The sequence below is a fragment of the Vibrio mexicanus genome (assembly GCF_001012815.1).
In the GTDB taxonomy this organism is placed as follows: domain Bacteria; phylum Pseudomonadota; class Gammaproteobacteria; order Enterobacterales; family Vibrionaceae; genus Vibrio; species Vibrio mexicanus.
In genome coordinates, this window is the sequence record NZ_JYJP01000127.1 from 1 (window position 1) to 57,671 (window position 57,671).

General features: G+C 44.7%; 54 protein-coding genes and 7 pseudogenes (1 of these 61 running past the window's edge). 22 read left to right on the forward strand and 39 right to left on the reverse strand.

The window, feature by feature from the left end:
• Positions 1-826: 826 nt before the first annotated feature.
• Positions 827-1,723, reverse strand: a complete 897-nt coding sequence (locus UA76_RS19280; RefSeq protein ID WP_047049522.1) for a helix-turn-helix domain-containing protein — start codon at positions 1,721-1,723, stop codon at positions 827-829.
• 199 nt (positions 1,724-1,922) lie between these two features.
• On the opposite strand from UA76_RS19280, the gene UA76_RS19285 reads away from it, so the two are divergent.
• Together UA76_RS19285 and UA76_RS23210 are read left to right on the forward strand one after the other, a co-directional pair.
• Complete coding sequence (locus tag UA76_RS19285; RefSeq protein WP_047049523.1) at positions 1,923-3,116, forward strand: sugar efflux transporter; 1,194 nt, start codon at positions 1,923-1,925, stop codon at positions 3,114-3,116.
• A gap of 44 nt (positions 3,117-3,160) precedes the next feature.
• Positions 3,161-3,298 carry a DUF2256 domain-containing protein gene (locus UA76_RS23210; protein WP_075202605.1) on the forward strand — a complete coding sequence of 46 codons (138 nt, stop codon included), beginning with the start codon at positions 3,161-3,163 and terminating at the stop codon, positions 3,296-3,298.
• A gap of 27 nt (positions 3,299-3,325) precedes the next feature.
• Here the strand turns inward: UA76_RS23210 and UA76_RS19290 are convergent, their stop codons facing one another.
• Positions 3,326-4,045, reverse strand: a complete 720-nt coding sequence (locus UA76_RS19290; protein ID WP_047049609.1) for an SDR family oxidoreductase — start codon at positions 4,043-4,045, stop codon at positions 3,326-3,328.
• A gap of 248 nt (positions 4,046-4,293) precedes the next feature.
• Between UA76_RS19290 and UA76_RS19295 the strand changes: the two genes are divergently transcribed.
• On the forward strand, positions 4,294-5,553 hold the full coding sequence (locus UA76_RS19295) for a DASH family cryptochrome (RefSeq protein WP_047049526.1): 1,260 nt from the start codon (positions 4,294-4,296) through the stop codon (positions 5,551-5,553).
• Entirely contained in the window at positions 5,550-7,136 is a 1,587-nt protein-coding gene (locus tag UA76_RS19300; RefSeq protein WP_047049527.1) for a cryptochrome/photolyase family protein, read from the forward strand. The genes UA76_RS19295 and UA76_RS19300 overlap by 4 nt, the downstream gene beginning before the upstream one ends.
• A gap of 54 nt (positions 7,137-7,190) precedes the next feature.
• Here the strand turns inward: UA76_RS19300 and UA76_RS19305 are convergent, their stop codons facing one another.
• A complete protein-coding gene (locus UA76_RS19305) occupies positions 7,191-8,561 on the reverse strand; it encodes an L-serine ammonia-lyase (RefSeq protein WP_047049528.1) in 1,371 nt (456 codons plus the stop codon).
• Positions 8,562-8,809: 248 nt separating this feature from the next.
• Between UA76_RS19305 and UA76_RS19310 the strand changes: the two genes are divergently transcribed.
• Complete coding sequence (locus tag UA76_RS19310) at positions 8,810-9,673, forward strand: YdcF family protein (protein ID WP_047049529.1); 864 nt, start codon at positions 8,810-8,812, stop codon at positions 9,671-9,673.
• A gap of 83 nt (positions 9,674-9,756) precedes the next feature.
• On the opposite strand, the gene UA76_RS19315 is transcribed toward UA76_RS19310, so the two are convergent.
• On the reverse strand, positions 9,757-10,020 hold the full coding sequence (locus tag UA76_RS19315) for a putative hemolysin (protein ID WP_047049531.1): 264 nt from the start codon (positions 10,018-10,020) through the stop codon (positions 9,757-9,759).
• 172 nt (positions 10,021-10,192) lie between these two features.
• Here UA76_RS19315 and UA76_RS19320 point away from each other — a divergent pair, with 172 nt between their 5' ends.
• Complete coding sequence (locus tag UA76_RS19320) at positions 10,193-11,125, forward strand: exopolyphosphatase (RefSeq protein ID WP_047049533.1); 933 nt, start codon at positions 10,193-10,195, stop codon at positions 11,123-11,125.
• A gap of 94 nt (positions 11,126-11,219) precedes the next feature.
• Here the strand turns inward: UA76_RS19320 and UA76_RS19325 are convergent, their stop codons facing one another.
• Positions 11,220-12,236 carry a GGDEF domain-containing protein gene (locus tag UA76_RS19325; protein WP_047049534.1) on the reverse strand — a complete coding sequence of 339 codons (1,017 nt, stop codon included), beginning with the start codon at positions 12,234-12,236 and terminating at the stop codon, positions 11,220-11,222.
• A 223-nt stretch (positions 12,237-12,459) separates the two neighbouring features.
• On the opposite strand from UA76_RS19325, the gene UA76_RS19330 reads away from it, so the two are divergent.
• From UA76_RS19330 to UA76_RS19340, 3 genes and pseudogenes are all read left to right on the forward strand, one after another.
• Positions 12,460-12,891, forward strand: a complete 432-nt coding sequence (locus tag UA76_RS19330; RefSeq protein ID WP_047049536.1) for a hypothetical protein — start codon at positions 12,460-12,462, stop codon at positions 12,889-12,891.
• Positions 12,892-13,232: 341 nt separating this feature from the next.
• Positions 13,233-14,110: pseudogene (locus UA76_RS19335) on the forward strand (NAD(P)-dependent oxidoreductase).
• Positions 14,111-14,369: 259 nt separating this feature from the next.
• On the forward strand, positions 14,370-15,443 hold the full coding sequence (locus UA76_RS19340; protein ID WP_047049538.1) for a beta/alpha barrel domain-containing protein: 1,074 nt from the start codon (positions 14,370-14,372) through the stop codon (positions 15,441-15,443).
• A gap of 191 nt (positions 15,444-15,634) precedes the next feature.
• On the opposite strand, the gene UA76_RS19345 is transcribed toward UA76_RS19340, so the two are convergent.
• The gene (locus UA76_RS19345; protein ID WP_047049539.1) at positions 15,635-16,534 is read right to left on the reverse strand and encodes a LysR family transcriptional regulator; all 900 of its coding nucleotides are present in this window, start codon (positions 16,532-16,534) and stop codon (positions 15,635-15,637) included.
• A 132-nt stretch (positions 16,535-16,666) separates the two neighbouring features.
• Between UA76_RS19345 and UA76_RS19350 the strand changes: the two genes are divergently transcribed.
• Positions 16,667-17,044 (forward strand): DoxX family protein, encoded by a 378-nt coding sequence (locus UA76_RS19350; protein WP_047049540.1) that lies wholly within the window; start codon positions 16,667-16,669, stop codon positions 17,042-17,044.
• 52 nt (positions 17,045-17,096) lie between these two features.
• Here UA76_RS19350 and UA76_RS19355 read toward each other — a convergent pair whose 3' ends face one another.
• Positions 17,097-18,704: a polysaccharide lyase 6 family protein gene (locus tag UA76_RS19355; protein WP_047049541.1), complete on the reverse strand. Its 1,608-nt coding sequence runs from the start codon at positions 18,702-18,704 to the stop codon at positions 17,097-17,099.
• Positions 18,705-18,870: 166 nt separating this feature from the next.
• On the opposite strand from UA76_RS19355, the pseudogene UA76_RS19360 reads away from it, so the two are divergent.
• Positions 18,871-20,184 (forward strand): annotated as a pseudogene (locus tag UA76_RS19360) (IS4 family transposase).
• Between the two features lie 79 nt (positions 20,185-20,263).
• On the opposite strand, the gene UA76_RS19365 reads toward UA76_RS19360, so the two are convergent.
• Positions 20,264-20,983 carry a FadR/GntR family transcriptional regulator gene (locus UA76_RS19365; RefSeq protein ID WP_047049542.1) on the reverse strand — a complete coding sequence of 240 codons (720 nt, stop codon included), beginning with the start codon at positions 20,981-20,983 and terminating at the stop codon, positions 20,264-20,266.
• 350 nt (positions 20,984-21,333) lie between these two features.
• Here UA76_RS19365 and UA76_RS19370 point away from each other — a divergent pair, with 350 nt between their 5' ends.
• The 5 genes and pseudogenes from UA76_RS19370 (at position 21,334) to UA76_RS19385 (ending at position 24,785) form a co-directional block, all read left to right on the forward strand.
• Complete coding sequence (locus UA76_RS19370; RefSeq protein WP_047049544.1) at positions 21,334-22,050, forward strand: FadR/GntR family transcriptional regulator; 717 nt, start codon at positions 21,334-21,336, stop codon at positions 22,048-22,050.
• 68 nt (positions 22,051-22,118) lie between these two features.
• Positions 22,119-22,436 (forward strand): annotated as a pseudogene (locus UA76_RS23220) (MATE family efflux transporter); the annotation flags it as partial.
• Between the two features lie 5 nt (positions 22,437-22,441).
• Positions 22,442-23,272, forward strand: a pseudogene (locus UA76_RS19375) (heparinase II/III domain-containing protein); the annotation flags it as partial.
• Between the two features lie 182 nt (positions 23,273-23,454).
• Entirely contained in the window at positions 23,455-23,973 is a 519-nt protein-coding gene (locus tag UA76_RS19380) for an NUDIX hydrolase (protein ID WP_047049546.1), read from the forward strand.
• 149 nt (positions 23,974-24,122) lie between these two features.
• Complete coding sequence (locus tag UA76_RS19385; protein WP_052772114.1) at positions 24,123-24,785, forward strand: hypothetical protein; 663 nt, start codon at positions 24,123-24,125, stop codon at positions 24,783-24,785.
• Between the two features lie 62 nt (positions 24,786-24,847).
• Here the strand turns inward: UA76_RS19385 and gltS are convergent, their stop codons facing one another.
• The 8 genes and pseudogenes from gltS to UA76_RS19420 form a co-directional block, all read right to left on the reverse strand.
• Positions 24,848-26,074 carry a sodium/glutamate symporter gene (gltS, locus tag UA76_RS19390; protein ID WP_047049548.1) on the reverse strand — a complete coding sequence of 409 codons (1,227 nt, stop codon included), beginning with the start codon at positions 26,072-26,074 and terminating at the stop codon, positions 24,848-24,850.
• The gene (locus UA76_RS22705; protein WP_052772115.1) at positions 26,061-26,324 is read right to left on the reverse strand and encodes a hypothetical protein; all 264 of its coding nucleotides are present in this window, start codon (positions 26,322-26,324) and stop codon (positions 26,061-26,063) included. The genes gltS and UA76_RS22705 overlap by 14 nt, the downstream gene beginning before the upstream one ends.
• The gene (locus tag UA76_RS19395) at positions 26,321-27,391 is read right to left on the reverse strand and encodes a patatin-like phospholipase family protein (protein ID WP_052772116.1); all 1,071 of its coding nucleotides are present in this window, start codon (positions 27,389-27,391) and stop codon (positions 26,321-26,323) included. Before UA76_RS19395 ends, UA76_RS22705 begins: the two co-directional genes overlap by 4 nt.
• Before the next feature lie 63 nt (positions 27,392-27,454).
• Positions 27,455-28,933, reverse strand: coding sequence for an efflux transporter outer membrane subunit (locus UA76_RS19400; protein ID WP_047049550.1), 1,479 nt, complete (start codon positions 28,931-28,933; stop codon positions 27,455-27,457).
• A gap of 11 nt (positions 28,934-28,944) precedes the next feature.
• Positions 28,945-32,008, reverse strand: a pseudogene (locus UA76_RS19405) (efflux RND transporter permease subunit).
• 10 nt (positions 32,009-32,018) lie between these two features.
• Positions 32,019-33,101: an efflux RND transporter periplasmic adaptor subunit gene (locus UA76_RS19410; RefSeq protein ID WP_047049552.1), complete on the reverse strand. Its 1,083-nt coding sequence runs from the start codon at positions 33,099-33,101 to the stop codon at positions 32,019-32,021.
• A 109-nt stretch (positions 33,102-33,210) separates the two neighbouring features.
• Positions 33,211-35,073 carry a methyl-accepting chemotaxis protein gene (locus UA76_RS19415; RefSeq protein WP_047049554.1) on the reverse strand — a complete coding sequence of 621 codons (1,863 nt, stop codon included), beginning with the start codon at positions 35,071-35,073 and terminating at the stop codon, positions 33,211-33,213.
• A gap of 301 nt (positions 35,074-35,374) precedes the next feature.
• Positions 35,375-36,271, reverse strand: a complete 897-nt coding sequence (locus UA76_RS19420; protein ID WP_047049556.1) for a LysR family transcriptional regulator — start codon at positions 36,269-36,271, stop codon at positions 35,375-35,377.
• A gap of 242 nt (positions 36,272-36,513) precedes the next feature.
• Between UA76_RS19420 and UA76_RS19425 the strand changes: the two genes are divergently transcribed.
• Entirely contained in the window at positions 36,514-38,205 is a 1,692-nt protein-coding gene (locus tag UA76_RS19425) for an alkaline phosphatase family protein (protein ID WP_047049558.1), read from the forward strand.
• A gap of 66 nt (positions 38,206-38,271) precedes the next feature.
• On the opposite strand, the gene UA76_RS19430 is transcribed toward UA76_RS19425, so the two are convergent.
• From UA76_RS19430 to UA76_RS19495, 15 genes are all read right to left on the reverse strand, one after another.
• Positions 38,272-38,679: a DUF1801 domain-containing protein gene (locus UA76_RS19430; protein ID WP_047049559.1), complete on the reverse strand. Its 408-nt coding sequence runs from the start codon at positions 38,677-38,679 to the stop codon at positions 38,272-38,274.
• 103 nt (positions 38,680-38,782) lie between these two features.
• Positions 38,783-39,157 carry a VOC family protein gene (locus UA76_RS19435; protein ID WP_047049560.1) on the reverse strand — a complete coding sequence of 125 codons (375 nt, stop codon included), beginning with the start codon at positions 39,155-39,157 and terminating at the stop codon, positions 38,783-38,785.
• Positions 39,158-39,319: 162 nt separating this feature from the next.
• Entirely contained in the window at positions 39,320-39,847 is a 528-nt protein-coding gene (locus UA76_RS19440; protein ID WP_047049562.1) for a GNAT family N-acetyltransferase, read from the reverse strand.
• Positions 39,848-40,006: 159 nt separating this feature from the next.
• A complete protein-coding gene (locus UA76_RS19445) occupies positions 40,007-40,384 on the reverse strand; it encodes a nuclear transport factor 2-like protein (RefSeq protein ID WP_047049563.1) in 378 nt (125 codons plus the stop codon).
• A 40-nt stretch (positions 40,385-40,424) separates the two neighbouring features.
• On the reverse strand, positions 40,425-40,658 hold the full coding sequence (locus UA76_RS19450; RefSeq protein ID WP_047049565.1) for a methyltransferase domain-containing protein: 234 nt from the start codon (positions 40,656-40,658) through the stop codon (positions 40,425-40,427).
• Positions 40,659-40,856: 198 nt separating this feature from the next.
• Positions 40,857-41,360, reverse strand: coding sequence for a peptide deformylase (def, locus tag UA76_RS19455; protein WP_047049567.1), 504 nt, complete (start codon positions 41,358-41,360; stop codon positions 40,857-40,859).
• Positions 41,361-41,497: 137 nt separating this feature from the next.
• Complete coding sequence (locus UA76_RS19460; RefSeq protein ID WP_047049569.1) at positions 41,498-41,914, reverse strand: VOC family protein; 417 nt, start codon at positions 41,912-41,914, stop codon at positions 41,498-41,500.
• Between the two features lie 25 nt (positions 41,915-41,939).
• Complete coding sequence (locus tag UA76_RS19465; protein WP_047049570.1) at positions 41,940-42,407, reverse strand: OsmC family protein; 468 nt, start codon at positions 42,405-42,407, stop codon at positions 41,940-41,942.
• Between the two features lie 47 nt (positions 42,408-42,454).
• Complete coding sequence (locus UA76_RS25500; protein WP_337588554.1) at positions 42,455-42,874, reverse strand: DMT family transporter; 420 nt, start codon at positions 42,872-42,874, stop codon at positions 42,455-42,457.
• Complete coding sequence (locus UA76_RS25505) at positions 42,763-43,299, reverse strand: DMT family transporter (RefSeq protein WP_337588555.1); 537 nt, start codon at positions 43,297-43,299, stop codon at positions 42,763-42,765. The genes UA76_RS25500 and UA76_RS25505 overlap by 112 nt, the downstream gene beginning before the upstream one ends.
• A 947-nt stretch (positions 43,300-44,246) precedes the next feature.
• Positions 44,247-44,471: a hypothetical protein gene (locus tag UA76_RS24955; protein WP_238322361.1), complete on the reverse strand. Its 225-nt coding sequence runs from the start codon at positions 44,469-44,471 to the stop codon at positions 44,247-44,249.
• Between the two features lie 316 nt (positions 44,472-44,787).
• Positions 44,788-45,105 carry a DUF4144 family protein gene (locus tag UA76_RS19480; protein ID WP_047049573.1) on the reverse strand — a complete coding sequence of 106 codons (318 nt, stop codon included), beginning with the start codon at positions 45,103-45,105 and terminating at the stop codon, positions 44,788-44,790.
• An 89-nt stretch (positions 45,106-45,194) separates the two neighbouring features.
• On the reverse strand, positions 45,195-45,644 hold the full coding sequence (locus tag UA76_RS19485; RefSeq protein WP_047049575.1) for a YHS domain-containing (seleno)protein: 450 nt from the start codon (positions 45,642-45,644) through the stop codon (positions 45,195-45,197).
• Between the two features lie 89 nt (positions 45,645-45,733).
• Positions 45,734-46,354 (reverse strand): LysE family translocator, encoded by a 621-nt coding sequence (locus tag UA76_RS19490; protein WP_047049578.1) that lies wholly within the window; start codon positions 46,352-46,354, stop codon positions 45,734-45,736.
• Positions 46,351-46,926 (reverse strand): DJ-1/PfpI family protein, encoded by a 576-nt coding sequence (locus UA76_RS19495; RefSeq protein ID WP_047049580.1) that lies wholly within the window; start codon positions 46,924-46,926, stop codon positions 46,351-46,353. The genes UA76_RS19490 and UA76_RS19495 overlap by 4 nt, the downstream gene beginning before the upstream one ends.
• Positions 46,927-47,361: 435 nt before the next feature.
• On the opposite strand from UA76_RS19495, the gene UA76_RS19500 reads away from it, so the two are divergent.
• The gene (locus tag UA76_RS19500) at positions 47,362-48,300 is read left to right on the forward strand and encodes an NAD-dependent epimerase/dehydratase family protein (RefSeq protein ID WP_047049582.1); all 939 of its coding nucleotides are present in this window, start codon (positions 47,362-47,364) and stop codon (positions 48,298-48,300) included.
• 79 nt (positions 48,301-48,379) lie between these two features.
• Here UA76_RS19500 and UA76_RS19505 read toward each other — a convergent pair whose 3' ends face one another.
• The 8 genes and pseudogenes from UA76_RS19505 to UA76_RS19535 form a co-directional block, all read right to left on the reverse strand.
• On the reverse strand, positions 48,380-48,685 hold the full coding sequence (locus tag UA76_RS19505) for an NIPSNAP family protein (protein ID WP_047049584.1): 306 nt from the start codon (positions 48,683-48,685) through the stop codon (positions 48,380-48,382).
• 111 nt (positions 48,686-48,796) lie between these two features.
• Positions 48,797-49,177 carry a VOC family protein gene (locus UA76_RS19510; protein WP_047049586.1) on the reverse strand — a complete coding sequence of 127 codons (381 nt, stop codon included), beginning with the start codon at positions 49,175-49,177 and terminating at the stop codon, positions 48,797-48,799.
• 181 nt (positions 49,178-49,358) lie between these two features.
• A complete protein-coding gene (locus UA76_RS19515; RefSeq protein ID WP_157617687.1) occupies positions 49,359-49,742 on the reverse strand; it encodes a hypothetical protein in 384 nt (127 codons plus the stop codon).
• A 577-nt stretch (positions 49,743-50,319) separates the two neighbouring features.
• Positions 50,320-50,793 (reverse strand): prolyl oligopeptidase family serine peptidase, encoded by a 474-nt coding sequence (locus tag UA76_RS23530; RefSeq protein WP_238322365.1) that lies wholly within the window; start codon positions 50,791-50,793, stop codon positions 50,320-50,322.
• A gap of 64 nt (positions 50,794-50,857) precedes the next feature.
• The gene (locus UA76_RS23535; RefSeq protein WP_052772118.1) at positions 50,858-51,256 is read right to left on the reverse strand and encodes a hypothetical protein; all 399 of its coding nucleotides are present in this window, start codon (positions 51,254-51,256) and stop codon (positions 50,858-50,860) included.
• Positions 51,257-51,746: 490 nt separating this feature from the next.
• Positions 51,747-52,394: a signal peptidase I gene (gene lepB, locus UA76_RS19525; protein ID WP_047049591.1), complete on the reverse strand. Its 648-nt coding sequence runs from the start codon at positions 52,392-52,394 to the stop codon at positions 51,747-51,749.
• 83 nt (positions 52,395-52,477) lie between these two features.
• A complete protein-coding gene (locus UA76_RS19530) occupies positions 52,478-53,104 on the reverse strand; it encodes a LysE family translocator (RefSeq protein ID WP_047049593.1) in 627 nt (208 codons plus the stop codon).
• Positions 53,105-53,239: 135 nt separating this feature from the next.
• Positions 53,240-53,499: pseudogene (locus tag UA76_RS19535) on the reverse strand (DUF5062 family protein).
• Positions 53,500-54,082: 583 nt separating this feature from the next.
• Here UA76_RS19535 and UA76_RS19540 point away from each other — a divergent pair.
• The 4 genes and pseudogenes from UA76_RS19540 to UA76_RS19555 all read left to right on the forward strand — a co-directional run.
• The gene (locus UA76_RS19540) at positions 54,083-54,625 is read left to right on the forward strand and encodes a BUD32 family EKC/KEOPS complex subunit (protein WP_047049595.1); all 543 of its coding nucleotides are present in this window, start codon (positions 54,083-54,085) and stop codon (positions 54,623-54,625) included.
• A gap of 424 nt (positions 54,626-55,049) precedes the next feature.
• The gene (locus UA76_RS19545) at positions 55,050-55,475 is read left to right on the forward strand and encodes a magnesium transporter (protein WP_420340931.1); all 426 of its coding nucleotides are present in this window, start codon (positions 55,050-55,052) and stop codon (positions 55,473-55,475) included.
• A gap of 5 nt (positions 55,476-55,480) precedes the next feature.
• Complete coding sequence (locus tag UA76_RS19550; protein WP_047049597.1) at positions 55,481-56,512, forward strand: HlyD family secretion protein; 1,032 nt, start codon at positions 55,481-55,483, stop codon at positions 56,510-56,512.
• A 184-nt stretch (positions 56,513-56,696) separates the two neighbouring features.
• Positions 56,697-57,671, forward strand: a pseudogene (locus UA76_RS19555) (OmpP1/FadL family transporter); it runs 226 nt beyond the window's last position.

Consider the following 57,671-nt stretch of genomic DNA (forward strand, 5'->3'; position numbering starts at 1 on the left):
AGAATTACAACGATTTCAGGCCAGCGATTTTCAGCGAGTGACTCGGATTTTGAACCAGACAAGCAAGCCGAAATGAGTTAACCAAGTGAGATGCGCTTTAGTTGACCATGAATCATTGTGAAGAAGCCCAACAAAAGCGCAGAGCCAGAAAACCAATAATTGAGAAGAAGTCTGGCATGTCGAAAGGCTAAACAACATAGAAAATCAGCCTGTTACATAACGCCTTGTTAACGGGCAAAAAACCAGTGTGCCATACTTTGAAGCGAAGCGGAAAATGGCATGCGTTTTTTGTCCCTGTTGAACAACTTGTTATGTTTTACCACAGGCAGCAGACTTGTTTGGCACTAAGCAGCGATGCCTATTGAGTTTTAAGAGTGTCATCACAGTACTCACTAGTGTGACCACCAAGTGCGCTGATTTTTAGTGGCACTACCGATATTTAAGCACCCACTTAGGCTTCAAATGAGGCAATAATGAAGAACTAAAATCGCCAAAGAATAGTTGTCCAACCATAGCCTTTTGCGAACTCAAATTGCCGAGAAGGGAAGGGGTAAGGGCTGAACTACTATAGTAATACACTGATTTTATTGATAGAACATAACGCTATCTATACGTCTTCGAGTTTGTCTATCCCAAACCGTACAGTCATTTTTCATGCATTTAAACTAAGATAACCTTGTCTGTAACTCAATGAAATACCGAAAAGAATAGTTGCGACGAAGCGCAATCCATAGCGGGATAGGCGTCAAAGTGATCGTTAACTCGGAATCGTTGGGAAAGTTAATGGAACTGTTTACTTATACAGTTAAGTCTCAGCCTCATCAACTCAGTTAAACTGCCTTCTAAACTGGGTCGGAGTCATATCTTTAAGGCCTTTGAATTGGCGGTTGAAGTTTGAAAGATTGTTGAAGCCAGTTTTCTCGGCAACGAGGGCAATTGGGTATTGAGTGCTGGCTAAAAGTTCGCACGCTTTACCAACACGGTATTGCTTCAAATGATCTGAAAAACTAACGCCATAGTGCTTTTCAAATAGGCGATAGGCTGAGCTTTCGCTAATGTGCAGTAGTTTACAAACATCGACGATTTTGATGGGTTCGCCATAGTGCTTTTCGATGTATCGCGACGCGCGTTCAATGCGCTGATTGTGCTCGGTGTCTTCTGACGGCGGCTTAATGTAGTAGGGGGACGAAGCCAACTTTTGTACCTTGTGGTCATCAGACAGCGTAACTAATATCTCAATTACCTTAGCCGCTTGGTATTGTCGGCTCATAGGGCCCATCTCTTTCATGGTAGAGGCCACCTTGGCGATGGTCTCAGGGCTAAAGGATAAGCCGTAGGCCGAGTTCTCTAATAAGCGTTTAAGTTGCCTAGCTTCAGGGATTAGTGCTTGGAGACGAACAAGCCATTGGTGCGAGAACCACAGAATAATAGTCTGATGATCTTCGACGATTTCTGAATCATCAGAACCAAAACTGCCAGCAAGCATGTGCGGTAAACCAGGGCCATACAAAAGGAGAGAGTTATGGGTGATAGGGCCAATGGCGTCACCTGCGTAATAGTTACCTTTGAAAGCATGCTTAGGATCTAGGTACAACACTAACTCATATTCAGCATGGTAGTGCCATGAGCAGGTGAACTCGTCTTTTCGAACGCGGCATTCATACTCCCGGTGGAGCCAATCGAAGTTTGATTCAGTCACCACATTTTCTTTAAACGGCTTCATACTAGGCTCTCAGTTCATCGGTAAGTCTCAGTTTATTGAGTATGAAAATTACGATGATGCTACTTAACTGTCAAAAAATAATATCAACGTTGACAGAAAAGTATCAAAATCGGCTTGAATATCATCATTGCATATCGAATGGATTCATTAACATACCCTCCCTAACAAACAGCGTAATTAATCAATTTGGAGGCGTCGCATGTTTAAAGACAAAACAGCACTACTGTTCGTGTGCATCTCATTTATTTGTGGTTTATGTGGCGCATTCTTCTATCCATTGTCGAGCTTGTTCATAGTTCAAGAGCTTGGTGCCAGCCCGATGATGTTGAGTGTGTATATGGTCGCTGCAGTGGGTAGTTCAGTAGCCGTTTCGCATTTCATAGCAAAGCAATCCGACAAGAACTGGAATCGTAAAACGATACTTGTTGTATCGTTGACAAGTTACTTTGTCACGGTCACGAGCTTTATATTTATTCGAGACTACTGGACAGCGGTTGCCTTAGTTGTAATCTTTGGTAGCGTGAGTGGGGCAGCGTTTGGTCAGTTGTTTGCGCTCGGGCGCGAATACGGTGATCGTTATGTAAACAACAGCGCGAGCTTTTTGGCTGTGATGCGTGCAGGACTTGCCATTGCATGGGTATTCGGCCCGCCAATTGCGTTTATGTTGAATGCTAAATTCGGATTCAGCGCGGCTTTTGCTGTTTCATCAGTTACTGTGTTGGCCGGTATTTTACTGGTAATGAAATTTGTCCCAAGCCAAGTAGTTACGAAAAAAGAGAAGTCAGAAGCGTCGGAAGTGAGCAAGCCGTTAGGCGCAAGGGTGATACTTTACTGTGTTATCTTGGTGTGTGCGTTTGGTGCAAACAACTTGTACATCACTAGTATGCCGCTCTATTTATCTCAAGAGTTGATGGTGAACCCTAGTTGGCTTGGATTGTTGTTTGGTATGGCGGCAGCCTGCGAGATCCCAGTCATGTTAACGGCGGGCCCTTTGGCAAACCGATTGGGGGCTGTGAAGCTGATGATTCTTGGGGCGTTAAGCGGCGTGATGTTCTTCTTAGTCATGCTATCGCAAACCAGTTTCATCGCCATGCTGTTCGCTCAGGTGTTTAACGGGTTCTTTATCGGTGTGTGGGCGACTATCGGCATGGTCGCTCTGCAAGATATGATGAAAGATCGTTTGGGTACAGCATCAACACTTTTCTCAAACATGTTGAGTGTGAGTACTCTTGTATCGAGCTTAGCTGTGGGCGTGATCGGTGAAATGTACAACTACTACAGTGCACTTTACGTGAGTTTGGCAGGACTCATCCTTTCTTTGGCCTTGCTCGTATTGTTTCAAATTAAGAGCAAACCAATATGCACAATGCCAACTCGAGCAGCGCAGAGTTAAAAACACAGTCTCGTTTGGAATGGCAGAATAAGGAACCTTTATTCATGAAGAAAGCACACCTCCCGAGCAAGACTTGCCTAGTTTGCCAGCGGTCGTTTGACTGGCGTAAGAAATGGGAGAAATGTTGGGACGAAGTGAAGTACTGCTCTGAGCGATGTCGTCGTAACCGTCAAAAGCGATGATCATAAAGACGATTCTTATCAGAGTTGTCACCAAGGTATTTCGCTGCCGTCATAGGCCAAAAACTTACCGTTAAAGTTGCTTTCATTCTGAAGGCAGCTTTTTTCTATTTGAGATATCAGGCATTGCGCCACATAAGCTGGTGTAAAGAGTTTTCCTTCCGGCACGTTGGCTTGGAAAGGTTTTGACAGGGATGTATCAGTGGTGCCGGGGTGAAAAGCGAATATGGCAGCCTTTTTGAAAGTCCGTCCCCATTCAATACTGATCGTTTTAATCAACATATTGAGCGCTGATTTAGACGCACGATAGCTGTACCAGCCACCGAGGCGATTGTCCTCAATGCTACCAACACGAGCAGACACGGTGACTAAACGTGGCTGTTCACTCTTCTTGAGATTTGATTCAAAGTGTTTGGCGAGCAGCAGAGTGGGTAGGGCATTAACTTGCATAGACGCCATAAACTGCTCGCTGCTCGTCTGTTTGAGGCGCTTTTCAGGCGTGAAATCGCTATTGTGAAGCATCCCGACTGCATTAATGATCCAATCTATGTGGCCTATTTGGGCCGCAAGCGCTTTGACCTCGTGCTCGCTCGTCACATCAAGAGGGTGCCAAAAGGTATTTTGACAGGCAGTGGAAAACGCATTGTTATTATACGTAGCATGTACTTCCCATTCAGGTTCGGTCGACTCAAGCAATTTCACCATTGCCGAGCCAATACCGCCGCTCGCTCCCAACACTAATACCTTCATGTGATGCCTCTTTTTTGTTTGCCACTTTGCCTTTGCTGAAACTCTGTCCATGATTACCGATGTGAAGAGCCCAAGAGTCCGCCTTGCAAAGTGCGTCTAATTTAACTGTTTAAATACAGAACGATAATTGATAAGTAATCGATCATTAAATCGTTCAACTTTCATACCTTTACCCAACTTTTTCAGTGAGCCAAAAACAAGAGTAGTGCGTATTGCCGTTACAATTTCTAATAATGGGAGAGCGAGCAATGGTCAAAGGATTGTTTTTGTTTTGCAATGATCTTCGTCTACACGACAACTCTGCTTTAGCACGGGCGTCGGCAATGAGTGATTCACTGCTGTGTGCCGCGGGTAAATGGGTCAGCCAATACAACCAACCGCCATTCGTTGGGCGTTTAGTTTATGGTCGCAATCGAGATGCTTTCTTTCAGCAATCTGTTAAAGCGTTATACGATTCGATGGCAGAAATAGGCCACCCATTACTGTGTGAAGAGTACATTAGCTTGCATTCTGTGAGCGAATTGATTTCTCGACACGCAATCACGCATGTGTTCCGAAGTGAAAACGCGGGCTGTGACGAAAACAACCTCTGGCAAAAGCTTGTAAACAGCCACCCTAATGTGCAGTTTGAAACGACTCCGAGCCACACTCTGTTTGCAAAAGACGAACTCCCATTCGAATTAAACGATCTTCCTGCCTCGTTTTCGAAGTTTAGGCGCGATATGGAAGCTCTAGAGATTTGCGAGCCATTAGCCGATATTGAGTCACTGCCACCTTCACCAATTCAAGCGATTGAATCGATAGACTGGGTTTGTGCGGATAATACCTCTCCCTTCATTGGTGGTGAGAGCGAAGGGCTCATTCATCTGAAGCAATATTTCTCAGGCTCTTGGCCACTGAGCTACAAACAAACCCGAAACGATCTAGACGGATGGGACTTTTCAACCAAATTCTCTCCTTGGCTAGCATTGGGGTGCTTATCGGTTCGAACCATAGTGGACTATCTCAAACGCTTTGAAATTAAGTTTGGCAGAAACGAGTCTACGGAATGGATCATGTTTGAGTTGTTATGGCGAGAGTATTTCCAATGGTATGCCCATAGTCACGGACACAAACTCTTTGCCTACGAAGGCATTAAAGACAATTCACCAGACACCAACCATTGCCCTCAGGCCCTAGAGAGTTGGATGAAAGGTCAAACGCAATATCCAATCGTAAATGCTTGCATGACTCAACTTAATGAAACGGGCTACCTTTCCAATAGAGGGCGACAGTTAGTGGCGAGCTGTTTAGTCAATGAGCTCGGGTTAGATTGGCGCTATGGGGCTCTTTATTTTGAGTATCTGTTGATTGATTATGATGTCGGTTGCAATTGGGGGAATTGGCAATACCTGGCGGGAGTGGGGGCAGACCAAAGGCAGAAAAGGCACTTCAACTTACAAAAACAAGCAGAGATTTACGATCCCGAAAACCGCTATACCAACCGTTGGTTAGGAGAGTGCCAATGAAGCTATCTGATTTGGAAGGAAAACAGTTTGACCGCATTCGACTTGTGCTTGGTGATCAGCTCAATATTTCCCACTCCTGGTATAAAGAGCCAAGAGCAGACACCATTTACGTGATAGCAGAGTTAAAACAAGAGACAGACTATGCCAAGCATCATATCCAAAAGCTATGCGCTTTCTTCGCAGCGATGGAAAACTTTGCCACAGCTTTGGAAAAGACAGGTCACCAAGTGCTTCATCTAACACTAGATGACACAAGCGAATATGAGGATTTGACCCATCTTATCAGTCATCTACGTAGCCGATTTGGCGCTGTCGTCTTCCAATACCAACGGCCCGATGAATATCGTCTCTTACAGCAGATGCGCTCGATGACTTCAAACAATGCAAATAATGCTACTTTTGATGTGTTTGAATTCGACACAGAGCATTTTTTGCTGCCCTTTGAAGAGATCGATCAAGAATTCAAAGCAGGTAAGCATAATTTGATGGAGTCGTTTTATCGTAAAATGCGCAAGCGTTTTGACGTGTTGATGGAAGACGGAAAGCCGTTAGGCGGAAAGTGGAACTACGATCATCAAAACCGCAGCAAGCTTAAAACCGGTGACATTGCTAAAATTCCAGCACCTCTTGTGTTCTCCACCCCAGTTGCTGCGATAAAAGATCGATTAGTTCGTCATAATGTGCTCACGATTGGAGAGTGCGGTGATGAGATACTCTGGCCTGTAAATCGACGCCAAGCCGTAGATCTACTGAATCACTTCTGCACTGTATGCCTACCACGATTTGGCGTGTTTCAAGATGCCATGACAGATCAAATCGAACATAAATGGAGCTTATATCACTCTCGGTTGTCGTTCGCCCTGAACAGCAAAATGCTTCATCCGATGCAGGTTATTCATAGCGCCATGTCGGCCTACTACAATGCGTCACCTTCAATTGACCTCGCACAAATTGAAGGATTCGTAAGGCAAATATTAGGTTGGCGTGAATACGTCCGAGGGGTCTATTGGGCCAATATGCCAAACTATATGACGCTTAATGAACTTAACGCGACACGCGACTTACCATCGTTCTTTTGGACGGGGGACACGAAGATGTCCTGTATGAAACAAGCCATTGATCAGTCGTTGGAATACGCGTATGCGCATCATATCCAGCGATTAATGGTGACGGGTAATTTCACCTTACTGGCGGGGGTTGAGCCGCAACAAGTGGATGATTGGTATCTCGGGATTTACATTGATGCTATCGAGTGGGTAGAAGCGCCTAACACCCGAGGAATGGCTCTTCACGCAGACGGCGGGATGATTGCGACCAAACCCTACGCGGCGAGCGGCAATTACATCAACAAAATGAGCGACTATTGCAAAGGGTGTCACTACAACGTCAAGGAGAAAACGTCTCAAGATGCGTGTCCGTTTAACAGTCTGTATTGGCGCTTTATCGAAACGCATCAAGACAAGTTCTCCAACAATCCACGCATGGGGATGATGTATCGCCAGTGGGAAAAGGTGGCAGACTCTGACAAGCGCGCCATTTTAGACAGAGCAGAGTCTTTGTTGGCAAACATCGACCAAATTTGAGTCAAATCATAACAGTCCGTGCTTTCTTGGCTGTTATATCACACTCACCAAAAGCTATTCACAAGGCGGGGCAAGGTGAATCATGGCAAGACCACCGAGAGAGGTCTCTCGATACTTTTTGTTCATGTCCTTGCCCGTTTGATACATAGTTTCGATGACTTTATCGAGGGAGATTAAGCATTTACTGGTACGTTTTAAGGCCATTCGAGAGGCGTTAATGGCTTTAACCGCGCCCATGGCATTACGTTCAATGCATGGGACTTGAACCAAGCCTCCGATGGGGTCGCATGTCATACCGAGCGAGTGCTCCATTGCTATTTCAGCAGCGATGCACATTTGTTCATTGCTGCCACCGCGCAGCGCCGTTAAACCTGCAGCCGCCATGGAAGAGGAGACCCCAACTTCACCTTGGCAGCCCACTTCTGCGCCACTGATCGAGGCATTGGTTTTGTACAAAATGCCAATCGCGCCTGCAACCGCGAGAAAATCTTTAAGCTGTTTGGTATCGAGCTCCTTAATGAACTTGTGGTAGTACATGAGTACCGCGGGAATGACGCCTGCCGCACCGTTAGTCGGAGACGTAACCACTTGTCCGCCGGCGGCATTTTCTTCACTTACCGCAAAGGCGAATAGGTTGATCCAATCCATGACTTCCATTGGGTCATTCTCAATTGACGCGTTTGCTTCGAGTTTTTTGAGCAAGTTTGGCGCGCGTCGAGTCACATTCAAACCTCCGTCAAGAATACCTTCGGTGTCAAAGCCTCTTTGCATACAAAGCGACATCACTTTCCAAATCTGATTGGCGCGTTGATTGATCTGCTCCATCTCATTAAAGCTGAGTTCATTTTGTAAAATCATACCGCCGAGGCTTAAACCGTTGGCCTCTGCGGCTGTGAGCATCTCTTCCGCCGAAGTAAACGGGTAGGCGACTTGGGTTGGCTCTTGCGAAGATCCTTCCCTAAGCTCTTTCTCGGTCGCGATAAACCCGCCACCGATTGAGTAGTAGGTTTCTTCCGCCACCTTTGAGCCCATGCTGTCGAAGGCGGTAATTCTCATGCCATTTTCGTGCATGGGAAGGTTGTCTGGGTTAAACAAGATGTCAGACTCGTAACTAAAGTCGATGGTATGGGCACTAGCCAGCACGAGTTTGCCGTCATCAATAGCACTTTGCATGGCTTCATTGGCGCTGGTCACCTTGATGGTGTCGGGCATATTACCAAGCAAACCTAGAATTACGGCACGATCGGTATGGTGACCTTTACCAGTCAAAGAGAGCGAGCCATACAGATCGACTTGAACGCGTTGTACACGGTTAATCTGAGTCCCTAGCAATCGAGTGAATTGATAACCCGCGATCATTGGCCCATTGGTATGAGAACTTGAAGGGCCAACGCCAATCTTGAAAATGTCGAAAATTGAAAGCATAAAACCGCCTATGTCATCGATGCTCTATGGTAAACTTGCCGTCAATGCAGCTCGCTAAACACTGCTGTTAAAACAACACGATACCTATTTCATTTGGTATGTTTATTGGTCTGTCTGTGTAAAAATTATAGCGCATAGTTTAGTTATTGAGTTTTTAGTAATTGAGTCATTCAGTTAATGATTCTTTAGTTAATGACCCTTTAGCTAATGAGCGTTTAGTTAAAGAGCCTTCATTTAGTGAGTAAGAGATGAGTATCCGTCAAGTTGTCATCATTTTAGGTAAGCGATTGCAAAACAATGTCCTGACATTAGAGGGTAAAACTCGCGTCGATGGACTGGTCAGTTTTCTTCAACACACGTCATTGAAGGTGGATGAAACGGCTTTGATGTTTTGTGGCGGTATCACTGATGATAATACTCGCTCAGAGGCAAGAGTGATGTATGACGACTATTTAGAGCGTTTGATAGAGTGTGAGGCAACGAGTGAACTAGGTTTCCCAGAAAGTCATATCATCCTAGAAGAACAATCCACCAATACAGTTCAGAACATTCAAAATGGCGCGAAAATGCTGGTGTCTAGCGGCCTTATTGCAAAGGGCGGCGAGCTTGATGTTATTTTCGTCTCTAACGATTACCATCTCAAACGCATCTTTGAGATTCAAATCTTATTGGACGAGCAGGGGCTGTTGAGGCTGTTGCAGACGCGGTGCCAGCAAGAGGGTGTAACCGTCAACATTTCTCTAGATACAGAAGATCACGTACTGATTCCGTATCCACACCACGGATTAAAAGCGAACTTGTTTTTGTTGATGGATGAGCTAACAACATATCGAGTCTATCTTGAAGGCGTTTGCGCCCAAGTGTTTGAACGCCCTTTGTCTGATGTGATCGTTGAGCCTCAACGTCGAGCATTGAGCGCGATTGAACAAGCTCGCGAAGATATTCAAGTATGCCCAAAATTTGAGTGGTTGTATAAAGACTTAGAGATGCTAGAACAGTGCGTCATCGAATCAGATGAAAACCAGCCTTTGACAGTGATTCGTAAACAGTTAGCGCGACTTCACCCGCTACTAACTCAGCTTAATCGCAAGCTTGATCCTGAGACTCAGTGAGCCGCCCAAGACCCCAAACCGCATACTAAAAAAGGGGCCTAAGCCCCTTATTGATGTATTACTTGTGAACAGTTAAAGCGATACTATTCTGCTTCTTTGTTCTCATGATGTGCGCGGTAGTACTCCCATTGCTCAACGCGTTCTTTTTCACCTTCTCCGTCTTCGGTCACGCAGTAAGTCATACGTCGGTCGTTCATTGTATCCATCTCTAGCTCACCGCCTTGTTGCACACAAAAGACAGAAGCAGGGTTTGTTAACGATGTGTATTCGCGAGAATCTTCACCGTCACTTACACAGCCAGCAAGCGCTGCGGCACCCAAAATAGCCAATAGATAGGTTTTTTTCATTTTTTTCTCCAAGAAACTCAATGAGTAGCATAGGGGAAGTATAGATGATGTCTCAAAACTATTGTTCTAAGTTTGTCAAAAAATGGCGAGTGTCTAAAATAAAATCAATAGGATATTCTAAATGTAATGCCCTCTCCGATGGACATGAACCGCAAGCTAAAAAGGAATTTAAATGTCTAACCAGCAATATAGACTCGTCACTCGCAGCGACTTCGATGGCCTTGTATGTGCAGTGCTACTCAAGCAACTCGATTTAATCAATGATATTAAATTTGTTCATCCTAAAGACATGCAAGATGGCATTGTTGAAATTACCTCCAATGATATTGTCACCAACCTGCCCTATGTTGAGCAAGCGCACCTCATTTTTGATCACCATTTGTCGGAAATGATCCGCAACCAAGGTGAGCGTAAAAACCACATCCTAGATCCAAATGCACCGTCAGCGGCTAGGGTAGTGTGGGAGCATTATGGTGGAACCGCTGTTTTTCCAGAGCGTTGGCTTGGCATGATGGAAGCGGTCGACAAAGGGGATTCTGCGCAGTTTTCTCGCGATGAAGTGCTTGATTCCACCGGTTGGAACTTGTTGAACTTTTTGATGGATGCGCGAACGGGCTTAGGCCGTTTCAGAGAGTTTCGAATCTCAAACTACAACCTGATGATGGATTTGATTGATTACTGTAAGAATCACACCATCGAAGAGATCTTAGCTCTTCCGGATGTACAGGAAAGAATTACCCTGTATCGTGAACATGAAACTCAGTTTAAAGAGCAGATCCAACGCTGTGCGACACTTCATGACAATTTGGTTTTACTCGATTTGACTGGTGAAGAAACTATTTACGCAGGCAACCGCTTCATTATTTATGCGTTGTTCCCACAGTGTAATATTTCAATCCATAAGATGTGGGGCTTCCAAAAACAAAACATTGTGTTCGCAACGGGTAAATCGATCTTCGACCGAAGCTCAAAAACCAATGTAGGTGAGTTGATGCTTAAATATGGTGGTGGCGGCCATATGGCCGCAGGTACTTGCCAAGTAGCGATCGATAAAGCGAGCCAAGTACAGCAAGAGTTGATAGCAAGCATTACCGCAGACGGTTAATCCAAGCGCGATTAACTGCTACGAACATAAGCAAAGCCCTCGATAAATATCGAGGGCTTTTTAGTGGTTCACATGACTAATTAGTGTATGAGGCCTAAAGTGGCATCACTCGGTTACGACCTAGGTTCTTCGCTTCATACAGCAAGTCATCGGTTCGTTGAATCAGCTCTTCAGCACTTTCTTCTTGATTGAATTCACACACACCAAATGATGCCGTGATGTTGCCGACTTGGGCACCCGTACGGCGGTCTTTAATTGATAGCTTTTCTACGCCACGTCGTAAGGTGTCGGCAAACTGTCTTGCTATACGCAACGACTTGTTAGGCACAATCAAAGCGAATTCTTCACCACCAAAACGATAGGCTGTAATGCCTTCTCGACAGCTCGTTTGAAGACGCTTGGCGATGCTCTTGATAACAGTATCACCAAACAAATGGCCATAAGTATCATTGAATGATTTGAAGTGGTCGATATCAAGAAGAATCAACGAGAGCTTCTGCCCCGATTCACACAAGGTGGTTAAGTCGTTATTAAATGAGCGTCGATTATAAAGGCTAGATAAACTGTCGAACAACGCATCTTTTTGTACTTCAGCCAGTTGAGACTTCAAGCGGCTGATTTCCTCGCTGGCATTGTTGAGCTGGCTATTTAAGTAACGCGTGGAGTGGCGAATATCGCGTGATTCTGCCACAAGCTTGCGAACAACTGTCATCACTTCTTCTAATGACATGCTCTCGCCATCAACGCGTTCAAGGTCAGCAAAGCTTTTGTCGATGACCTCTGAAAATTGAGAGGTGTCAGTGAGCGTGTCTGACATGGAGCTGGCCACTTCAGTGACCAAAATTTCCATATTGGCTTTGAGCTGGCTTAGATTAGTTTCAGCTTGGCTAGCAACAAATTCGTTGTAAAGGGTTTCATTCGTGGCTGGTGGGCAAACACCAAAGTTTTCAAGAACAGCATCCATCTCACGGTTCAACTTAGGAATCGCTTGGTCGACGTATGTATACCACAGTGCGTAGTTTGCCGGTGTCGCCGCGACATGATTTTTCATCATCAGCGGGACCGCTTTTCTAAGGTTGGAGGTAGATTTCTTAAAATCGTCGTCTTTCATTACTATACAAAGGCTTTGATATAAGTGTTTCGAATACTATTAGATTAGCGGATATCACTAATTGATGCCTCAAATATCGACAAATTTCTTAAGAAAAGCTAACTTTTCCTTCAGAGATTGATGAAATTTAATCCTTTGATTTCATGAAGTTTGTTATTCATGGAATCTATCTATTCAGTTTGAGATTCATCAACAAGAAACCTTTCGAATAGCGAGCCAAGTTATGAAAAGTGAACAGATCCTCCAACAGCTTTTTTTAAGAGAAACCCAAGGTGTGCCCATTCTCGACTATACAGAGCTGTCAAAAGCCACAATTGATGAAGATACTTTCACCGTATGGCAAAAACAGAAAGGGGAGTTTATAAGTCAGGATGTGAGCGCATCGCACTGGATTAAAACGTGTACTGGTGGCTATGTAACAGAAGTCATCTTTCATCAAGATGGGCGATTGGAAGAGTACACCTTGTTTGAACGCCTAAAAACAGTGGGTAGTTGGCGAATCGAGTCAGGCTTTTTAGCGATTGAGATTCATAAAGGTGACAACACTTACACGTTTTACGTGGTGAAAAACAGCGAGCTCAACATTCATTCTGCTATCGAATACAAAAATGGTGAGCTGCATTCCTATCTAAAGCTTGCGCCTATAAAACCCTAGGGCTGAAAAATCGGTCACATAACAGTTTGTTGCTTTACCTCTTTACTGTTAACTAATAGCGACCGACTTCAAATCATACAAAAGCAGTCATTTATTGACTGCTTTTTTCATGGACTTAACTCAGGTATTGCCCCTGTTCTTAAACTTGACACTTTCATGAATCTCACGTTCAACCTTAACAAGTCGCCTATAATTAAGGCAGATAACCAAAGATATTCGGCTTTTCTAGTGATGTAAGTCATGTTTCTTACTGACTTGCTCAATTTGTTTTGCAATTTTAAAAAATGCACAGTATTCCTCATCTTAATTGATCATACAATAATATCTAAAGAGGGTTAAACATGACTAAACCAGTTATCGGTTTCATCGGTCTTGGCCTTATGGGCGGCAACATGGTTGAGAACCTTCAAAACCGCGGATACGAACTAAACGTAATGGATCTAAATGCAGACGCAGTTGCAGCATGTGTTGCTCGCGGTGCGAAAGCTCCAGCTACAGCTAAGGAATTGGCGGAAAACTCTGATATCGTAATGCTATGTCTAACAACGTCTGAAGTTGTTGAGAAAACTGTTTACGGTGAGGAAGGTATCCTTGCAGGTATTAAAGAAGGCGCAACGCTAATCGACTTCGGTACTTCTATCCCAGCGTCTACTAAGAAAATCGGTGCTGCTCTTGCTGAGAAAGGCGCGGGCATGATCGACGCTCCACTAGGTCGTACTCCTGCTCACGCTAAAGATGGTCTACTAAACATCATGGCAGCGGGCGACATCGAAACGTTCAACAAAGTTAAGCCAGTTCTAGACGAGCAAGGCGAAAACGTATTCCACCTAGGTGCACTAGGCTCAGGTCACGTAACTAAGCTTGTGAACAACTTCATGGGTATGACAACAGTTGCGACTATGTCTCAAGCATTCGCAGTTGCTAAGCGTGCGGGTGTTGATGGCCAACAACTGTTCGACATCATGTCTGCAGGTCCATCTAACTCTCCGTTCATGCAGTTCTGTAAGTTCTACGCAGTAGACGGCGAAGAGAAACTAGGTTTCTCTGTTGCAAACGCAAACAAGACCTTGGTTACTTCCATGCTCTTTGTGAAGAGCTAGACACTGAGTCTCTAATCGCTGAAGGTACTTCTAAGAGCCTACAAGCAGCAGTTGATGCTGGCATGGGTCAAAACGACGTACCAGTGATCTTCGATTACTTCACCAAGCTTGAAAAGTAAATGCTTGAAAAGTAATCGCTAGAAAATAATCGATTGAAAAGCCCCGTTGGCATAGCTTACGGGGCTTTTTGTTTTCCATTAAAGTGATGAAATCGCACTTTATTTACCAACAAATTGATCTCACTCAGCGATACTGTCATCAGTGGCCTAGCGCCTATTTTCAACAAAATACGCAAACGTTAAAATCCGCGCAGTTTAATGCCCAAGCGACCACAAGAAGCTTGGTTATATTTTGGCACATTTTAGGAAAAGGCTTCTGATGACTACACCAACTCAGTTCGAACTCTATGACATTCTCAAAACTTATGAGGACAACTATCAAAACGGCCCGTTCTTTGATGCTAAGATTCCCGCGCGTCCCGCAGTAAAACAGACGCACAAAATTTTCGATTTCGACGTAAACTCTCGCCTTGGTGTTCCTGCTGGTCCGCTTCTAAACAGCCACTGGTGTGATGTATACGCGCAGCTAGGCTTTGATATTCCAGTTTATAAAACGGTACGAAGCGTTGAGCGTGCTTGCCATCCAGCACCAAACTGTATTTTCCTAGATACAGATAAGCAGTTTACTAATAGTGAGATCAACACCGAGATTCAACCAGGTTTACGCCCTCAATTGGATGAGCAAATCACTATCACTAACTCATTCGGTGTTCCGTCATTAGCCCCTTCTGTTTGGATGAAAGACATCGAAGAAGGCAACCGTAAGATGGGTAAAAACCAGCTTATGATCGTTTCGGTAAACGGTACGCCCGGTTTAGCAGAGCGCGACTTAGTTGAAGATTACGGCTATGTATCGGCAATGGCGAAAGAAGCAGGCTCCAAAGTCATCGAAGTAAACTACTCTTGTCCTAACCTTGGCGGCAGCAAAGAGGGTGCGCTTTTCTCAGACCCAGAAAACTCTGCTCTCGTTTCGAAGAAGATTCGTGAGTCGATTGGCGACACACCGCTACTCATCAAATTGGGTTGGATGCCAGCAGAACAGTTAGAAAAAGTAATTGAAGCTAATCGCCCATTCGTCGACGGCTTTGCGGCAATTAACACGATTCCACGTCAAGTTATCACTCCAGACGGCAAGGCTGCACTTCCGGGCGAAGGTCGTCTATCGAGTGGTACTTGTGGCTACGCGATTGGTAACCTTGCAGAAGAAGTGACGCAAAATCTGATTGATCTGCGTACCAAATGGAAAGACGATTTCGTCATTTGTTCGGTTGGCGGCATGATGAACGCTGAGGATCTTCACCGCCGTTTGGATATGGGTGCAGACATGGTAATGAGCGCGACAGCGGCAATGTGGGACCCATACCTAGCGCAGAAATTCCACGAATATAAGTAATCGGATTAGTATTTAATGACAAAGACCCCACCAGTGAATCTAGTGGGGTCTTTTTTGTCCTTTAGCGTGATTAAGATTATATGCTTGATAGCACGATGAAATATTAGATTTTTTTGCTGGGAACTTAATGCGCGTTTATGCGGCTGACTGGAAAAATGATTAAATACTGAGCCCTAATCTCTATTAGGGGCTCAGTAGTTCTCATTAAACATTAACCCGCAAGATTGAACGAGGTGGTCAATGAAATAGCGGACTCGCAGTGGCGTGTAGTCGGATTGTTTGTAGATAGCGTACATTGGTAGCGACATGCCGTTGTAGTCATCGAGTATGGTGGATAGGCGATTGTTCTTAATCTCATCTTCGACCATCCAACTGGGTAATGCGGCCACTCCAAGCCCCTTTATGCACAAACTCAACAAAGTATCGGCATTGTTGCTGCTAATACGACTCTTAACTTTTTGCTTGGTGATCTCATTGTCTATTTTGAAGAACAAATGTTGCGTGTCGGACAGAGCGTAAAGCAAGCACTGATGCGCTTCTAGGTCGTTTGGATGAGAAGGAGTGCCAAACTTGGCAAGATAGCTTGGGGAGGCAACGGTCAGGGCTTTGTTTTCAAATAGGTAGCGAGCCTTGAGTTGCGAGTCTTCAAGTTTATGTGCTCTTATTGCGATATCGATGTCGTCTGCAACTAAGTCGGAAATTTTATCACTGAGCGTCAGGTTAAGGCTGATTAATGGGTATTGTTGATTAAAGCTCGCTACGATTTCAGGCAACAATCTTTGGCCGAAGGCGATTGGAGCCGAGACATTCAGTCTCCCGCTTAGTGTTTGTTGTTCATCTAATAAATCGCCTTCAATGTTATCAAGTTCGGCCAGAAACTTAAGAGAGAATTCGAAGTATCGTCGGCCTGCGTCAGTCAGTTCTTGTTTGCGGCTGGTTCGATAAAGCAGAGGAACACCAAGGTTTTGTTCAAGGGCAGCTATTTTCTTACTCACTGAACTTTGCGTTGTATTGCTTTCCACTGCAGCAGCAGTAAAGCCTCCTAGTTGAACGCTTCTCACAAACAAACGCATCGCACCAATCTTGTCCATATCGCCAACCTATACATGTCATTATCTATTCCAAAATGGATTAGGTAGTAGTCATTATAGGTTGTATATCGTAGTCATTGGAATAGTTATAGTGTGGACATGTTTCAAGCAACACATATTTTGGAGCGCATTATGTCTCACTTAACACCGATCTTAACCGTTATTCTTATCCTGTTTTTTACCTTCGCAAGTTCAATTAAGTTGTTGGGCTGGCAAAAGTACATTTTTGATACTCAATTAGCGTTCTTTGAAAAGTATGGATTGAACCGTCGCATGATGGGGCTGGTTGGAGTAATTGAACTATCGGCGTCACTGCTATTGATCCTAGCATTGAGCGGCAGTAACTTTAACCTTGCGAAAGAGATGGGTGCGTCTTTGATTCTGGTGACATCGATAGGCGCGATCTTCTTTCACTTACGTTTCGACACATGGCGAGATGCAGTACCCGCTATTGTGACAGGTATTATGTCGGGTTTGGTTTTAATTCAGTCGCTTGTATTGTTGTGGTAAGGCTAATAAAGGTTCTCCGGTGAGTTGCCAGAGAACCTCAGTGCGGCCTTGATTACTTAAGCTTTTGAGTATTAATTAACTTATAATCTGGGCCTGCAGTTTCGGCTGTGATGATTCTCAGTTCATCCACATTCGCGCCCGTGCCTTCGTAGCTATTGAAACCACCAACGGTTGTTACAGTCGGCAGGGTAGTTGAGTAATCACCAAGCTGCTCGGCTTCCGTTACTGCCCCTGCATAGAACTCATTTGCGTAGCTTGGATTAACCAGTGGGTGGTCGGAAGTCGCACGTACGCTAACAAACTCAGGGTTTTGCGTGTTATCAATCACGTTGGAATCAAAGTCTACATTCACGCCAGTGTAGATAGTTTCAACGATATCGTTATTAAACAAACTAACACGGTGGGTTTGGTTACCGTAAACAAAGCCCCACTCAGTATCAATGAGAGTGTTATTGTTGATGGTGATGTTCTTTGGTGTCGACTGCTTGTTTAGCTCTTTACCTTGGACCTCGTGATCGAGCACTTCGTTGTTTTCAACATCAATGATGCCAGTATTAATAACAGCACCGCCGCGCAAATCCGCATTACCTTCGATCAATCCATCACGGCCACGCGTGCCAGAAATATAGTTGTTTGAGATCACATGATCTTCATCGTAGATGCGAATACCGCCTGTCAGGCGTTTCTCATTACCCAATATAACATTGCTGTCGACGACATTGGCTTTACCGTGACGCAAAGAAATTAAAGCGGCACTTTCAAAGATGGTGTTGTTGGCGATGACATTTTCGCCGGATTTGATTGAGATAAGCTCGCGCTCGCCGTCCATGTTAATCATTAAGTTATTAACAAACTGAGACTGAGAAGGGAACTGCGAAGACTTAGAATCGCCAATTCGAATCGCTTCTTTGATATCGAGTTCATTGAACTGATTTTGTTGCTGGTCTAAGAAAAGATTATCGGCGAATAGGTGGTTATCTGCCGTGTCGTCAGGCTTTTGAACACCAATCAGCGTGCCACGTTTCTGTTTACCTTCAAAGCGGTTGTTAAGAACTTTTCCATCTTTGCCCCAAAGCGACAGCCATAGGTAGCGAGGGTATTCAGAGCGGCGTTCATCTGGCTCATGTTCGTAATCGTGATTGAAGTAATAGAAGGTGGAATTCTGTAGCGTGTTTCGGTCACCCATCATTCGAATCGCGCCAAAGCGTTCAGCCGGACCACCTTCAGTGAACACCAAACCGTCTACGGTAATGTCATCACCTTCAAGAACCAGCTGTACTAGACCTGTTAACCACGCTTCACCAGCGCTGTAAGCTTTGATTGTTAGGTTGTTTGCGGTCACTGTAACAGCACCAAGGTCTGCGTATTTTCTCGGTGGTATTGTGACAATGTCACCATCATGTGCATTTTCGATTGTAGCTTTAAGCTCAAGAACTTCCGCTTCAGATGCGGTGGTCAGTTTTAAACCATCAACGGTTGTTAGGCGGTTGGTCGCCATTAAGTAGTCACGGGTAATGTCCGTTACCAATATTTCAGAAGTCGTTGTGTTGGTGGCTTGAGTTTGTTCAGTCTGAGGACTTTGATCAGTGTGTTGAGCAGAGCAAGCCGTCAGGCCAAAAATAGAAGTAGCGATTAGGCCGGCTAAAAGGGTCTTTTTCATGTCTATTCTCTTAGTCATGCAAGTTGTAAAATAAGGAGGAAGCTTATTTTTATGCAAGAAAGGCGGCCGCATGGGCTAATGCCGATCAGTTAACAACGAAATGATCGGTTGAACGATCCATTCAAAGTGTCAAAATCCGAGTGTATTCAATGCACTCGGATTTTTTATGTTTTTAGGACAGGCTCTTAACCAAGTTCATCATTTCTCTGCAGAGCAACTTTCGGGCTTATCTGATCTGCTTTCTCCAGAACTCATTTCCCAGTGTTTGGAAGATACCGGAATTTCGACTATTCGTAGACGAAGGTTACCAATGGAAATGATGGTTTGAAGTGTTATCGGGATGTCTCTGTATCGCCACTTGTCCATTGAGAAGGTTGTCTCGAAGTTGGACATTCTTCTCCCAGGCAAGAAGCCATTTGTTGCTACTAGTGCAGTAATCCAAGCAAGGCAAAGGCTGGGCTCCGATGTCATGAAGTCTGTTTTTACTCAAACTCAGAAACTCTGGAATGACAAAACGCCCCATCCAGACTGGCATGGTTTAACACTTCATGCAGTCGACGGCGTCGTCTGGCGAACTCCTGATACTAAAGATAATGATGAGCGCTTCAGTCGAACTCGGAATCAAAAGTGCTCGTCCGAATACCCTCAGGTCCGAATGGTCTGCCATATGGAGCTGACAAGTCACCTTGTAAATAGTGCATCGTTCGATTCAACGTCAAAGAGCGAAGTGGACTTAACTACGAAACTCATCGAACACTCTCCCGACCAAAGCCTAACTATCTTCGATAGAGGTTTTTATGCCCTAGGACTATTGCACCGCTGGCAGACAACAGGGGTAGACAGACATTGGCTTATTCCAATGCGTAGAGGAGCCCAATACACAACGCTCCGTAAATTAGGGCGTGGGCAAGAATTGGTCGAATTAAAGCTATCCCCTCAAGCTAGGAAAAAGTGGCACGATGCACCGGAAACACTAGAAGCTCGGTTGATAACTAAGACTATTAAGGGCAAGGAGGTAAGGTTGTTAACCTCGATGACTGACCCTTTACGCTACCCAGGAAAAGATATCTCGGAGCTCTATGGTCATCGATGGGAGATAGACTTGGGCTATCGAGAAATGAAGCAATACATGCTCCAAAACAACCTGACTCTAAGAAGTAAAAAGCCTGAGCTAATAGAACAAGAACTGTAGGGAATGTTGTTGGCCTATAACTTACTTAGGTTCTTAATGTGCCAAATGGCCTACGACCAAAACAAAGTAATGCCTTACCAGATAGGCTTTAAACAAGCTTCGCTGTTTTTAATAGGACAGTTACAACTCCTTCCTGCCGTCGCACCTGGAAGAATTCTAGAGGTGATGAACTATATCCTAGATATGGCTGAGAGTTTTACGTTGCCAGAAAGGCGAGCTAGAAGCTATCCGAGAGCGGTAAAAAGAAGGCCCAGTCGCTATGCGACCAGGCCCTCCAAAACGTGTTAGATGCTTCTTAACTTACAAGCATTACGTCGATAGACGTGCCTTTTAGAATTTAAACTGGTTTAAGCAGGAAGTAGCGTGCTTAGCTTGCTTCTGGCAGGCGGTGGTTATGCGCCATTAGGTGCTGAGCAGAAGCAGAACGCGCTTTGTCTGCATTGCCTGCCATAATGGCATCGTAAATTTGACGGTGCTCGTTGATACACGTGCTGCCTTCTTCTGACGAGTGGGCAATAAAGTTAACAAACATCGTTGTTAGGATGTTGCCAAACGGAAGGTAGAAGTCATTGCCCGTTGCGTTGAATATTAGGCTATGGAATTGCATGTCCACTTCCATCCATTTAGCTTGGTCAAAGGTATCAGCTTCCGCAACTTCAACCATTCGTTGGAAGGTTTCTGACAGCTGTATTCGTTGTTCAGCCGTAGCATGTTTTGCTGCAAGGGCACAGGCTTCAGGTTCAATAGCTTTACGTAGGCCCAAGAACTGAAAACAGAATTGGTCGGTGTCTGCCAGTCCGTCCATCCACTCAATCAGTTGAGGATCGAGGAAGTTCCAGTAAGCGCGATCAATGATGCGAGTGCCAACTTTAGGGCGAGACTCTAACAAGCCTTTTGAAGTGAGTAGTTTTACTGCTTCGCGTAGAGCTGTGCGGCTGATTCCGAATTGCTCACACAACGCCATTTCGCCAGGGAGGATAGACCCCTCTGGCAGCTCACCAGACAGGATACCACGAGCGATTTCCCTTGCTACTTGAACATGGAGGCTACGTTTGGAGCCGCCAATTGAATTGAATGTACTTGCCATAGTGTAGTTTGCTTATAATGTCTTATTTAATCCAGTATAACACTGCCTGTTTATGCCACGAAACAAATATCTCTCTAAAACGTTATTTTATTCAACTTATAAAATAGCGTCAGAAGTATACTTTGATTTCTTTGATTTCTTTGATTTCTTTGATTTAAATTTTGCATGTTTGTGCGGAGTTGTAATCGTTATCAGGGCTTAGCCATGCGTTGAGAACCGAGTCTCGATGGGGATCTACATCACACTATGGTTTAAATCACAGCGAGTGAGTGTGCATACTTGCCCTAAATCAGTTGAGCTACTTATGTGATATTGTATTATTAATTAACGTTCACTTTCGAGGCAAACTCATGGCTACTTTTTATCTTGTCGAGGATTCAAGTCGTAAAATCCACGTACAAGTCGCAAGACAAATTGCGCGACAAATTTTATCGGGTGAGTTATCCGAAGGAGAAAAGCTGCCGAACGAAGTGGCCCTTTGTGAGGCGTTTGGCGTGAGTCGAACGGCGCTTCGAGAGTCGACAAAGCTGCTTTCGGCAAAAGGCTTAATTGAATCGCGACCGAAAGTAGGCACAACAGTTCGCCCAAGAAGTCATTGGCACTTTTTAGATCCACGGCTCTTATACTGGATACAAGATCTTGAACAAAACCAAAAGTTTCTTGCTCAATTTCTTGGCCTTAGAAAAGCCATTGAACCTGAAGCATGTGCGTTGAGTGCAGTTAATGCAACGGCTGCACAACGCAAAGATCTATCGGTAATCATTCAAAAGATGAGCATGGCCGCAGAAAGTTTTGATTATGCAGAGTGGACGATCAACGACCACTTGTTCCATCAAACCATATTCTTGTCGACAGGTAATCAGTTTTACCTGCCGTTTGGCAATATCCTCGATACGATCTTCAAGCAGTTCCTTGGCGAGTCTGCAGAAGGTGGACGCTTTTGTTTAGCTGAACATAAAGCCATCTATGATGCGATCATGGCTGGGAGTCCTGATGATGCAAGGCGTGCTTCGCAAGAGCTGCTGCAAGACGATAATCAGCGGCTATCACAAGTCACCTACGCTTAATCACTTTATGTTTTCTACTAACTGCCTATTTTTAGGCAGTTTTTTCTTTTAGAGGTCATTATTTTTCGATGTCTACCACGCGATCCTACGCTAAAAAGAACCTTTCTTTAACCTGGCCACTTGCTCTCAATGCGTGGTTAATGCAGTCCATGTTGATGATAGATACCTTACTGGTTTCGCCTTTGGGAGAAATCTCATTAGCTGCATTGGGCATTGCGACCACCATCGTCGCGTTTGTTATGGGTATTCAAATGGCGTTGGCGAACGGTACTCAGCTGGTATTGAGCAGGGCGGTAGGCTCGGGTGTGAATGCATCAATCAATCGTGGGTTCTGGGCTGGTATGAGCATCAACTTTTCAGTGGCATTACTGTTCTGGGGATTGATTCAGATGGTTGGGCTGCATTCCACAACAAGATGACTGAGCGTGATAACCACATCCACATGGTATTCAAGTGTTCACCATTTGGTTCTATCTCACACTCACACGGTGACCAGAACGCGTTCACACTGCACGCATTCGGTGAAACGCTAGCTGCGATCACTGGCTACTACGGTGGTTTCGGTGTTGACATGCACACTAAGTGGCGTCGTCAAACGTTCTCTAAGAACCTTCCTCTATTTGGTGGTAAAGGTCAGTACGGTGAGAACAAAAACACGGGCTACGAAGGTCACCAAGACCGTTTCTGTATTGAAGCGGGCGGCAACATCACTGATTTCGATACTGACTCTGAAATCAAGATGGTTGAAGGTGATGCAACAGCATCTTACAAATACTTCGTTCCAGAAATTGAGTCTTACAAGCGTAAGATCTGGTTTGTGAAGGGTAAAGTATTCGTGATGCAAGACAAGGCGTCTTTATCTGAAGAGAAAGACATGACTTGGTTAATGCACACAACATTTGCAAACGAAGTGGCTGATAAGTCATTCACTATCCGTGGCGAAGTGGCGCACCTAGACGTGAACTTCATCAACGAATCTGCAGATAACATTCAGTCGGTTAAGAATGTTGAAGGCTTCGGTGAAGTAGACCCATACGAGTACCAAGATCTTGAAATCCACCGTCACGTTGAAGTTGAATTCAAGCCATCGAAAGAGCACAACATCCTAACGCTTCTTGTTCCAAACAAGAACGAAGGCGAACAAGTGGAAGTGTCTCACAAGCTTGTAGGTAACACGCTAGAGCTAACTGTTGATGGCGAAACGTCTGTCATCGAGCTGTAAGTCTCACCACTTTAGCTAACACCGCTAACTATACAAAAGGCTTTGAGTGATTGCTCAAAGCCTTTTTGCAATTGGAAACGTGCAGTTATCGATTGATGAGTATTAAGTTTCCATTGTGACTTGTATCGGTAACCCTGATACCATAGCGCGCCTTGATAGTTAGCAATCGAATTTAAAAGCCAATGCGTCATCTAAAAACCACCACCCATCCCGACATCAAACATTTAGATAGTTGCTCAATCTACAAACGCAATGCAGCACGTGCGATCGCCATTGACGGTGAAGACATCCTGCTTATGTATACTGAGCGTTACCACGACTACAGCATTCCCGGTGGTGGCCTAGATGACGGTGAAGATGTAATAGCTGGCATGGTTCGAGAACTACAAGAAGAAACCGGCGCGCAAAATATCCACAACATCAAACCTTACGGAATATTCGAAGAATTTCGTCCTTGGTACAAAGACGATGCCGATGTCATTCACATGATCTCGTACTGCTATACCTGTAAGGTCGATCGCGAACTGGGTGAGCCTGATTTTGAAGAGTATGAAATCAAAAACGGTATGAAGGCGGTTTGGGTGAACATCCATGAAGCCATCGCCCACAATGAGCAGACCATCGCAAGCAGCCCTAAGAAGGGCATGAGCATCGAGAGAGAAACCTATCTTCTACACCTAATTGCAAAGGAAATGCTCTAGCTTAACGAGTAAGATTGGTTGGATAATAACCAATATTCCTAAATCACTTCTTTCTTGAATTAGTCTAAGCGCAAATGATAACTAGGACTCTTTGCGCTATGCCTTTTTGCTCAACCCATTCTACTGCATCGAATCGAACGTTTTACACGATGAAACCAATCCGTTTCGCGATGTGTCTGCTTGCTGTTACTTACTTTTTACCTGCCCATTCTCATGCAAGCCGGACGACTGATAATCTGTCTTTTGGCGGGGTCCAAACCCGAGTTAGCGATGATGGCTTCCAAGACTATTTTGGAGAAATCTACAATAATGAAGGGAGTAAGTACCTGTTTGGACTGTACTTTGGAGGAAATATTGCGACCGAAAACAGCTGGTATGTTAATGGGGGTGCAGAGCTGGCGACACGCAGCTCGACAACCATTAATCAAGCATATTTAACGGTTGGTCACATCTTCGAGATAGACAGCGATAAAACCTTGTTCCTAGGGGGTGGCTTAACGAGTCAACGATCTGAGCGTCGCTTGTCATGTAAGAAAGATGAAATCATCGCGCCCTGCGATCGCGAGTATCAAACTCGAAAAGATTATGCAGCTATGGCTGAAGTAGGGTTAGAGTGGAACGTCAATCCTCGCTGGGATCTGGTTCCGGCTTATCAGTATCGAGACGTGTACGACAGAGGTCTTCATCAAGTGCGATTTGATAATCATTTTAAGCTGTCCAAGAGTTTTGGATTAGAAGCGGGATACGGTTACGTGTGGAGCAGAAATTTGTCACAGAATGATGTGAGATTTGGGCTGAACTACGAGTTTTAATTGATGTGTAAAAAAGCCCCGCCTTATGTTGCCATAGGACGGGGCTTTCTATTTAGTGGCTTTTACGCGATCAAACGGATGAAGTATGGAATGATTAACGCGTTTGCCAAGTCAATGAAGAAAGCGCAAACCAAAGGTACGATGATGAACGCTTGATGCGAGTTACCGTACTTTTGCGCCACAGCAGACATATTAGCCATCGCTGTTGGTGTTGAGCCCAATGAGATCCCACCAAAGCCAGAACAGACTACTGCGGCGTCGTACGTTTTACCCATTGCAGGGAACACGACAAAGACCGCAACGCCCACCGCCACGAGGAACTGCGCGCCTAAGATGACGAAAATAGGGCCGGCCAAATCGATCAAAGCCCAAAGCTGCATGCTCATCAGAGACATAGCCAAGAAAGAACCGAGAGCGACGTCTGCAATGAGCGCGATTGCAGGTTTACGGGCTGGCCAACGCGTACCAGTAAGGCGAGGGTAGGAATCTGGTATTAGGTTCGAGATTAAAATACCTGCAAATAGGCAGCTCACGAACAGCGGAAGTTCGAGTCCGGCCGCGGCAACAGCTTCGTTGAGAACCGCACCTAAGATGACACAGATGTGAATTGCGAGCAGTGCATCTAAGAAGTCGTATGCATTAATGCTCGGAGTTGGAGAATCTTGGTGGGTGCCAACGTCCATCTCTTCGTTTGTATTGGCTTTTAAGTTGTGTTTTTTAATCAGGTATTTTGCGATAGGGCCGCCCATCAAACTTGCTAGGATCAAGCCGAAGGTTGCGCTGGCAATACCAATTTCCATAGCGGTATCAAGATCGAAGGTTTCGCCAATGCGCGGCGCCCAAGCGATCGCTGTTCCATGACCGCCAATCAAGGAAACACTTCCACTTAGCAAGCCGAATGCTTCAGGTTGGCCGAGCAACGCAGCAAAGCCAATGCCTGTCAGGTTTTGAATCAACATGTAGCCGATAGTGATAACAAGTAGAATGATAAGAGGTTTGCCACCTTTAAAGAGATCCCCCAAACTGGCATTGATGCCAATGGTGGTAAAAAAGTAGACAAGAAGAAGATCACGAGCCGCAAGGTCGAACTGCACATCTACCTGAGTTGCATAGTGCAAGATGGCAAAAAGTACAGAGACAAGAATGCCACCAGAAACGGGTTCTGGAATACTGAATTCCTTCAACCAATAGCTTGCATGAGTTAATCGTCTGCCTAGAAAAAGCACTACGATGCCAAGTGTGACTGCGAGGAAAGATTCAACGCGAAGTACACCATCAATATATTCCATTATTGTTCTCCAAGAGGTGGGGCTCAGAAGCTGATCCAGAGCCAAGTATATCTATTTTAAGGACTTGTTGATAGCCATGCTGAATGAGTGCATCAACTTGAGGAGCGCCGAGTTGGAAGTCTGTCGGGATTGCATTCATATAGTCTGGGTTAGCTGCGCTTTGTAAGTTGATATCAACAAACTGCACCGTACGATTTGGCTGTTGACTTTGCCACTGGTGGAGTCTGTCTTTGACCAGCTTTCTACTCATGTCGTTATAGCGGTGAAGTTGTATGTCGGTCGTTGCCCCAGAATACTAGTCGCCTTGGGGGTAGAAGGTGAAGAGTCAATGTTCCAATCGGGTTTGGTCGCGGCATCGACTGAAATGATGATAATATGTTCCACTTGATTGGTGAGGGCTTCAAACGCTTCTGTATCGCTTTGTACAATGTCATAAATCGCCAATAGTCCTAAGTTGTCAGTAATTCCGCCGTCAATTAAGTGAATGTAAGGGCGCGCTTTTTTGTCCGAATAGCTTGCCAAACCATTCTGAGTCGCTCGCACGTGGGCCGACGTGTCGCCTGAAGAATTCATTCGGTGTGGTGTTACACAGTTGTCGTGATTCTCTAATACGACAGGTGTAAAAATGAAGGGCACGGCAGAGGATGCCGCAACGGCATTCGCAATACTGTAGTCATTGACATTGGAACAAATGAGGTCGAAATATTCCTGTACAAATGAGAAGCGCACTCCACCGCCAAGGTCGGTAGCATTAATTATGATGATTGGGCCGTCATTTTGAATATTCTGAAAGGTTGCATCATCAAATAGCGCCTGATTATAGTAATTAGCCGCCGCAGTAGAACGATCTAGACTCGAAAACCAATAGCGTGGGCTGAACAAAATATCGACTAAATCGTTTGAAAAAGTCTGATACAGAAATTCATCTTCATAGTGTTCAAAAATCTTCTCTTGATATAACCCGTAGTAAGCTGAAGTAAAGCTCCCTCCAGATACCGAGCTTATAACTGCAACCTGATCAAGCAATGTAGATTGTTCGCCATCTTGATCAGTGAAAGGGTAGTCTCGTAACCCCTTTAGTACTCCATAAGACAGAGCTGCAGCACGTGTTCCTCCGCCCGAGAAGCTAAGCAGAACCAAAGTACTTTCTTGTTGATAGTCTTGAGCTTTGCTTTTCAGTGAGTAGGTAGGAGGTGGATCGTGACTAAGCGGCGCTGATGTAATTGGTGAGTTAGTAATGGTTGAAGTCGCTGAGCATCCACTTAGGAAGAGGATAAGAAAGGAAGTGAGAATATTCTTTCGATTGGATCGGGCCATGTAAACCTGCTGTTTCGAGATTGAAAATTGCCTTAGCCAATTATATTGGCTAAGGCAATTGGCTTAAAGTGTAGTTTCAGTTGGAAGAGACCAATCGCCTCCCAAAGCCTTATAAACCGTTACTGTGGCTTGGGCGGTCTGAAGTTTTGCCGCAACACTTCGGTCCTTCATCATGCGCTTTTGCCTTTGCGCATCAAGTACGGACAAGTGATCAATGAGCCCTGCTCGGTAGAGTGATTTCGCTTTATCCACTGCGCGGTCTGTGGCAATTAATGCTTTATCAATCTGAGTCTGATTCTGCTGGCTACGGCCATAGGCAAATAAGGCAGTATCCACTTCCGTGATGGCTGAATCTACGGCATGTTGGTAGTTCAGTGCTGCGGCTTCAAAACGGGCTTCATTCATTTCGATCATCGCATCACTCCTTCCTCCATCAAATACATTCCAGCTCATGCCAACTGCACCGGCCCAACCAAATGAGTCGCTGCTGAATAGGTCATCAAAGCTGCTTGCAGATACCCCAGGTGTTCCTGTTAAGAAAAATTTGGGATATTGATTTGCCATACTAGATGCCAACTCTTCGTTTATTGCAGCCATCTCTCTTTCTGCGATGCGGATGTCTGGGCGGCGTTGCAATAAGTCAGAAGGTAAACCTACAGGAATGCTGCCTTCTAGAACTGGAAGAGTCTGATGTGACGCTAGGCGAATATCAACATGAGACAAAGGCTCACCCAATAAAGTAGCGATTCTGTGTTTGTGAACTTGCTCTGCGATTTCCAACTGAGGGATGAGTGACTCAGTAGCGGCGAGTGACGCTTGCGCTTGGGCGTAGTCGAGGTCAGAGCCAAAACCGCTGCTTACAACTCTTTCAACCAGTGCGAGTGTTCGTTTCTGATCTTCAATGTTCTCTAACATAAGCGCTTTGCGTTCTTGCGCACCTCTAAACTGCAAGTAGTTATGGATGAGGTCAGCAGTTATCAGCGTATTCAGGCCGCTTTGCATGATTTCCGCCTGCTCAACACGAATTTGTGCGGCGTTGCTTTGCCTGTCGATCCGACCAAAGAGATCAGCCTCCCATGCAATGGAAGCCCCTAAAAAACCACCATCGTGTTGATTGTCCAATAAGCTAACGCCAGTGCTTGATTCTAATGTGTCTGACAGCCCAAACGCGGGTCCAAGTAGGGAGTCATTCTTACTCAACTGATAGTTAAAGTAACCGCCTCCTACATTGACGGTAGGTACCTTAAAGGAATCGACCATGCTTTTGTAAGCATTGGCCATTTGGATGCGTTGCGACGCCACTTTTAATGGTATGTTTTGTTGCTGAACGTCTTTAACCATCGTGTTTAAGACATCATCATTTAATGTCTCCCACCAAAACAGTGCCGTGATCGTTTCATTGATGGAGTCATGAGCACCAGTCGCGTTTAGGTAGGTGTCCGCCATAGACACCGTGGGTTCAACGTAATCTGGTCTGACAGCACAGCCAGAAAGAATTAATGCCAGAGCAATCGGAGTGAGCGTCTTATTAGAAATGTTCATTGTCTTCTCTCCTATGCGTTTTCAATTTCAAGTGAGCGTTGAGTTGCAGTATCGCTTTGTTGCTCGTCTTTACTCGTGAGCTTGTACAAAGCAGGCATGACCAGTAACGACAGGACGGTTGCAGCGGCTAAACCACCAATGATGGTTGCAGCCATTTGATCAAATAGCAGGTCACTGATTAGAGGTATCATTCCTAGAGCAGTGGTGAGAGCCCCATGGAAATTGCCATGGTTCGGTTTATCGTTGCCGCTTTAATCGCATCGGAAAGGTTAAGACCATTCTTTCTTTCGAGTTCAATTTGGTCCATCAAGACGATACCGTTTTTTATGATCATGCCGGTGAGAGTCACCGCGCCGATCAACGCCATAAAACCAAAAGGTTTATTGAACGCCAGCAGTGAGAACGTTGCACCGATCGAAGCCAAAGGCAGTGTCATCAGTATGATGAGAGGTTGCTTAAACCCGTTAAACATAGCTACAAGAATGATCACCATAATCAACATAGCTTTTGGCAATTGCTTCAGAATATCGCTAACCGCTTTGTGTTCATCATAGTACTCGCCGCCCCATTCCATGCTGTAACCGTACGGGAGGTGAATGGCTTCAATATCGTCTTTGATAGCATTTCTTACGCGAGCAGGAGTAGTATGGCTTTCAATCCCTGCTTGAGCGGTAATGGTTTTCACTCGGTCACGTCGCCAAATCATGCTCTCTTCTGGAATCAGTTCAAATCCATCGACGACTTGCCCTAGCGGTACACTGTGATTGCCAACAATGGATTTGACGGGCAATGTTTCCAATGAGCTCATGGTTTGGTTTGAACCTCGAAGCTGAATTGGGATGAGTTCGTCATTCAGGTTCATTTGGCCTAAAGGCATACCGTCAGAGGCGCGTTTCAAGGCAAATGCGATATCCGCACGATTAATCCCTGCTAAGCGGGATTTATCTTGGTTAATAATTGGCACAAGCGCCTTGCTTTGTTGACGCCAGTCGTCACGCACATACTTGCTATCAGGGTGTGCCGACATGATGTCTTTCGCTTGTTGTGCTAGATCACGCAGTACCACAGGATCTGGCCCAGAAAATCGAGCTTCTACCGAGAACTTGTCAGAGGTGGCCAGTTTCAATGCTCGGAATCTTGGCTCTGCATTCGGGAAGGTTTGTGCAAGCCATACATCGCCACGCTGAATGAGAGGTGCGATTCCATGGAAGTCAGAAACATTGATGAGGATCTGACCATACGATGGGTCGATTGGCTCCGGCTCTACAGTTACTGAGAAGCGAGGCGCACTCGCCCCAACAGCTGTCGAAATACTCTCAACTTCCGGTTGCTCCAACAGCCAAGTTTCAATCTTGCGCATATCAGCGGATGTTTGCTCAATCTTTGCACCATTAGGTAGCCAATAATCTAAGAATACGATTGGACGATCGGATTGGGGAATAAAGTTGACGGCGATGTAGGGAACCGCAACCGCTGTTGCAATGAGTAGCGGAATCAACCCCGACAGTGCTTTGATTGGGTTATCTACAGTCCATTGAATTATTCGATGGAACAAATTTGGTTTTGCATCTTGATCGAGGACTTGTGGTTTTAAGAGTAACCAACACATTAGCACCGTGAAAGTCATGGCCACTAACCAAGACAGTAATAGTGAGGCCGCGACAATATAGAAAACGGAACTTGCGAACTCCGCAGCGTCAGTTTGTGAGAAAATGACTGGGCTAGCACCCATAATGGCGATAACTGTTGCGCCTAAAAGTGGCAAGGCAGTTTCTTTTACCGAAGAGATAGCGGCTTGAGTGCGTTCCATCCCCTTAGACATCTTCGCTCTCATCATATCGGCAATCACAATGGCGTTATCGACCAACATACCTAATGCAAGAATGAAGGTGCCTAAAGAGACACGATGGAGGTCAATTTGCTGTAGATTCATGTAAATGAGCGTTAGCAAAATCGTAATTAACAAGCTAGCGCCTACGATGGCTGCGCTTTTGAAACCCATGAAGATAAGAAGCACAATGAATACAATCGCGACACTTTCCAAAAGATTCCATACGAAGTCATCGATGGCTTTTTGAACCTCTTCGGGTTGGTAAGCTACGGTAGAAATCTCGACGCCAATTGGAAGCTCTTGTTCGTATTGTTGGATGACTTCACGAATGGTGTCACCTAAAGACACAACGTTGATTCCGTTGACTGGGCTAACGGCGAGAGTCACTGCAGGCTCACCATTGAATCGATTTTCAATCAACGCAGGTTTTAAGTAACCCATTGTCACGTCGGCAACATCACCAAGGCGCACAAGCCCTGTGCCTAATTGACTGACACCACCTCGGATTACGAGATTCTTCACATCTTCAATTGATTGGAACTCACTACTTTGTTTGATTCGGATACGTTCTAGCCCAGCGCTGAACTTACCCGCTTCAAACGTCATATTCTGAGTATTGAGCTGATTCCAAACTTGAGAAATCGATAAACCATATTGGGCTAAGCGTTCATCCGGAATATCAATGTAGACAACGCGAGGCTGCACGCCGTGGAGCTCAATTTTCTTTATGCCATCGACCGTTTTGATTCGTCGTTGAAGCTCTTCCGCATACTGTCGCAGTTCCATCGGAGTGGCGTCATTGCTGTGTATTGAAAAAAGCATGCCGTACACTTCGGAAAACTCATCTTGGACAATGCTAATTTGTGCGGTGGAAGGGAGTTGAAGAGATACATCATTAACTTTACGGCGCAATATGTCCCACTGTTGCGGGAGTTTGTCCGAATTCAAACTCTCTTTCAAATCGACAAACACCATCGACACGCCCGGCTTTGATAGAGAGCGTAGCCGGTTCAGTTCACCCATTTCTTGAAGCTTGGTTTCAATAGTGTCCGTGACTGATGTTCGACTTCTTCGGCGGATGCTCCAGGGTACAAAGTGACAACGACCGCTGTTTTTACGGTAAAGCTTGGGTCTTCCAGTTTTCCGAGATCGTAATACGAATAAAGTCCTGCGATGATAGATAATACGGTGAAGAACAGTACAAATGTTCGCTGGCGAATAGCAAATTCAGCAAAATTCATCATGAGTGCGGCCCTACAGTGTTTTCACAATTAGGTTATTGACTACATCACCATCTTGGACATAAGGCGCACCGCTGACCACGATATAATCACCTTGCTCAAAGGTGCCATCGACGCAGGCTTGGTAAGCGTCAAGCGAGCGCATTTCAACACTTTGCTTTACGATTGTGTTGTTGCGTACAAGGTTAACGTGTAGCGCGTCTCGTTCTCCGACTAATGCTGAGTAGGGAATGCAGTAAGCAGAATTTGTAATGTCACCAAGTTGGCTAGACACAGTAACAGAGCGGCCCGGTAGTAGAGATTGGCTTGGCTCATCGATGGTAAAAGTGACACCATAGGTTTGCTTGATGATATGAGGGAATGTCGTAATTTCGGATACGGTAGCGGCCAATGTCTTATCCGATTGGTACCAGCTGACTTCGCTCGAATGGCCAAGTGAAAAGTCATTGATCATCGTCTCTGGAACATCGATGGTGACTTCAAGCTTTTGGTTGTCTTGCAAATCAATGACAGAAACGCCCGGCAACGTTTGTTCAAAAGCATCGAAGTTTACACTGCCAATGACGCCGTCAAATGGCGCTTTAAGCTCTGTATAACGTAGTGTGTCGCGAGCTCTTTGAATGTTTTTGTCGATGACTTTTACCGCAGAAAGGGCGCGTTCATAACCGCTCACAGCGCGGTCCAGATTAACACTGGCAATCGCCTCGTCTGCCGTTGCTTGTTTTACTCTCGCCAGTTCAGCTTGAGCGAGGCGTAATGCGGATTCGGCTTCAAGTTGACGTGCTTTTAGCTCTTCCAATGTGACTTGGTAATCATGATGATCTAGACGGGCGAGAACCTGACCGCGCGTGACGCTGTCACCTTGTTTAACCAAGATTTCTTCTATTGTACCGGGAACACGGAAGCTTAGACCCGCTTTGTGTTGTGATTGGACGGTGCCATTAAAGTGTTTGGTCGCGCTTGATTTACTGTTGGCTAATTCGATGACTTGAATGGGACGTTCAAAGTCGGTTTGGACGCTGGGTGGAGTTTGGTTACACCCTAACAGACTGACGTATAAGCTTCCAATGCATAAGTGCTGAATAGATTTTTTCATAATATGGTCCTCTTTTGTTGGAGCCATACTACAATTGAACGGTGTTCAGATAATTATCTAGTAATGAGAATCACTGTCTCAAAAATTGAGACAGTGTTCTGGAAGGGTTTTATACTTTGAACTGATTCATAGCTGCAGACTGTTCTTTAGCCAGAGCATTTTGTTCATCTATAAGAGCTGAGGTGTGATTGTTGCGCTGAGAGATTTGCTGCGACAGTTCTTTGATTGTCACAGTATTTGTATTGATCTCTTCAGCAACCAAGCTTTGTTCTTCTGCTGCAGAGGCGATCTGAAGATTCACCTCAGTAATGCTTGAAACGGCTTGTTTAATGTTTGATAGAGCTTCACTTGCAGACTGAGCGCGCTCCACCGTTTCTGACGCCAGTTTATGGCTGTTTGCCATCGCGCTTGATGCGCTGGTAGCCCCTTGTTGTAGCTTATCGACCATCTGGCGGATTTCATTGGTGGATTCTTGAGTACGCTGCGCCAGTGTACGAACTTCATCCGCAACGACCGCAAAACCACGACCAGATTCACCTGCACGAGCCGCCTCGATGGCAGCGTTAAGCGCGAGTAGGTTTGTTTGCTCAGCAATGCTGTTGATGACTTCAACCACAGACTCAATCGCTTCAGTCGAATGCTCAAGTTCATTGACGATAGACACCGCCTGTTCCATTTCACTTGCCAGTCGTTCAATAGACAGGGTAGTTTGAGAAACCAGTTCTGCACCCGCACTTGTAGAGCTATCTGCAGACTGCGTTGAATCAGCAGCTTGTTGTGCGTTTTGTGCAACGAGAGCCGAGGTAGTGGACATCTCATTCATCGCTGTCGCCAACTGTTCGACTTCTTGAACTTGGTTGTTGAGAAGTTGGCTCGACTCCATAAATGCAGATTGTGCATCTTCTGTCACCAGCGACACCTTATCTGTGGTGGCTTGAGATGTTTTCACCAATGTTTGGATCTTCTCGACAAACAAATTGAAGTTTGTAGCCAGTCGTTTGAACTCTTCGTCGCTATTGGTATCAAGGCGCTTGGTTAAATCACCATCGCCAGATGCAACGTTTTCCATCGCATCGTTTAGAACATGCAATGGTTTGGTTAAGTAATTCAGCACGAACATGAAAATACCAGCAACAGCAACCAAGGCAATCAGGGTTGCGAAGACTGAGTAGTTACGGATATCGAACAAGGTTTGATGGGTCATATCGTAGTCAAGAATGATACCGACATACCAATCTTCACCCGGTATGCGATGGAAGTCGAGGTAAGCGTCCTTTCCATTAATGTTGGTAATGACAGACTCACTACTAATAGGATGTTGACCGATGGCTTTGGACAAAGGCTCCCCATTAAGGCGTGAATTGGGATGACTGATCAAGCTACCGTTTTTATGTACGATAAACATCGTAGTATCGAGGCTATGTTTATTGTTGATAAGACCTGAAAACGACGTCAAATCAACATCAAAAAAGCTCACCCCGAGTAACTCATTGCTTGCGTATACAGGGTAAGAGATTGAAATCAAAATCGCGCCTGTACCTTCGTCTCGATACGGCTGAGTAATCGCACGATCATTGTTTTTCATTGCGTCTTGATACCACGGGCGACCACGTGAATCCCACTCCTGTGGCGGTATCCAGTTATGATCGTTATGCTTAATCGCACCATCGGACTCAAACCCCATGCCTGCGGTAACAAAGTTCTTTCGAACCGTTGAAGTGTTGAGCAGTTGATCAAAATCGCCCCTATCCTGATGAGAAAACTGCTCGGAAATGTATTGGCCTAGGGCGTACTTACCATTGATGGTTGCTGAAATCAGAGAAGACGTCTCCTCTAGCGTGCGATCAATCTGCTGATCGATGGTTTTCTCGACATTGTTACTGACAGATATGTACTGAATGGTGGACAGTATAGAAAGTGCAGCGACGCTGATGAGCGCACCAGCGGCTACGATTTTAGTAGTGAACTTCACGGCTTACCTACGAATAAAAAGCACCTATTAAATCGACTGGCAGAATTATTTAGGAATTTCCGTTATTCTGAATATCCAGTGGATCATTTATCGAGCGTTCATCTAGTAAAAAAAGAGGGTCGTGCTTTACTAAAATTCAGACTCGAACCGTGTCTAGATACACCAAAATTTCATTAAATTGTCATTCTTAAGTAAAATTTGGATTATAAGTCTAAAATTATTAATAAAGTAGCGATTAAAATTTACTATGTGACTGTTTTATAAAATTTTAATTGTTATCACTGTGTTTCAAAAAAGCAGTTTAACTGGCTAAAACCTCGGACAGAGACGGTATTTCTTTCGTTAAATAATCAATCAGTGTTCGGCTCGCATGGGTAAGCGTATTTAGAGGTGGATGAAGTAGCCAAGCCTTATCGATTTCACTTTCCGTGTCTTTTAGAACAAAGACCAGTTTGCGCTGTTTCAACTCTTTATGAATCATAACTTCAGGTAAGTAACCAATGCCACGGCCAGCTATAGTGGCAGATTTCATAAAGCCTGGGCTGTTGCACATGAGTTTAGGATTGACTTCAACATTCTGTCCGTTGAGCTTCCAAACATTATCGACGTTACCATTTGGCCAACGAAAACAGATACTCGCATGGCGCGGTAAATCTTCAATACTTAGGGGCGTACCATGTTGTGCGAGGTAGTCGGGAGAGGCCACTAGGCGACGTTTAATATTCAGAACCTCTTTGGCGACCACATTAGAGTCGTACAGCTCGCCACCGTGAAAGGCGATATCGAGGCCATGTTCAAGTAGTTCATCAAAACCATTACGGATGGTTCGGACATCTAATGTGATCTCCGGATGAAGGTCTTGAAAGGCGAACAAGATGGGCTGGACGAGTTCGTGAGTTTCTGGAAGCAGCCCAAGCTTAATCTTGCCTTTGAGGTTGGTGTTGCGAATATTAATTTTGTGACTCGCTGTGTCGATTATCTCAAGCGCTTTGAGCATCTCATAGTAGTAGGCCTCGCCACTGTTTGTGAGCGACAAGGAGCGTGTTGTGCGATGAAACAACTTAGCGTTGAGCTGGATTTCTAACTCGTGGATCTTGCGGCTTACTTTGCCGCGCGGAATGTCAAAAGCGTTGGCGGCGGCGGTAAAGCTGCCAAGTTCAACTACCTTGGTAAATAGTTTTAAGTCATTGATTTTCATTGTTAGGCTTTGGGGAACAGGAAAGCTTGGCGTTATGATATCAGATTAGTATTTGAATTTGATAGGAAAGTAATGGATTAGGTGATTAAAGTTGGAATAGACGATATTCCAACTTTCTAACCCTTTGTGATTAGTATTAAGGAGTTAAGTTTTTAGTTAAACAGATTGGTTAAAACAGATTGGGTAAACCAATCTGTTTAACGCTTTTCACGGTGCTAGGCCACCGGTAAAGGTAATATTTTATGCACAAAATGACTTCAATCGCGCTTGCGATCTCCTTGTCTGCCGTTTCTACTTTCGCGTTAGCAGACGCGTCTCAACCAAAACTTGTACTTCAGGTCACGGTCGATGCCCTCAGAGGTGATCTTCCTGAACGTTTCAGAACAAACATGGGTGAAGGCGGTTTTACTTATTTACTTGATGAGGGAATCCATTACACCAACGCTCACTACCAGCATGCCAACACAGAGACGATTGTTGGCCACGTTGCTCTTGCGACCGGAGCGCCACCGGCTGTGAACGGCATGGTGGGGAACGTATGGTACGACAGGGGGTTAGGGCGTTCTGTGTACAACATCGAAGATGGCGACTTTTCCCTTCTAACATCAGGAGCGGGGGTCGACCAATCGGTTGAAATCGATGATACACAAAAAGCGGCGCAAGGCGATGGCCGTTCGCCACTTAACATCCATACTTCCACAATCAGTGATGAAGTGGTTAAAGCCTCAAATGGTAAAGCGCGAGCTTACTCTGTTTCGTTTAAGGATCGCGGGGCAGTATCGTTGGCCGGCGAGTTAGGAAAAGCATTTTGGTTTTCTAAAGCCACCGGTGGATTTGTTACCAGCGATTACTATTTTCAGGATTATCCAAACTGGGTGATGGACTGGAATGATAAGGGTTTTTTAGAACAATATAGTAATCAGCGTTGGGAACTCATGCTTGATCGAGAAAAGTACCTATTTGCTGAAGAGGGGGATGTGAGCTTTAAGACCGAATTGGCTACTTTCAAACGATCCTTTCCTTACCCATATGGGCCATCAAGTTTTAAGTACTTTACCACAATGCTGAGTTTGAGCCCTGCTGGTGACGAAATCGTTGCTGATTTTGCCAAAGATCTGATCGCTCAGGAAAAGCTTGGTCAGAATGACTACACCGATTACCTCGCCGTAAGCTTTTCGGCAACCGATTACGTTATTCATACTAGTGGGCCATCGAGCATTGAAGCGGAAGATAACTTGTTGAGACTTGACAGAACGCTTGCCGATTTATTCGAGTATGTTGATGAGAAAGTTGGGTTGGAAAACACGTTAATTGTTTTGTCTTCAGATCATGGTGCGCCCGATGCGCCGGGCTTCATTACCAATCATGGCGGTTCTAAGGCTGGCTATTTTGGATTGGCAGCGCTTGAGGAATCTGGCTTGTTTGAACGCACGCAAGAAGAGTTTGGTGTTGGCAAGGAGGTCTTACTGGCTTATTCCGATCCGTATTTATACCTTAATCATGAGGTCCTCAAAAACAACAAGCTGAACCTTGCGGAAGTGCAGTCTTTTATAGCCAAAGAGGTTGTTAAGATTGTAGGGGTTGATCAGGCATTCACCTCTCATGATATTGAATCTGGAACCTTAATGGACACACGTATCGCGAGATTGGTATCGAACAATCACTTTCCTTCACGATCTGGTGACATCTATCTGGTTTATAATCCAAATGTGTATATTAACGACTTCGATAGCTTAAGAGTGGCATCGGTTCATGGCTCTCCTTGGCGTTACGATACTCACGTACCAGTGATTTTTGCAGGCCTTAATATTGAAGGTGCAAAGATCCACGATAAAGTGACGCCTTACGATATTGCACCAACCATCTCCGCAGTACTGGGCATTCTGCCTCCATCTGGTTCAACGGGCTCGGTTTTGACCGAAGTTTTGGATTAAAATCGTTTTATCGCAATGCAAAATGATAAGGCTCTCGATTTGGGAGCCTTTTATTTGGCCCAGTCTTCACATAGCACTCAGCAAGGGAAAGTGTTTGCGTTCTTGATAGGTGAGAGCAAGCGTCAAACAGTGCTCAATCGCCGAATAGGGGAGAGGTTGGTCTAAAGAAAGTACAATGGCTCTGTTGCCTTGAAATTGAAGCTCGTCGGCATAAAGTTCGCGAAAGGTGTCGACCAGCTTAGTTTGGCAGTGGAAGAACAAATAGCAATGATTGGGCGTTTTCAGTTTCCAATCCATCCTGATAGGGCTGCCACTTGGGACAGTTAGGCTAGGCTCTTGCCATTTCAAGCTTTCTTCAACTTTTCCAAGCTCAAGGTCGCCTGCGACTCTGTGAATCATTGTCCTCAGTTCGTTGAGATATTTCTTCGCGTTACTTGGGTAGTGAGAGATTTGATTATCAATTGGAGAGCTCATGTTTTCCTTACTAGCTGTCGGTTTCGATTAATAGCCTAGCACTCAGACGTGAGGCTAGGCGTTGGCAATTATGGCTCAACTTATGCACGGCTTAGCCCGGGACTTAACTCATGGAATGAAGCCCAATCATGTTGCCTTCTGTATCCGTGACCATAGAAATAAAGCCGTGAGGGCCAATCGAGAATTTACTGTGGACGACTTTTCCGTCAGCACCTGCCACTCGACTTTCCTCTTGTGCGCAGTCTTGGCACGAGAAATAGACTAGGGTGCTGTTTGCTCCGGCGGATACGCCATCCATTTTAGCCAACGCGCCAGATGCGCCATACTCTTCCATGGACGACGGAAATGCCCACATTTCCACGCCATTTTTTGCCTCATCATTAATTTTATCTAATGTGACTTCGAATACCGCTTCATAGAAGGCTTTTGCGCGCTCTATATCGTCGATATATATTTCAAACCAACCCACCGGATTCATCATGCTACTCCCTTAAATAACCGTAATGCATCAAGTTAAAGTTAGCGGATTTCGCCAAGTTCGCGACTCCTATGAAGCGCAATCTCATCGTTAATACACCGGCTCGTTCGAGAATTAAGAATTCAAGCCAATGTTTATTTAGACCAAGTTATTGAGACAACATTACTTAGACAATAAGGTTTGGGCGTCATGCCACACGTACAGTAGGTCGTTGACATGGTAATTTGCTCCTGGCGGTTGCCATAGGTTTGTCTCTTGGTGGTGTGCCCCTAAAGCCAAATAGAACTTACGCGCCTTAAAGTTATCTTCTAGTACTTCAAGAAAGAGCCCCTTATGCTCGCTTGTGTCACGCGCCCACTGGGCGGCAGATTGCATGAGCAGTTTACCGACTCCCTTACCTTGTGCCGCGTTGGTTACATGCAGGTTATCGATGAAACAGCCCCATTGCTCACTTTCATTACTATAAAGGCAGATGAAACCTACTATTTGGTCATCTTGAGACGCAACAATAACGTGCTGGTTGGGCTTGGGATAGTGAATACGGCGCTGCCATTCAATCAAGCGATCTTGATCCACAAGTCCCTCTAGAAATTCATCAGGAAAAATGCCCCGATAGGAGTCTCGCCAGCTTTGTGCGTGTACGGCCGCAATCAAGGGGATGTCATGTTCAGTAGCGACGCGAAGTTCCATCTTTAGATCCTATTTAAATCAAAATGTTTTACTAAACGATACGTGAATCAGTATCAAAGTGACATAGGGCTAGTTACGATGATCTGAGAAATAGATCGAAAGGTCATTATCTATGTGCGTGTCTGAAGTTGGGTTCTATTTCTAATTTTTCTGAAGGAACTAGTAAACCTCACTAATCCCCTTACGCCAGTCAGGTTGCCTGTCTTGGAATGCCCAAAACGTTTCCATATGCTGAATCAAACCTGACGAAAATGTAAATACGCTGGTGGCATAGAAGCTGTCTTTGAAAGAAGGGCTTGAAGTATAGATGATACTGATGACTTTATCGGATGTTGTTTCCTCTAGGTGAAGAACTTCGAAAGTCCAATCCTTGCCAAATAGTTCATTAACTTCAAGAAAGGTATCGAGCTGTTGATAGTGTTCTCTGCTGGTCGGCCAAACGATTTTGATATCGTCCGAAAATAGCGTCTTTGTGCTGTCGTAATCGCCAAGGCTGAATTGTTGCCATAGCGTTTTAACGGTATCTAAATGAGTCATAGGGGCTCCAGTTATTACTGATTCAGGATCGGTGAGGTTGTTAGATATTGGCTGTTGGTTGGGCTTGTTCAAGCATCAATTGACTTGGGTCGACGCTGGTTGTTTGGGCACAAAATGGCACCAATGCTATGGTAGATACACCCGTGCCACACCCAATGTCTAAACCGTGTTTGAACGGCTCGGTTGGAAAAATGCTTTCGAGAATGGCTTTGTGTACTGGCGGACGATAAGCGGCATAATGCTTAGAGATTTTGTTGTTGTATACATCACTCATAGGGTTACTTCATGCTCTTTGACTGTGTTAAATCAACGCAAAGAAAGTAACCTGAATTCCATAACCAATCTTAGATGCTGTTAGCAAAATCATGATGTTACCGTTTAAATTTACGGCGTAATAATTAAGTTGTGAGCCTGACTTACTGGGTAGGAACCAGAATAGAGTTCAGCCTTGGAAGGCTGAACTCTAACGAATCTAGCGTTGAGATCTTACGAACTTCTTCACTTTCTTTAGGGCCATCTTTTGTTTTAGTGGCGAGAGATAGTCAATGAACAGATTACCCGATAGGTGGTCAATTTCGTGCTGCATGGCGATAGCAAGAAAATCGTCGCTCTTGATGGTGATTGGGTTACCTTGGCGATCGAGTGCTGACACTTCGACGCTAGTGAAACGTTCTACGTCGGCGTAGTAATCCGGAACAGACAAACACCCCTCTTGGCCAAGCGCTTTGTTCGAGCCGCTGACGACTTTCGGGTTGATGAGCACCAAGGGATCATCTTGGTTTTCAGAAAGGTCAATCACGACGACGGCTTCTTGTCGACCCACCTGCGGTGCGGCAAGGCCAATTCCGTTGCTTGTTGAATAAAGGGTTTCCAACATGTCATCAATAAGTGTTTGTACTGATTGAACATCCTCAACATCGATTGACGTTCGTTTCAATCTTGGATCGGGTGCGGTAACGATATCTAATACTGCCATAGTGACCTTGTAGTTTTTAAATGTTTATCCCCAATTAGGAATTAAAGTAATTATTCTATTGCGCTTAATACGCAGTGAATCATCTTTGGATCATTCCATTTGTGCTGCGTGGGGTAAGGTAACAAACAGAGTGTTGTTCAACGGTTAGCCATTGGGTGGTCTGAATTGAGCTGGAGTAAATCCCACAAATTGCCGTAGAGATCTTTGAACACGGCTACTGTGCCATATTCTTGTTCTTGTGGCCCTCGGATGAACTCGATACCAATTGACTTCATTCGTCCGTAGTCACGCCAGAAGTCATCCGTGTTTAAGAACAAAAAGACGCGGCCACCTGCTTGGTTCCCAATGAAATCCTCTTGCTCTGGCTTAGACGCTTTAGCAAGGAGCAGGGCCACACCGTGTGAGTTCGGCGGAGCGACCACAACCCAACGTTTATTTTGCTCGGGTTGATAGGTGTCTTCCAAGAGCTCGAACTTGAGCTTGTTGACGTAAAAGTTGATTGCTTCGTCGTAGTCATTGACGACAAGCGCGATGTGAACGATGTTTTGTTTCATAGAGATTCGCTAAGTTTTATTCTGGCTATTGGATGATTTCAGTGACGACTTCTGTTTTAACTGAGTTAGCAATAAAACAGTTTTCGTGAGAGAGGTGATGCAACTTTTCTAGCTGTTCAGTGGTGGGTTGTCGTTCTCCAGCAAAGACAATTTTAGGACGCAATGTTACTTTGGTGACGGAAGTTTTTCCTTCATCGTTCTCGCCCAATATACCAACCGCCTCGTCTTCATAGCTATCAATGACGTATTTACGCTTGGCCGCGATCGCAAGAAATACCAGCATGTGGCAACTCGAGAGCGCGGCAATGTAGGCCTCTTCGGGGTCTACGTTAGCTTCAACAGAGAGTGGGACTGGAACAACATGAGGAGAAGGAGACGCTGGAACGATCGCGCCACCATCAAACTCCCATGTGTGCTCTCGGCTATATTGATTATCGCTAAAAGTTTCAGTGGGCTTACGTTTCCAACTGATTTTGGCGAAGTGTTCTGACATCTATTTATCCTCAATTATTGTGCGCAGCCACTAGTATGGTTTGTGTGTCACGCTACGTTACGGTGTCGCTTTTTGACGCGCTTGGATCTGACGATGGCGATTAGGTTGCCCGCAAGCATGACTAGTGCTCCAATGAACAGCGCGAAGTCGATATCCTCTCCATAGGCGATGGCTCCAACGATGCCAATAGCCGGCAATCGAAGAAAATCTAAGATTACGACCACACTGGCTTCGGCAGTTTGCATGGCTTTAGTGATACAAAAGTGCGCGGTAAGCGCAGTAACGCCAATAATCAGTAGCCAGAACCATTGTGTCGAGCTTGGGGATACCCAACCGTTTAGGTTGAGCAGCAAGCTCATTGGCATTTGAATGCTGCACATATAGAAGAGTATGGTGAGGGGGCTTTCAGTACTCGCAAGAGCCTTGGTTGATGTATGTGAAATGGCGTAGCAAATCGCAGCTCCCAATACAATAAATGCGGAAGCATCAAATATATCGGACGTCGCTTTAAGATAATCACAACGCCAATCAAGCCCAGAAAAATCGACAACAACTTTCTTTGACTGAGTGGCTCGCCCAGCCATAAGCACGCGATGATGGCTGTCCATAATGGAACGGTAAATTCCAAAGCGAATACTTCCGCCAACGGTAAGGCGGCGATGCCGAGCAGCCAACCGTATTGCCCCATAAAGTGGAATAGGTTGCGAATACCATGCAGCTTTATTTTTTGAGACTGAATGTCGCTAAGCTTGCCGGTGGCGATAATAATCATGGTGACTGCTACGAATCCGACAACACTTCGTATTAACATGACTTGAGAGCTGTTAATCTCTCCGCTCAGTTCTCGAGCGCCAATGGCCATCAAGCAAAAGGAAACGATAGTGCCTGACATCCATAATACTGCGTTTAAAATACTGGCCTCCCAGTTCGGGCTCTACGCTGGCTGTTTAAAAAGGTTTTTACGTCGATCTAATCGACAATCATGAGGATGCGCTCTTACTATACTTATAGTTGAACCAAAAATAGTACAGCCCGAGTATGGTTCCTATCGGAAAGATAAACAGCCAACCAAAGGAAAGTTTGAACAGAGCAGGGTAAGCCCAGTTTTTATTGTTTAAGAGGCCGTAACCGCTGTAAGCGGAAAGTACGAAAAGGGCACTGATAATGAGATTTAGAATTAGTGATGGAAGGAAGTCTGCATTCAACTGAGTGAGTGTTCGAAATAGTGAAAGTAGTGCTCCGAACCCATAGCAGCCCCAATGCCCATAAACGCCCAAGCGAGTACATTTCTGTTCCTGTTCATCTATTCATTCCTTGAATGTAGTCTTGTTATTTATTTATGTAACATAGCATGTTATAAGTTTTCATTTCTATAGCTGTGCGTAACCTTACTAGCAAGCATAAGAAAGCCAGTCCATAACGATGGACTGGTTAATCTCGGTGACAGCTATAACTATCAATTATCGGTGATACTCAGGGGTTATGAACGACCCTAGCAACATATTGAGCTTTCTGAACAAGCCTTGATGTTCTGCTTTAAACAGTTTCTCCGCTTCTTCCGGGCTGTCAGCAGGGACAATTTCAGCTTGTTAAATAAATCCATGTTCAACCAATTGAACCGCCTCCTCTTTGAATGTAGGAGAAGACAGGTCCAAGAATGTATAGTCTTCATCTTTGGCAATAAACTAACATTCCATATTCAACTCCTTGGTGTGTGAGTGTGTTTACCGCTATCGCTTATGCGAACCTGATTTAAAGTGTTTGGAGCGTGTTCTATGCTCGAAAATAAAATACTAATCAGTTGTTAAAGCAGTAATGTAGAGTTGTCTGAATCAGTTACTACGAAAGATTTTGCGCGAGACATCGGGCTTGTTCATCAAAAAGACTTTTGGCTTTCGCGTTGTTTGCCTTGGCGACAGATACCCATTGAAGGCCAGTCTCATCGATGTGTTTAAATTCAATTTGCAGTTCATACTTTCGGATCGTCAACAGCGCTGCTAGCATACCGACAATGAGTGAAAATGGCCCAGTGAGTTTACCGAACCCTGCAGGCATATAGCCCAAACAATGCTCGAAACGAGAAGGCCAATAATGATTAATCTGACAAGATGATCTTTGATGGTATTGGTTTTAACACGCACTCGATTTATTTTAGCCAGTGGATATTCATCCTCCCTAAATGTTAAGGATTGATTATCGATTCTAAAATCTTGCGGTGAAATCATATTGCTCTCCAAGCCAAAAGGTAGACGTAGCCTAACGTTTTACTTGGCTGGTGGCGAACGACTGAATCTTATATGCGATCAGTTTCAACTATCAATGAAAACGGTACAACCTTCTATTTTCACGGACAAGAGTCGTTCCAAAGTAGTGATCAAATCTATGCAGGGCGCAATGCCTCGATCGCGGAAGTAACATCGGGAAACTGGATTTTGGTGATACATATTTCGGCTTTAGAAAATTCGTGGGCTTGAATGAGTTCAGTGACTTGCTGCAATGACAGTTTGACACTTAACAATTGGTATTGAACCGAAGCAGATACGTTTACGACTTGATATTGATTGCCACAACTGTCAATTAATAAATCCTCTTCACTCCAAATCAGAGCTTGAAGTTCCTTAATCAGTTCAAGCTCGGAAGATAGAAAGATAAGTTCATCATCGCCTTCAAGTTTGAACAGGCACGGCCATTGGATCATAGCGGTAATTAGCGTCAGTTAGCAGAAACATTGTTAGCTTATCTTATGGAGTTAAGCTCATCCTGTAAACTTATGCGCGCCTGAGCTAACTAGTCATCTAATAGCTGTGGCCAAAACTTGTCGGCATTAGCAATGTTTCCAGGGATGTCTTGCTGCCAAGTCGATTGAACAGATTTGCTGTAGTTAAGATAAAGTTTATCGTCATGGATGTACCATGCATTAGGGTCTATTTTTGCGGTATATCTTTTACTCACGGCCCAAGCGCAATATCCGCCGTATTGAGGTGCGTACTTGTTGGGGTTAGCCGCAAATAGCTCTAGATTTTCTTGCGAAGTAAAGTGCCAGTCTGCACCGTTCCATTCTAGTTTGTAATTATTGCTTCCTTTGGTCGGTTTGCTTTCAGTGAAATAGGCAACCGGATCATAGCCTCGAATAGCGTTACCAAAAAAGTCAGTGTACGTAGGCTCAATTGCGGCAGCGGATGACACCGACCCAAACCATAAAATCAAGGTTGCAAACAAACTGGTTAATTTCTTCATAGCACTCTCCCTATTCTTTTTATTAGACAGGTTTAGCTTGGTTAAAATTTCAAGGGTTTGTACAACATAAACGAGGTTATGCCAGCTCTCTAGCTATCTCTCAATAATAGAAAGGTGCCACAGCTTGCAAAAGCACCGCCGCATATCTTGTTAAGCCAGTGCTTGCTTTGACTGTTTACAAAATAGCGACGAGATTTTGTGGCGAACAAAGCGTAAAGAGATAACACGCCGCCGACAGCGAGCGTTGAGATCGCGATAACGATGAAAGACTGTTGGACTGTTATGGCTTGTAAATTGATGAACGCAGGAAAAAAGCCCATATAAAAAAGAATGGCCTTCGGGTTGCTCAGTGTCATTATGAATCCCGTCAAAAGGCTAGCGTGACTTGCTGCTTTTGATTTCACCTCGGTAATATCACTAGTCACTGCGGGTTGGCACCATGTTCGGTAAGCAAGCCAAAACAAGTAAACAACACCAAGGTACTTGATAATACCTGCTAGGTCGCCCATCAAATTCGCTATGAAAGCCAAACCAGTAATAGCTAAAACGATAAACACGTAATCCGCGATGAGCACGCCAATGACAACCAATAGCCCTTGAATCCAGCCCGCTGATAATGTACGTGATACGACGGCGAGCACTGAAGGCCCCGGGATCGCTGCGGATAAAGCGATGGCGATAAAAAGTGCGATACTCGATTCAATGGTCATGATTTTTCCCAACGATACTCCATTTGGTGGGCGACTTGATTCGCAAAATCTAGATCGATGAGCTCGCATACCAAATGCAAACTCATATCAATGCCCGCAGAGATTCCGCCTGAAGTGGTATATTTACCTGAGCTAACCCAGCGTTTGTTCTCTAGAACGTCAAGGGTAGGGAATTGGCGCTTTAAGTCAGGGATATCTTCCCAATGTGTTGTGACGGAAAGGTTGTCGAGCAATCCTGCACCTGCAAGCAGAAATGCGCCAGTGCAAACCGATACCACTTTTGACGCTTTAGTATCGACGTCTTGTATCCAGCTAATAACTTTGCTGTTGTTCATCTCCTCGGTATGAACACCGCCAACGACAACCAGAAGATCGACATCGGGATGTTCTTCGATTGTGTAGTGAGGCAGGACATTAAGGCCACCGCGCGCGAAGACGGGTTCCGCCTTTTCTGCCACAAAAAACACATTCCAGTCAGACGCTCTAAGTCTTTTCGCTGTGCTGAATACTTCAAATGGCCCAGCAAAATCGAGGACTTCGGCTTCGTCATAAATATAGATAGCGATGTTCATTTTGACTCCCGATGAAAGGGCAACAGAGTAAATAGATAGCTTACGCTAATGAAAAAGGATGGGTTAACAAGCCGTTGGTTAAAAACTTGTGCTACAACACCAAATAAATTTAGGACGCGTACACGCTATTACAGCCATGTTAATTCTTTCGTTAAATCGACATGGGCTTAGACTAGTGCGCAAATTTCTCATTTTGAAAGTGAGCGTTCATTTTGACAAATAACTTCTCAAATTGACGAAAGATAGGGGGATGGAAAAGGTTAGTACTCAGCGAACTGAGCAAGATTGTACCATCAGGATTTGATAATAATTCATTATAAAACAACAGCTTGATTAGATTGATTTGCGATAATTAGACTGAATTAAAGTTGTATTGGTAGTTTGGCAAAGCCTTGCAATTGCACTGTCAGGATTAAAATAAAGACAGAGGCAGTTATGGCACATTATCTAGTTACAGGCGGTTGCGGGTTTATCGGTTCTCATTTAGTGGATGCGTTAATGGCGCAGGGGCATCGTGTGAGGATCTTAGATAATCTTTCTACCGGGCATCGAAGCAATGTTCCAAGGCATTGCGAAGTCAGGGTGGCAGATATATGTGAGCCCAGTGTGGTAGAAGCCGCAATGCAGGGTATGGACGGCTGCTTTCACTTAGCTGCTATCGCATCGGTAGAGCGCTCGAATGAAGCGTGGGTAGAAACCCACGAAGTAAACTTGACTGGAAGCATTCGTGTTTTTGAAGCCGCAAGAGCAAACAGCACGCCCGTTGTCTATGCCTCTTCGGCGGCTATCTATGGTGATAACGAAAATATGCCGTTGTCAGAGAAAGAAGCACCGAGCCCGCTGACCGCATATGGTGCAGATAAACTTGGGTCAGAGCTACACGCTCGCGTGGCTTCTCTTGTTCATGGAGTGCCGACGACTGGTATGCGTTTCTTTAATGTGTTTGGGCCGCGTCAGGATCCAAAATCGCCTTACTCCGGCGTTATTTCAATCTTTGCAGATCGAATCATGGCAAGCCAACCACTGATGATATTCGGAGATGGAGAACAAACTCGAGATTTTATTTATGTCGGAGATGTCGTTAGATTTTTGATGGCTGCAATGCAGAATGTCGGCGCGGAGGCTAAAGTTTACAATGTTTGTCGCGGAGGAACGATGTCGGTCAACGAGCTTGCTACAACGCTGATGAGCATCACCGGTTATAAGACAGAAATCAGCTATCAGCCAGCGCGTAGAGGAGATATTCGCCGGTCAATTGGGGACCCAAGTAAAGCGAACAGAGAGATCAATATCCATGCGAAAACGACAGTCGAGGAAGGGCTCCGTGAGCTTGTATCTTTCATCAATGGTGAATGGCGTCAACGCTCGGCATAAACCCCAATGGCTAGCAGGTTGCAATCAAGGCCGCAAGATGCGGCCTTAGTTATTTAATTAGGTGGATGTAATCGCTTAATCAACCTAAAACAGGGCGGAAGAAACTTCGCTCGTAGCTAACGATACAGTCAACGTTGTCTGCATATTGGAAAGCTTTGATACACTCCTGATCATTTAGCGAGTCAGCTCGATATTGTTCATAGGCAGCAAGGCTTTCAAAATTAAACAGAGCCAAAGCGATGTTGTTGGCGCCTTCTGAGGGAAGAAAATAACCATTGTGTGTCCCGCCAAATTTCTCAACAAGCGGTATCCACATGCGGGCGTAGGTTTCAAACTCTGCGACTTTTTTGGGATTAATGACGTATCGAATGTAGCAAGTGATCATCGATAAATTTCCTTAATTAGTTGGTAGCTCAAATCGGTCTGTGTGTCAGTTAGCAATCAGAGGTTATTGAATCGACAAGACGAGCGGGTTACGTGTACGCATACTTGGCGATTAAACCATAAAGTGCGTCGCGCAAATCTTGTTTCTAAATGGGTCACGTAAATAAGCCATATACAGCTTTCTTTCGGGGGTTGCTCTGATCCCAGGTGGTTCTTCGCAGGTAGTGCCGCCATTTCTCAAACCGGCTTCATGCCATGCGTCGACCAGTTCTGGGCTACTGGCTTTAAATCCGATCGTCACGCCGTTTCCTATACTCATAGGTTCGCCATTAACTGGATTGGTGATACCGAAGACACTCTCTTTACTCATGTAAAAACAACGGCCTTTAGCGTCAATGACTCCTTCCGAGTAACCTAAAACGGATAAGATAGCATCGTAAAACTCTTTGGAACGTTCAATATCATTCGATCCCAACATTATGTGGCTAAACAAGCGAAATTCTCCTTCTAATTGTTATGTATGCTCAGAGACTACTAGAACAAGCTTTTCACGCCAAACTATTTAGCAAACGTTCGGCGAAGTTAATAGATAGATAAGTAACGCTTTGTAAATTAAAGATAAAACCCAATTAGCTTTGATGGGCCACATGAATGTGAAATCGGTGATATCTGGGTTATTTCAATTTCGGCAAGTATTTGGGCCAATTAGCGGCATAGTAAACAAACACGAGAAGAAAGCCATACAAGCCACTTATCATGCTAGAAAGATAGTAATCGGGTACGCCTTCTAACATTTGCTGAAATGTCGTCGAGGATATTTCCCCTGACTCAATTAGAGCGTAACTTTTGACAAGTTCAAAGGTGAGTTGCATGTTTTTAAGAATGGAAAAGTAGAGGAAATAGCCAACGGCTGATATTGGGAGTAAAACCAATAGAGGTTGTGTGACTTTATTGGGGCGTAAAAAATGAAGTAAACCGATAATGCTAATAGCCCAAACTTGGATCATGGCTGCTGCGTAAGTGACACCAAATATTTCATAGGTATTGCCAATATGCATTCGAAAAACAAACATGGCCGCTAAGCTAAAAAGTACAAAGAGTGCAGGTTTTCGCCAACTCGGTTTTATCATAGAGAGAAGTGAGACTATCGCGACGAACACGGTAAATTGGATGAGGAAGTCCGAGTCAGGTAACCATGCGATGGTTCCAGCGTAGGTTGCCAAATACCCCCAAAATAGAGACCAAGTGGCGCAACCGCTAAGATTAAAACCAACCTAATTACAAACCAGTAGACAACGCCGATGTTCATATCGCTCACCTCCGAGCACGACAATATGGCTTGGATTAGCCTAATACTATCGTCTCAAATCAAACTTCTTGTTTCCTAGCGCTGTCGTCAGTTACACAGTTTGAAGTGCTTATTATGCTGTTGTGCTCATTTCTATGAGCGGAACATTTTAGCCTAAGTATAGGGCAAAACTGGCGAGTTGAAGGCTTATGCTTCGTTGAGAATATGAATAAACGCTCTAATGGGTTTAGTTTCGTTCAGTCACAACGAAGCATGGGATTGTTCTCTTATACCCGCGATACCTCGATGATTCGGGTTAGTTTTGAGAATTTCGCTTACAAAATCGTTCATTGACGCTTTGGCAACCATGATTGAACATCTTTAAGGACAAGACTGACAGCGCTTTCGCCATCGGTGGTTTTGAGTGAGTGGTCGAGTTCTTCGTAGAGTTTAAAGGCAATATTGGATTTACTTTTTTGCAGAGTGTCCGCTTGGATTGTGGCAAGTTCCACCGAAACGTTTTTGTCCATGCCTGCTTGGATAAGAAGAAGAGGTGAATTGACCTGAGATAGAACCGCTGTTTGATCGATCTCGAACATGTTTCTCCACCATACGTAACCATGGCCACTTATATTTAAGTCAAAGGGCTCACTATTTAGTACGTGATTATGGAAACCCTTAAAGCCATTCGAAGCTTCTTGATAGGCCTCGCCAGAGCCCATTTCAGCTTTCATACTGTGTAATACATCATCAATGAACTTGCGCCCACCACCATTGAACGCAATCGTTGCATCGATATAGTTGACTTGGGACGCCACCATTCCCGCCACGACCGCACCTTCACTCCCCCAATGAAAACGATGTAGTCATACTGGTTCTCTGCATCTAATGTGTCGAACACCTGAACATAGTCTTGAACACGTTGGTCTGGGGAGTCATTTTGTATGTATTCGGCAGGACAGTCCTCCCGATTGGGATTTGCATCCCAGACAAGTGATTCGTTGATACCATACTTCTCCACGGTGAGTACATCGGCATCTGGAATGAGTTGGGAAAATTCGTTATTGATGCGAGTATTTTGGCGAACACTGTTGCAATCAGAGCTTGAGCGATAACCAGTAGTGCTTCTGAATCTGGCTTGGACTTATCAAGATAATAATGAATGGTTGAGCCGTTTTCGCGCTCAACTGAAAGAGAGCTGATAGACTCAGGTTTAGATTCAGACGCCCATGAAAGAGACGACACCATCGTCACCATACTTAATGATAAAGTAACCGTTTTCATCTATGCTCCTTGGTTTGTCTGATTTAACGTTAATTTAAGCCGTTAATCTTCCTTGCTAAAGTTTGGAATTTGCCGAATAAGAAGTTCAGACTAGCAAGAGATGTAAGTGCCTGTTAATACCGTTATACGACTAATTTACTTACGTATTAAAGCCAAGACATCTGTGCAATAATTGTTGTCACCACTTTTGACTCAATAAAGTGGTGACTTGCCCCTTTAGTTGGGAATACTCATTGTACCTTTGATCACCGTCACCGCTTGCCCTTTGAGTTTCGTTCTATTCTCTGGCACCGATTCGACGTCGACGTACCCCCGTCTTTCAGAGGCTTGAAAAGCTTTTAAATGCGTCTTCTTTAGCTATTTTTAACAGTGAACATTGAGCGCACAATGCGCCGAGCCTGTTACACCAGAGGAAGAAAAAGATTGAATAGCTTATATTGATTGGTGTTTTCCATAGCAACTTCTCTATCTTTGCGTATCGAACGGGGTTCTAATGAATCTCAAGCGCAAAGCGTTCTGCAAAACGGTCGTGAGATGTTGAAAAAGCGACGTGTGTGACTTTACCCATGATTTTGTCGCTTTCTACAAAACCCCAATATCGAGAATCTGCACTGTTGTTACGATGGTCACCAAGGACAAAGTAGTTATCGTCAGGAACGGTAAAGGCACCATTGATCTTTGGTAGATTGCCTTCCTCGCCGTATTGGATAAAGTGGCTTGCACCATCTAGGTATTCAAGATTGATGTCCGCATTACTATCTGAAGGGACTTTTGTAGACGTAAGTTTCTCGCCATTCACGAAGATTTCTCGCCCAGCGAAACTGATGTGGTCGCCAGGTATACCCACTACGCGTTTAACGTAGAGCTGGGTGGTATGCGGTGGAACGAACGTAACAACGTCACCTCGTTCTGGGCCGCCATAATCGAACAGGCGTTTATTGGCAAATGGCAGAGATGGACCATAATGGATTTTGTTCACGACTAGCCAATCACCATCATATAGGGTTGGCTCCATTGAGCCACTGGGTACCCGATTCCAATCAGCGACCGCAGTGCGGAAAAAGGCAAGACCAACTAAGAACATAATAAAACCTACATTATTCTTAAATAGTCGAAGTACCTTGTTAGTCCATGTCATGAGCCGTTTCTCCTTTCAAGCCAATAAGCCATAGTTGGAGTCCAAACTTATTGATTTAGTTCCAATAATATTGGCTTGCGATTTTAACGCTCACTTAAAGCCACTTTACTAGCTAAACCGATAAGAAGTACACCAGACACACCTTCCATGATTCGAGTGTAGTGTTGTGAATTTGCACGGCTAAACGCCCAGCTGCCTACGCAGGCGTACAGAATATTGCATAGCGTCGCGAGAGCGCTAAATACGAGCCCAAGCATCAGCAACTGCGAACTTGCTGAACCATGAGTCGTGTCAATGAACTGAGGTAAGAAGGATAAAAAGAATAGGGCGACCTTTGGGTTCAAGATACTGACCACGACACCTTGGACAAACACTCCACGTTGAGATTCTACTTCATCGCGAACAACAAGAGTGCTCTTCCCACGCCACATTGACAGCAGCGCTTGAACGCCTAAGTAGACTAAGTATGCTGCACCAAGCCATTTGACAATACTAAAGGCCAACGCAGAACTCAGGATAATGGCAGAGAGACCCAAACAAGCAGCAAGCGTGTGAACAAAATAACCAACACCCAATCCAAATGCCGCCTTCATACCGCTGGTAAACTTACCTTTCATTGTATTTGAAACAATGTAAACGACATCAGGTCCAGGAATCATATTGATGGTAAGACAAGCAACAATAAACAGTAGAATTGAGTTGAAATCCATTGCGTCTTCTCCTTTCATAACAATCGCTCAAGATTATACGTATTAGCACTGCTCATAACCGAGACTTATTAACAATTGATCGAGTACTAGAGATACATGTAAAAGCCAGCGTTGGTAGCGCTGGCTTTATCGAGGTTACTTCAGTGGATCGTTGTCAGGCAATGCCTTATGAATCCATAGCGCGAGTCGTTTCTTAAGATTTGCGCCATCCATCTTGTCTTCAGGGAGGGAGGGATTTGATTGACTCCGACAAGGAAAAGATACACCGCTTTAATTTTCGTTGGTTGAGGAGAGGTGGGTAAGTCGAACCCTTGCATCTTTGCCATTTTAAGACCGACTTCTACAGCCTTTTTTACCAGCTTATCTTCGTTATGGAGCTTGACGGTTTTGGACATAGCATTTCCCTTAGAAACTGATCGTTAAGTCAGTATATCAAACAAAATCGACGCGAAATCAGGACAGTACATAAAAAGAGAGCTAGGTAGTAGAAACCCACCATTTTATGGCTACATAGTTGGTCATCGTCCGGTATCCGCCATCCGCCATTACTACGTTTCCAAATTCGAATTTCTCATATTCCTTTATGTTCGCTAAAAAAACGATAAATTAAGCACAAACATTACTAATATTCATTAAATTGTAACGTAACGTTGTAGTGCCTTTCTAGATACCGTTCGGTACTTTACAATACAGTATAATATAAAATTAGGTGCATAAATGATTTTCGTCCCAACATCATTTTAATGAATGCGGCGTTACAAAGTTACCTAAAGCAGTAGTGGTAGAATTATGGGCTTCAAGCACAGAAAAACTTTTGTACACATGTTGGAAAAACATGACCAGAGGTACTGGATAAAGTTATGTGGAGAACATAAAAGGAATTTACTAAACAGAGGGATAAATAGAATCTTTAGGTGGTTTCAGGGTACTAGTGACTGGATCTTACATAGCGGACTAGATACTAAGACACGCTTCCTATTGGAGCAAAAAACGTTAAGAACCGCGTACGAAAAATCACTGCCAGTACCAAAAATTATTATGGAAGGGCGTGGTCTGTTTGTTACGGAGTGTGGTGGGCAGCCAATCACATTACCACACGAAGTTCACCCAAAGCTTCGCTTACAAAGGGCGATGGATGCATTGGTAAAGTTCCATCAAAATGAAGTGATTCATGGGCGTCCAGCCATGCGCGATATCCTCATTAATGAGTCAGGTTCGGTCACTTTTGTGGATTTTGAAGAGGCCCGAATTTCAGGTTGCCCAAATTTAATGGCGAGAGACACCTTGTTGCTTCTGCTGGATTCTTATCGTTTAAATAAGGTGAGCCAAAAAACGCGAGTTGAAATGCTTAATCAGTGGTTGGAAGAAGCGGGCAAGGGGAGTCAACGTGCGATAAACTGTGCTGCCCGCACTTTGGCAGCACTGCGCTGGCTCCCTAAAACGGTACTCGTGTTTAAGCGCAATCGCTTATCAAGGCAAATATTGCTGCTGGAACGTGTCTTGCAAAAAGGGATTCGTTAATTCGAAGATGCAACGCCTCGCTTTTAGCGAGGCGTTGTCGTTTTTAAAGACGCACTAACTTAGTTGCTATTAGCATGTTCAAAGTGCTATATCAATTGAAGAACGAGGGGCAGTGATGTCAAAAAAACGGTCTTACCTATTAAGCCTTACCTAACTATGACGAACCTCTCATTAATGACGCTAGTTAATTACTAATTCTATTTATTTACAATTTGAAATATGGCTGGGTAAATAAGTTCCTTTGGAATAACGGTTATTCTCAATGTAGGCGCCATATATGCTAGACTACTTCCAGAAAATAAAATCAAGGTAAGAATCTATGTCTGCACCCAAGATACTAACAGTTGCCTCAAAGGAAGAGGGTAATCGAATTGTAAGGATCATAAATAACACTCTCTCCTTCGTCATCAGATGGGCAATTTATATGGGTACTCTCGTAGGTGCTTCGATACTGTTGTCTAAGCTTGGCACTATCCACGGTAAAGATCTTCCAGAAGATTACTTTTCAAATGGTTACCCAACTATTTTGAAGCTTCTCGATTCTGAAGTGTTCATGGGCTTTGTATTCTTTGTTACTATCGCGATTGTTGTTTATGTTCTCTACTTATTATGGCAATTGCATGAGGTAGCCGTGCATAAAGCGCAAGCCATGTCATCGGCTCATACGCAAATTGTTTTCGCCTTGTCCCTTTGTGGTTTGTTCATCAATAAAGCGTGGTGGGTGCTGGCTATCATCATCGCATTCACACGTTGGGATGTGGTATCGGAGTCAATTTCAAATATCATCCGCAAGGGTGTTACGCCGATATCTACTGAACCAATGTCCACTGAACCAAAATCTGAGAAGTAGACCCAATGAAAGAGATTATGCTCCCTTACATTTTAGTTTGTATCATTCTAGTTAAGGCTGGCATTGTTCAGTGGACTTTGCGAAATGCCGTAATCATGATTGGTACCGGTGGTTTTCTAGCCTTTATGCTATTCACTGCTCACCGCTTTTGGTCACCTGCAGATTTGACTGACAGTACCACCGTTAAAGCTCCGCATGCGGTGTTAAGTCCGCTTATCGGGCAAGAAGTTGAGCAGGTGTTTGTAACCCATAACCAACAAGTAAAAAAGGGCGATCTTATCTACACGCTCAAAGACGTGGACACTGACGCACAAATCCGTGGTCTTGAAGCACAACGTGCAGCGGCGGAAGCAGAAATTTTAGCGCTTCACCATCAGATTAAGAATGACGAAAGACAGCTAGACAGATTGACTCGGTTAGATGACTTTGCTCAAGAACAAGACAGAGACGATCTACGTACTCGAATAGATGCGAATTTTGCAAGCATTGCGTCTGCGAATGCACAAATTCAATCAATTGAAGCGCAAATCTCTGCGGCGCTATGGCAAAATGAGCGTCGTGAAATCCGAGCGCCATTTGATGGGCAAATTTCAATTGCAAACATCGCTGAGGGAACACGAGTTGGTAATATGCACCTTTATAACACGAATAAAAAATTCGTAGAAATGCGTATTGCAGACCAAAGCTATCGCGGTATCAAGAAAGGCCAGTTCGCTGAGTTCTATGTCGATGCTTACCCAGGTGAGATTTTCCGTGGTCGTGTTCATAGTGTTACAACCGGAACGGGTGAAGCTCGAGTCTCAGTGATCAATGGTACGCAACATGTTCGCCAGCATGTGGGTAACAATATGGGTTCTCACGGTCGTACGGTTATTATTGAGTTCGAAGAGCCAGCAGGTTACAACGTCCCAATTGGCGCGACCGGTTCGGGTTGGATCTCGGCAGAGAAACCGCATCCAATGCTTGGTTTTATGGACATCATTGGTGGTGCAACCGTTCGCCTGAAAGCATACAAGGCTTACTTGTCTGCACTGTAACAAGAAGTGATGAGTAAGTTTCTAATCTAAATAAACGCCCTCAAGTGAGGGCGTTTTTTTATATCAGCATCTACATACCAAGAATAACGGTTATTCCATTTGTAGGAGATGCCTTAAGTAGAATAGGGACTTAGCTCAAGTCTTAGAGCGATTCCAAAAATTAACTACGCAATTTGGTCCGATAATGAAATCAAATCAACGCACTGCCATCAAACGCTTTAACAAAAGCCTACTGACCCATTCTGTACTCGTTGCATCGCTGGCCCCTATGTCTGCACTGGCGAGTGGTATTTTTCTACAAGAAGCGGTCGTCGCAAATGCCGGTACTGTAGGTGCAGGAGATGGTGTTTACACTCAATCAGCTGCGGCACAGTGGACTAACCCAGCGACGATGTCGCACATGGGCGAGCGACAAACTACGCTCAATATGTCGGTATTTGATCTAGAAATGAAGTACAAGCATGACGGTATCGGCAAAGAAGCATTAGACGGCAAGGCCAGTACTGTGGCACCGACCATTGGTATTTTTCATGCCCACCAGATTAATGAACAAATTCATTTAGGTATTGCAGCGGGCGTAGCGGGCGGTTCAGCGCTTGATTACGGCACTCGTTGGGCTGGCAGTGCTTTATTGAACGACATCGACTTAGCTGTGGCGCAAGTTAACCCGACGATTGCATACAAAATGAATGACCAGTGGTCCTTTGGCGCTGGTGTTCAAATGAGCTGGGCAAGCTTGAGCAAACCTTGTTTTTTGGGCAAGCAACAGTGGAAGACTCGTCTGATTGGGCGTTCGGTTATAACTTTGGTGTGATGTATCGCCATGCAGAAAACCTTGATTTTGGTTTGAGCTACCGTTCGAAAGTTGAACACAGCTTTGGCACCGATATTTCTGGACCATTAGGCTCTCGTACTAGAGTCAATGCAGATATCGATGTTCCAGCGATTACGGATTTCAGTGTTCGCTACGGAGTTAACTCAGATCTTAACTTGTTAGCATCGATCCAGTTTCACAGTTGGTCTGACTGGGATCAGTCGGTGTTTAATCTAGAAGGTGGCGCTTCACCTACTATTCCCCGAGATTGGATGATGTTTGGCATTTTGCGGTAGGTACAGATTACAGACTGAATGATGCTTGGCGTTTGAAAGCCGGTGTTTC

Bases quoted from the DNA above. Each gene is read 5' to 3' on its own strand.
- UA76_RS19280 (WP_047049522.1), bottom strand. From the start codon at position 1,723: ATGAAGCCGTTTAAAGAAAATGTGGTGACTGAATCAAACTTCGATTGG.
- UA76_RS19285 (WP_047049523.1), top strand. From the start codon at position 1,923: ATGTTTAAAGACAAAACAGCACTACTGTTCGTGTGCATCTCATTTATT.
- UA76_RS23210 (WP_075202605.1), top strand. From the start codon at position 3,161: ATGAAGAAAGCACACCTCCCGAGCAAGACTTGCCTAGTTTGCCAGCGG.
- UA76_RS19290 (WP_047049609.1), bottom strand. From the start codon at position 4,045: ATGAAGGTATTAGTGTTGGGAGCGAGCGGCGGTATTGGCTCGGCAATG.
- UA76_RS19295 (WP_047049526.1), top strand. From the start codon at position 4,294: ATGGTCAAAGGATTGTTTTTGTTTTGCAATGATCTTCGTCTACACGAC.
- UA76_RS19300 (WP_047049527.1), top strand. From the start codon at position 5,550: ATGAAGCTATCTGATTTGGAAGGAAAACAGTTTGACCGCATTCGACTT.
- UA76_RS19305 (WP_047049528.1), bottom strand. From the start codon at position 8,561: ATGCTTTCAATTTTCGACATTTTCAAGATTGGCGTTGGCCCTTCAAGT.
- UA76_RS19310 (WP_047049529.1), top strand. From the start codon at position 8,810: ATGAGTATCCGTCAAGTTGTCATCATTTTAGGTAAGCGATTGCAAAAC.
- UA76_RS19315 (WP_047049531.1), bottom strand. From the start codon at position 10,020: ATGAAAAAAACCTATCTATTGGCTATTTTGGGTGCCGCAGCGCTTGCT.
- UA76_RS19320 (WP_047049533.1), top strand. From the start codon at position 10,193: ATGTCTAACCAGCAATATAGACTCGTCACTCGCAGCGACTTCGATGGC.
- UA76_RS19325 (WP_047049534.1), bottom strand. From the start codon at position 12,236: ATGAAAGACGACGATTTTAAGAAATCTACCTCCAACCTTAGAAAAGCG.
- UA76_RS19330 (WP_047049536.1), top strand. From the start codon at position 12,460: ATGAAAAGTGAACAGATCCTCCAACAGCTTTTTTTAAGAGAAACCCAA.
- UA76_RS19340 (WP_047049538.1), top strand. From the start codon at position 14,370: ATGACTACACCAACTCAGTTCGAACTCTATGACATTCTCAAAACTTAT.
- UA76_RS19345 (WP_047049539.1), bottom strand. From the start codon at position 16,534: ATGGACAAGATTGGTGCGATGCGTTTGTTTGTGAGAAGCGTTCAACTA.
- UA76_RS19350 (WP_047049540.1), top strand. From the start codon at position 16,667: ATGTCTCACTTAACACCGATCTTAACCGTTATTCTTATCCTGTTTTTT.
- UA76_RS19355 (WP_047049541.1), bottom strand. From the start codon at position 18,704: ATGAAAAAGACCCTTTTAGCCGGCCTAATCGCTACTTCTATTTTTGGC.
- UA76_RS19365 (WP_047049542.1), bottom strand. From the start codon at position 20,983: ATGGCAAGTACATTCAATTCAATTGGCGGCTCCAAACGTAGCCTCCAT.
- UA76_RS19370 (WP_047049544.1), top strand. From the start codon at position 21,334: ATGGCTACTTTTTATCTTGTCGAGGATTCAAGTCGTAAAATCCACGTA.
- UA76_RS19380 (WP_047049546.1), top strand. From the start codon at position 23,455: ATGCGTCATCTAAAAACCACCACCCATCCCGACATCAAACATTTAGAT.
- UA76_RS19385 (WP_052772114.1), top strand. From the start codon at position 24,123: ATGAAACCAATCCGTTTCGCGATGTGTCTGCTTGCTGTTACTTACTTT.
- gltS (WP_047049548.1), bottom strand. From the start codon at position 26,074: ATGGAATATATTGATGGTGTACTTCGCGTTGAATCTTTCCTCGCAGTC.
- UA76_RS22705 (WP_052772115.1), bottom strand. From the start codon at position 26,324: ATGAGTAGAAAGCTGGTCAAAGACAGACTCCACCAGTGGCAAAGTCAA.
- UA76_RS19395 (WP_052772116.1), bottom strand. From the start codon at position 27,391: ATGGCCCGATCCAATCGAAAGAATATTCTCACTTCCTTTCTTATCCTC.
- UA76_RS19400 (WP_047049550.1), bottom strand. From the start codon at position 28,933: ATGAACATTTCTAATAAGACGCTCACTCCGATTGCTCTGGCATTAATT.
- UA76_RS19410 (WP_047049552.1), bottom strand. From the start codon at position 33,101: ATGAAAAAATCTATTCAGCACTTATGCATTGGAAGCTTATACGTCAGT.
- UA76_RS19420 (WP_047049556.1), bottom strand. From the start codon at position 36,271: ATGAAAATCAATGACTTAAAACTATTTACCAAGGTAGTTGAACTTGGC.
- UA76_RS19425 (WP_047049558.1), top strand. From the start codon at position 36,514: ATGCACAAAATGACTTCAATCGCGCTTGCGATCTCCTTGTCTGCCGTT.
- UA76_RS19430 (WP_047049559.1), bottom strand. From the start codon at position 38,679: ATGAGCTCTCCAATTGATAATCAAATCTCTCACTACCCAAGTAACGCG.
- UA76_RS19435 (WP_047049560.1), bottom strand. From the start codon at position 39,157: ATGAATCCGGTGGGTTGGTTTGAAATATATATCGACGATATAGAGCGC.
- UA76_RS19440 (WP_047049562.1), bottom strand. From the start codon at position 39,847: ATGGAACTTCGCGTCGCTACTGAACATGACATCCCCTTGATTGCGGCC.
- UA76_RS19445 (WP_047049563.1), bottom strand. From the start codon at position 40,384: ATGACTCATTTAGATACCGTTAAAACGCTATGGCAACAATTCAGCCTT.
- UA76_RS19450 (WP_047049565.1), bottom strand. From the start codon at position 40,658: ATGAGTGATGTATACAACAACAAAATCTCTAAGCATTATGCCGCTTAT.
- def (WP_047049567.1), bottom strand. From the start codon at position 41,360: ATGGCAGTATTAGATATCGTTACCGCACCCGATCCAAGATTGAAACGA.
- UA76_RS19460 (WP_047049569.1), bottom strand. From the start codon at position 41,914: ATGAAACAAAACATCGTTCACATCGCGCTTGTCGTCAATGACTACGAC.
- UA76_RS19465 (WP_047049570.1), bottom strand. From the start codon at position 42,407: ATGTCAGAACACTTCGCCAAAATCAGTTGGAAACGTAAGCCCACTGAA.
- UA76_RS25505 (WP_337588555.1), bottom strand. From the start codon at position 43,299: ATGTCAGGCACTATCGTTTCCTTTTGCTTGATGGCCATTGGCGCTCGA.
- UA76_RS19480 (WP_047049573.1), bottom strand. From the start codon at position 45,105: ATGATCCAATGGCCGTGCCTGTTCAAACTTGAAGGCGATGATGAACTT.
- UA76_RS19485 (WP_047049575.1), bottom strand. From the start codon at position 45,644: ATGAAGAAATTAACCAGTTTGTTTGCAACCTTGATTTTATGGTTTGGG.
- UA76_RS19490 (WP_047049578.1), bottom strand. From the start codon at position 46,354: ATGACCATTGAATCGAGTATCGCACTTTTTATCGCCATCGCTTTATCC.
- UA76_RS19495 (WP_047049580.1), bottom strand. From the start codon at position 46,926: ATGAACATCGCTATCTATATTTATGACGAAGCCGAAGTCCTCGATTTT.
- UA76_RS19500 (WP_047049582.1), top strand. From the start codon at position 47,362: ATGGCACATTATCTAGTTACAGGCGGTTGCGGGTTTATCGGTTCTCAT.
- UA76_RS19505 (WP_047049584.1), bottom strand. From the start codon at position 48,685: ATGATCACTTGCTACATTCGATACGTCATTAATCCCAAAAAAGTCGCA.
- UA76_RS19515 (WP_157617687.1), bottom strand. From the start codon at position 49,742: ATGCATATTGGCAATACCTATGAAATATTTGGTGTCACTTACGCAGCA.
- UA76_RS23530 (WP_238322365.1), bottom strand. From the start codon at position 50,793: ATGGTGGCGTCCCAAGTCAACTATATCGATGCAACGATTGCGTTCAAT.
- UA76_RS23535 (WP_052772118.1), bottom strand. From the start codon at position 51,256: ATGAAAACGGTTACTTTATCATTAAGTATGGTGACGATGGTGTCGTCT.
- lepB (WP_047049591.1), bottom strand. From the start codon at position 52,394: ATGACATGGACTAACAAGGTACTTCGACTATTTAAGAATAATGTAGGT.
- UA76_RS19530 (WP_047049593.1), bottom strand. From the start codon at position 53,104: ATGGATTTCAACTCAATTCTACTGTTTATTGTTGCTTGTCTTACCATC.
- UA76_RS19545 (WP_420340931.1), top strand. From the start codon at position 55,050: ATGGGTACTCTCGTAGGTGCTTCGATACTGTTGTCTAAGCTTGGCACT.
- UA76_RS19550 (WP_047049597.1), top strand. From the start codon at position 55,481: ATGAAAGAGATTATGCTCCCTTACATTTTAGTTTGTATCATTCTAGTT.